Annotated in this window: 53 protein-coding genes (2 of these 53 running past the window's edge); 19 read left to right on the top strand and 34 right to left on the bottom strand. The window is 63.5% G+C overall.

What is annotated here, in order from left to right:
- A protein-coding gene (ggt, locus tag P7F60_RS22020) for a gamma-glutamyltransferase (RefSeq protein WP_277919833.1) crosses the window boundary here: on the top strand, positions 1-816 show its 3' portion. Its footprint begins 927 nt before the window's first position; 816 of the gene's 1,743 nt are visible here — the last part of the coding sequence; the start codon falls outside the window, past its left edge; the stop codon is at positions 814-816.
- A gap of 29 nt (positions 817-845) precedes the next feature.
- Here ggt and P7F60_RS22025 read toward each other — a convergent pair whose 3' ends face one another.
- Complete coding sequence (locus P7F60_RS22025; protein WP_277919834.1) at positions 846-1,466, bottom strand: TetR/AcrR family transcriptional regulator; 621 nt, start codon at positions 1,464-1,466, stop codon at positions 846-848.
- A gap of 127 nt (positions 1,467-1,593) precedes the next feature.
- Here P7F60_RS22025 and P7F60_RS22030 point away from each other — a divergent pair, with 127 nt between their 5' ends.
- Positions 1,594-2,868: an MFS transporter gene (locus P7F60_RS22030; protein ID WP_277919835.1), complete on the top strand. Its 1,275-nt coding sequence runs from the start codon at positions 1,594-1,596 to the stop codon at positions 2,866-2,868.
- A gap of 5 nt (positions 2,869-2,873) precedes the next feature.
- Here the strand turns inward: P7F60_RS22030 and P7F60_RS22035 are convergent, their stop codons facing one another.
- The 8 genes from P7F60_RS22035 to P7F60_RS22070 are packed head-to-tail and all read right to left on the bottom strand — an operon-like array spanning position 2,874 to position 10,395.
- Positions 2,874-3,668: an ATP-binding cassette domain-containing protein gene (locus P7F60_RS22035; protein WP_277919836.1), complete on the bottom strand. Its 795-nt coding sequence runs from the start codon at positions 3,666-3,668 to the stop codon at positions 2,874-2,876.
- Positions 3,665-4,447, bottom strand: coding sequence for an ABC transporter ATP-binding protein (locus tag P7F60_RS22040; RefSeq protein ID WP_277919837.1), 783 nt, complete (start codon positions 4,445-4,447; stop codon positions 3,665-3,667). Before P7F60_RS22040 ends, P7F60_RS22035 begins: the two co-directional genes overlap by 4 nt.
- Complete coding sequence (locus P7F60_RS22045) at positions 4,444-5,277, bottom strand: ABC transporter permease (RefSeq protein WP_277919838.1); 834 nt, start codon at positions 5,275-5,277, stop codon at positions 4,444-4,446. The genes P7F60_RS22040 and P7F60_RS22045 overlap by 4 nt, the downstream gene beginning before the upstream one ends.
- Positions 5,274-6,263 carry an ABC transporter permease gene (locus P7F60_RS22050; RefSeq protein ID WP_277919840.1) on the bottom strand — a complete coding sequence of 330 codons (990 nt, stop codon included), beginning with the start codon at positions 6,261-6,263 and terminating at the stop codon, positions 5,274-5,276. Before P7F60_RS22050 ends, P7F60_RS22045 begins: the two co-directional genes overlap by 4 nt.
- Before the next feature lie 44 nt (positions 6,264-6,307).
- Positions 6,308-7,909, bottom strand: a complete 1,602-nt coding sequence (locus P7F60_RS22055) for an ABC transporter substrate-binding protein (protein ID WP_277919841.1) — start codon at positions 7,907-7,909, stop codon at positions 6,308-6,310.
- A gap of 52 nt (positions 7,910-7,961) precedes the next feature.
- Positions 7,962-8,561: a phosphonate metabolism protein/1,5-bisphosphokinase (PRPP-forming) PhnN gene (gene phnN, locus P7F60_RS22060; protein WP_277919842.1), complete on the bottom strand. Its 600-nt coding sequence runs from the start codon at positions 8,559-8,561 to the stop codon at positions 7,962-7,964.
- Positions 8,561-9,700 (bottom strand): alpha-D-ribose 1-methylphosphonate 5-triphosphate diphosphatase, encoded by a 1,140-nt coding sequence (locus P7F60_RS22065; protein WP_277919843.1) that lies wholly within the window; start codon positions 9,698-9,700, stop codon positions 8,561-8,563. The genes phnN and P7F60_RS22065 overlap by 1 nt, the downstream gene beginning before the upstream one ends.
- Positions 9,697-10,395 carry a DUF1045 domain-containing protein gene (locus tag P7F60_RS22070; RefSeq protein WP_277919844.1) on the bottom strand — a complete coding sequence of 233 codons (699 nt, stop codon included), beginning with the start codon at positions 10,393-10,395 and terminating at the stop codon, positions 9,697-9,699. The genes P7F60_RS22065 and P7F60_RS22070 overlap by 4 nt, the downstream gene beginning before the upstream one ends.
- 207 nt (positions 10,396-10,602) lie before the next feature.
- Here P7F60_RS22070 and P7F60_RS22075 point away from each other — a divergent pair, with 207 nt between their 5' ends.
- Together P7F60_RS22075 and P7F60_RS22080 are read left to right on the top strand one after the other, a co-directional pair.
- Positions 10,603-10,788 (top strand): hypothetical protein, encoded by a 186-nt coding sequence (locus P7F60_RS22075; RefSeq protein ID WP_277919845.1) that lies wholly within the window; start codon positions 10,603-10,605, stop codon positions 10,786-10,788.
- A gap of 146 nt (positions 10,789-10,934) precedes the next feature.
- Positions 10,935-11,153 (top strand): hypothetical protein, encoded by a 219-nt coding sequence (locus P7F60_RS22080; RefSeq protein WP_277919846.1) that lies wholly within the window; start codon positions 10,935-10,937, stop codon positions 11,151-11,153.
- Here P7F60_RS22080 and P7F60_RS22085 read toward each other — a convergent pair whose 3' ends face one another.
- The gene (locus tag P7F60_RS22085; RefSeq protein ID WP_277919847.1) at positions 11,154-11,723 is read right to left on the bottom strand and encodes a HutD family protein; all 570 of its coding nucleotides are present in this window, start codon (positions 11,721-11,723) and stop codon (positions 11,154-11,156) included.
- Positions 11,724-11,892: 169 nt separating this feature from the next.
- Here P7F60_RS22085 and P7F60_RS22090 point away from each other — a divergent pair, with 169 nt between their 5' ends.
- The 4 genes from P7F60_RS22090 to P7F60_RS22105 are packed head-to-tail and all read left to right on the top strand — an operon-like array spanning position 11,893 to position 15,602.
- A complete protein-coding gene (locus P7F60_RS22090; RefSeq protein ID WP_277919848.1) occupies positions 11,893-12,717 on the top strand; it encodes an aldolase in 825 nt (274 codons plus the stop codon).
- 25 nt (positions 12,718-12,742) lie between these two features.
- On the top strand, positions 12,743-13,897 hold the full coding sequence (locus tag P7F60_RS22095; protein ID WP_277919849.1) for a Gfo/Idh/MocA family oxidoreductase: 1,155 nt from the start codon (positions 12,743-12,745) through the stop codon (positions 13,895-13,897).
- Complete coding sequence (locus P7F60_RS22100; RefSeq protein ID WP_277919850.1) at positions 13,897-14,568, top strand: D-lyxose/D-mannose family sugar isomerase; 672 nt, start codon at positions 13,897-13,899, stop codon at positions 14,566-14,568. Before P7F60_RS22095 ends, P7F60_RS22100 begins: the two co-directional genes overlap by 1 nt.
- Positions 14,568-15,602: a carbohydrate kinase family protein gene (locus tag P7F60_RS22105; RefSeq protein WP_277919851.1), complete on the top strand. Its 1,035-nt coding sequence runs from the start codon at positions 14,568-14,570 to the stop codon at positions 15,600-15,602. The genes P7F60_RS22100 and P7F60_RS22105 overlap by 1 nt, the downstream gene beginning before the upstream one ends.
- On the opposite strand, the gene P7F60_RS22110 is transcribed toward P7F60_RS22105, so the two are convergent.
- Positions 15,599-16,621 (bottom strand): LacI family DNA-binding transcriptional regulator, encoded by a 1,023-nt coding sequence (locus P7F60_RS22110; RefSeq protein WP_277919852.1) that lies wholly within the window; start codon positions 16,619-16,621, stop codon positions 15,599-15,601. The two genes, P7F60_RS22105 and P7F60_RS22110, sit on opposite strands and share 4 nt — an antisense overlap.
- A 55-nt stretch (positions 16,622-16,676) precedes the next feature.
- On the bottom strand, positions 16,677-17,594 hold the full coding sequence (locus P7F60_RS22115) for a LysR family transcriptional regulator (RefSeq protein WP_277919853.1): 918 nt from the start codon (positions 17,592-17,594) through the stop codon (positions 16,677-16,679).
- 120 nt (positions 17,595-17,714) lie between these two features.
- Here P7F60_RS22115 and P7F60_RS22120 point away from each other — a divergent pair, with 120 nt between their 5' ends.
- Both P7F60_RS22120 and P7F60_RS22125 read left to right on the top strand, forming a co-directional pair.
- The gene (locus P7F60_RS22120) at positions 17,715-19,109 is read left to right on the top strand and encodes a VOC family protein (RefSeq protein WP_277919854.1); all 1,395 of its coding nucleotides are present in this window, start codon (positions 17,715-17,717) and stop codon (positions 19,107-19,109) included.
- A gap of 380 nt (positions 19,110-19,489) precedes the next feature.
- On the top strand, positions 19,490-19,678 hold the full coding sequence (locus tag P7F60_RS22125) for a hypothetical protein (protein WP_277919855.1): 189 nt from the start codon (positions 19,490-19,492) through the stop codon (positions 19,676-19,678).
- A gap of 100 nt (positions 19,679-19,778) precedes the next feature.
- On the opposite strand, the gene P7F60_RS22130 is transcribed toward P7F60_RS22125, so the two are convergent.
- Positions 19,779-19,976 carry a DUF2735 domain-containing protein gene (locus P7F60_RS22130; protein WP_277919856.1) on the bottom strand — a complete coding sequence of 66 codons (198 nt, stop codon included), beginning with the start codon at positions 19,974-19,976 and terminating at the stop codon, positions 19,779-19,781.
- Between the two features lie 378 nt (positions 19,977-20,354).
- On the opposite strand from P7F60_RS22130, the gene P7F60_RS22135 reads away from it, so the two are divergent.
- On the top strand, positions 20,355-21,395 hold the full coding sequence (locus P7F60_RS22135) for a glutamine synthetase beta-grasp domain-containing protein (RefSeq protein WP_277919857.1): 1,041 nt from the start codon (positions 20,355-20,357) through the stop codon (positions 21,393-21,395).
- Positions 21,396-21,448: 53 nt separating this feature from the next.
- Here P7F60_RS22135 and P7F60_RS22140 read toward each other — a convergent pair whose 3' ends face one another.
- Positions 21,449-23,428: an adenylate/guanylate cyclase domain-containing protein gene (locus P7F60_RS22140; RefSeq protein ID WP_277919858.1), complete on the bottom strand. Its 1,980-nt coding sequence runs from the start codon at positions 23,426-23,428 to the stop codon at positions 21,449-21,451.
- Positions 23,429-23,430: 2 nt separating this feature from the next.
- Positions 23,431-27,096 (bottom strand): tetratricopeptide repeat protein, encoded by a 3,666-nt coding sequence (locus tag P7F60_RS22145; protein ID WP_277919859.1) that lies wholly within the window; start codon positions 27,094-27,096, stop codon positions 23,431-23,433.
- A gap of 182 nt (positions 27,097-27,278) precedes the next feature.
- Here P7F60_RS22145 and P7F60_RS22150 point away from each other — a divergent pair, with 182 nt between their 5' ends.
- Positions 27,279-27,779, top strand: a complete 501-nt coding sequence (locus tag P7F60_RS22150) for a Pycsar system effector family protein (RefSeq protein ID WP_277919940.1) — start codon at positions 27,279-27,281, stop codon at positions 27,777-27,779.
- A 92-nt stretch (positions 27,780-27,871) separates the two neighbouring features.
- The gene (locus tag P7F60_RS22155; RefSeq protein ID WP_277919860.1) at positions 27,872-28,963 is read left to right on the top strand and encodes an LLM class flavin-dependent oxidoreductase; all 1,092 of its coding nucleotides are present in this window, start codon (positions 27,872-27,874) and stop codon (positions 28,961-28,963) included.
- A gap of 39 nt (positions 28,964-29,002) precedes the next feature.
- Here the strand turns inward: P7F60_RS22155 and P7F60_RS22160 are convergent, their stop codons facing one another.
- Genes P7F60_RS22160 through P7F60_RS22175 form a run of 4 tightly spaced genes read right to left on the bottom strand, consistent with a single transcriptional unit; the run spans position 29,003 to position 32,764 of the window.
- Entirely contained in the window at positions 29,003-30,043 is a 1,041-nt protein-coding gene (locus tag P7F60_RS22160) for a sulfate/molybdate ABC transporter ATP-binding protein (RefSeq protein WP_277919861.1), read from the bottom strand.
- An 11-nt stretch (positions 30,044-30,054) separates the two neighbouring features.
- On the bottom strand, positions 30,055-30,939 hold the full coding sequence (gene cysW, locus P7F60_RS22165; protein ID WP_277919862.1) for a sulfate ABC transporter permease subunit CysW: 885 nt from the start codon (positions 30,937-30,939) through the stop codon (positions 30,055-30,057).
- Positions 30,929-31,786, bottom strand: coding sequence for a sulfate ABC transporter permease subunit CysT (cysT, locus tag P7F60_RS22170; protein WP_277919863.1), 858 nt, complete (start codon positions 31,784-31,786; stop codon positions 30,929-30,931). The genes cysW and cysT overlap by 11 nt, the downstream gene beginning before the upstream one ends.
- A gap of 6 nt (positions 31,787-31,792) precedes the next feature.
- Positions 31,793-32,764 (bottom strand): sulfate ABC transporter substrate-binding protein, encoded by a 972-nt coding sequence (locus tag P7F60_RS22175; RefSeq protein WP_277919941.1) that lies wholly within the window; start codon positions 32,762-32,764, stop codon positions 31,793-31,795.
- Positions 32,765-33,166: 402 nt separating this feature from the next.
- On the opposite strand from P7F60_RS22175, the gene P7F60_RS22180 reads away from it, so the two are divergent.
- The gene (locus P7F60_RS22180) at positions 33,167-33,640 is read left to right on the top strand and encodes an Rrf2 family transcriptional regulator (RefSeq protein WP_277919864.1); all 474 of its coding nucleotides are present in this window, start codon (positions 33,167-33,169) and stop codon (positions 33,638-33,640) included.
- Positions 33,641-33,745: 105 nt separating this feature from the next.
- The gene (locus P7F60_RS22185) at positions 33,746-35,251 is read left to right on the top strand and encodes a protein adenylyltransferase SelO (protein ID WP_277919942.1); all 1,506 of its coding nucleotides are present in this window, start codon (positions 33,746-33,748) and stop codon (positions 35,249-35,251) included.
- Between the two features lie 73 nt (positions 35,252-35,324).
- On the opposite strand, the gene P7F60_RS22190 is transcribed toward P7F60_RS22185, so the two are convergent.
- Complete coding sequence (locus P7F60_RS22190; RefSeq protein ID WP_277919865.1) at positions 35,325-35,603, bottom strand: HU family DNA-binding protein; 279 nt, start codon at positions 35,601-35,603, stop codon at positions 35,325-35,327.
- Positions 35,604-35,788: 185 nt separating this feature from the next.
- On the opposite strand from P7F60_RS22190, the gene P7F60_RS22195 reads away from it, so the two are divergent.
- Complete coding sequence (locus P7F60_RS22195; protein ID WP_277919866.1) at positions 35,789-35,998, top strand: SlyX family protein; 210 nt, start codon at positions 35,789-35,791, stop codon at positions 35,996-35,998.
- A 63-nt stretch (positions 35,999-36,061) separates the two neighbouring features.
- On the opposite strand, the gene hutU is transcribed toward P7F60_RS22195, so the two are convergent.
- The 3 genes from hutU to hutI are packed head-to-tail and all read right to left on the bottom strand — an operon-like array spanning position 36,062 to position 39,781.
- Entirely contained in the window at positions 36,062-37,738 is a 1,677-nt protein-coding gene (hutU, locus tag P7F60_RS22200) for a urocanate hydratase (RefSeq protein WP_277919867.1), read from the bottom strand.
- A gap of 14 nt (positions 37,739-37,752) precedes the next feature.
- Positions 37,753-38,553, bottom strand: coding sequence for an N-formylglutamate deformylase (gene hutG / locus P7F60_RS22205; protein ID WP_277919868.1), 801 nt, complete (start codon positions 38,551-38,553; stop codon positions 37,753-37,755).
- 1 nt (position 38,554) lies between these two features.
- Positions 38,555-39,781 carry an imidazolonepropionase gene (hutI, locus tag P7F60_RS22210; protein ID WP_277919869.1) on the bottom strand — a complete coding sequence of 409 codons (1,227 nt, stop codon included), beginning with the start codon at positions 39,779-39,781 and terminating at the stop codon, positions 38,555-38,557.
- Between the two features lie 149 nt (positions 39,782-39,930).
- Between hutI and P7F60_RS22215 the strand changes: the two genes are divergently transcribed.
- Positions 39,931-41,286, top strand: coding sequence for a formimidoylglutamate deiminase (locus P7F60_RS22215; RefSeq protein ID WP_277919870.1), 1,356 nt, complete (start codon positions 39,931-39,933; stop codon positions 41,284-41,286).
- Positions 41,283-42,026, top strand: a complete 744-nt coding sequence (gene hutC / locus P7F60_RS22220) for a histidine utilization repressor (protein WP_277919871.1) — start codon at positions 41,283-41,285, stop codon at positions 42,024-42,026. Before P7F60_RS22215 ends, hutC begins: the two co-directional genes overlap by 4 nt.
- A 7-nt stretch (positions 42,027-42,033) precedes the next feature.
- On the opposite strand, the gene P7F60_RS22225 is transcribed toward hutC, so the two are convergent.
- From P7F60_RS22225 to P7F60_RS22255, 7 genes are all read right to left on the bottom strand, one after another.
- Positions 42,034-43,689 carry a GMC family oxidoreductase N-terminal domain-containing protein gene (locus P7F60_RS22225; protein ID WP_277919873.1) on the bottom strand — a complete coding sequence of 552 codons (1,656 nt, stop codon included), beginning with the start codon at positions 43,687-43,689 and terminating at the stop codon, positions 42,034-42,036.
- Between the two features lie 82 nt (positions 43,690-43,771).
- On the bottom strand, positions 43,772-44,539 hold the full coding sequence (locus tag P7F60_RS22230) for a 3-ketoacyl-ACP reductase (protein WP_277919874.1): 768 nt from the start codon (positions 44,537-44,539) through the stop codon (positions 43,772-43,774).
- On the bottom strand, positions 44,536-46,044 hold the full coding sequence (locus P7F60_RS22235; protein WP_277919875.1) for a GMC family oxidoreductase: 1,509 nt from the start codon (positions 46,042-46,044) through the stop codon (positions 44,536-44,538). Before P7F60_RS22235 ends, P7F60_RS22230 begins: the two co-directional genes overlap by 4 nt.
- Positions 46,045-46,055: 11 nt before the next feature.
- Positions 46,056-47,171, bottom strand: coding sequence for an ABC transporter ATP-binding protein (locus tag P7F60_RS22240; RefSeq protein WP_277919876.1), 1,116 nt, complete (start codon positions 47,169-47,171; stop codon positions 46,056-46,058).
- A gap of 5 nt (positions 47,172-47,176) precedes the next feature.
- Complete coding sequence (locus P7F60_RS22245) at positions 47,177-48,064, bottom strand: carbohydrate ABC transporter permease (protein ID WP_277919877.1); 888 nt, start codon at positions 48,062-48,064, stop codon at positions 47,177-47,179.
- On the bottom strand, positions 48,061-48,942 hold the full coding sequence (locus P7F60_RS22250; RefSeq protein WP_277919878.1) for a sugar ABC transporter permease: 882 nt from the start codon (positions 48,940-48,942) through the stop codon (positions 48,061-48,063). The genes P7F60_RS22245 and P7F60_RS22250 overlap by 4 nt, the downstream gene beginning before the upstream one ends.
- 254 nt (positions 48,943-49,196) lie before the next feature.
- A complete protein-coding gene (locus tag P7F60_RS22255; protein ID WP_277919943.1) occupies positions 49,197-50,399 on the bottom strand; it encodes an ABC transporter substrate-binding protein in 1,203 nt (400 codons plus the stop codon).
- 367 nt (positions 50,400-50,766) lie between these two features.
- Between P7F60_RS22255 and P7F60_RS22260 the strand changes: the two genes are divergently transcribed.
- Positions 50,767-51,819 carry a LacI family transcriptional regulator gene (locus P7F60_RS22260; RefSeq protein ID WP_277919879.1) on the top strand — a complete coding sequence of 351 codons (1,053 nt, stop codon included), beginning with the start codon at positions 50,767-50,769 and terminating at the stop codon, positions 51,817-51,819.
- A gap of 77 nt (positions 51,820-51,896) precedes the next feature.
- Here P7F60_RS22260 and P7F60_RS22265 read toward each other — a convergent pair whose 3' ends face one another.
- The 4 genes in view from P7F60_RS22265 to P7F60_RS22280 are tightly spaced (at most 8 nt apart) and all read right to left on the bottom strand, a layout consistent with a single transcriptional unit that may run on beyond the window.
- Positions 51,897-53,405 (bottom strand): aldehyde dehydrogenase family protein, encoded by a 1,509-nt coding sequence (locus P7F60_RS22265; RefSeq protein ID WP_277919880.1) that lies wholly within the window; start codon positions 53,403-53,405, stop codon positions 51,897-51,899.
- Entirely contained in the window at positions 53,405-54,184 is a 780-nt protein-coding gene (locus tag P7F60_RS22270; protein ID WP_277919881.1) for an enoyl-CoA hydratase/isomerase family protein, read from the bottom strand. The genes P7F60_RS22265 and P7F60_RS22270 overlap by 1 nt, the downstream gene beginning before the upstream one ends.
- Positions 54,177-55,790 (bottom strand): acyl CoA:acetate/3-ketoacid CoA transferase, encoded by a 1,614-nt coding sequence (locus tag P7F60_RS22275; RefSeq protein ID WP_277919882.1) that lies wholly within the window; start codon positions 55,788-55,790, stop codon positions 54,177-54,179. The genes P7F60_RS22270 and P7F60_RS22275 overlap by 8 nt, the downstream gene beginning before the upstream one ends.
- An 8-nt stretch (positions 55,791-55,798) precedes the next feature.
- A protein-coding gene (locus P7F60_RS22280) for a Gfo/Idh/MocA family oxidoreductase (RefSeq protein WP_277919883.1) crosses the window boundary here: on the bottom strand, positions 55,799-56,420 show its 3' portion. The gene runs 380 nt beyond the window's last position; 622 of the gene's 1,002 nt are visible here — the last part of the coding sequence; the start codon falls outside the window, past its right edge; its stop codon occupies positions 55,799-55,801.

The raw sequence follows: 56,420 nt of genomic DNA on the forward strand, positions 1-56,420 counted from the left end.
ACCGTGCGGCTGATGGTCGAGGCCATGCGCCACGCCTTCGTCGACCGCAACACGGCGCTGGGCGATCCGGATTTCGTCAAGAACCCGGTCGAGAAACTGACCAGCAAGGCCTATGCCGCCGAAATCCGCGCTCGTATCGATCCCTACAAGGCCGGGGTCAGCGAAAAGCTGAAGCCGAGCGGTTTCGGCGAATCCACCGAGACGACGCATTATTCGATCATCGACAAGGACGGCAATGCGGTGGCCGTCACCTATACGCTGAACGGCTCCTTCGGCACCGGAAAGGTGGCGGAGGGCACCGGCATCCTGCTCAACAACGAGATGGACGATTTCACCATCAAGCCTGGCGTCGCCAATCTCTACGGGCTGGTGCAGGGCGAGGCCAATGCCATCGAGCCGCGCAAATCGCCGCTTTCCTCGATGAGCCCGACCATCGTTTCCAAGGACGGCAAGCCGTTCATGGTGATCGGCAGCCCCGGCGGCTCGCGCATCATCACCATCACGCTGGAAGCGATCATGAACGTCATCGATCACGGCATGGATCTGCAGGAGGCCATCGACGCCCCGCGCATCCACCATCAATGGCTGCCCGACCGCGTGTTGATGGAGCCGCATGCGCTCTCGCCCGATACGCTGAAACTGCTGGCCGGCATGGGCTACACGGTCGGCATCGATCCCGACTGGACGATCTGGGGCGAAGCCGCCGGCATCCTCGTCGGCGGCAAGAATTTGAGGCAGATCGAAGCCGGTGGCGGCGCCCACTACTACGGCGCCATCGACAGCCGCGCCACGGCGGGGGCGGCCATTGGTTATTGATCGGGGCGGGCCGGCATCGCCCGGCCTCCTCAACCCTTCGGGCGATGCGATTCGACCAGCCGCTGCACGGTATCCGCCAGAGCAGCGGAGGGGCCGTCGCCGGAAAAAAGCTGGCCGGAGAGATGCGCGCCCTCGAACAGCAACAGCAGCCCGTCGCCGAGGCTGTCGGAGTTTTCCGCGCCCATCTCCGCCGCCTTGGCGTGCAACCAGCGGCGGAAGGCGCGTTTGTGTTCCTCGCTCACCAGTCGGGCGGGGTGGTCGCGCTCCGGATATTCGACCGCGGCATTCGAGAGACCGCAGCCGCGATGCATCGAGTTTTGCGAGCGTTCACCGAGGCCGGTGAAATAGGCGATGATCTGCGCTCGCGCATCGCCGGGATGATCGGCCTCGGTCTGCTCGATGCGCGCCCAGAATTCCTTCTCGTAATTGCGCAGATAGGTCGCGGCCAACTCGTCCTTGGAGGAAAAGCTGCGATAAAGGCTTGGCTTGGTCACACCCGCCTGGCGGACGATCTCATCGACGCCGATGGCGCGGATGCCGTGCCTGTAGAACAGGGCGCGCGCCGTGCCGAGAATGCGGTCGACCGCGCGCGGTGGCTTTGCCTCCGGTTCGGGAAGCTCGACCGGGAGATCGGATTTTACGCTTCGCATCGAATTCCTGTTGACATGTTACTGACCGGTACGTACTCATTTATCATGATTTTGTTCGCCGCATTTCCAGGAAAACCGGTATCCACTTTTCCTGGAAATGCTCAAAAGATACGTACCGGTTGGTCACATGACAATAGCAAACACACGGCCATTCGGCCAGCGTTACGCCTTCGTCGTCGTCGGGGTCATTTTTCTGGCGCTTCTCATCTCCTCGGGCCTGCGCTCTGCGCCCTCGGTCATGATGGTGCCCTTGGAAGAGGCGTTCGGCTGGCGGCGGGATACGATTTCCTTCGCAACGGCCATCGGCATCTTCCTGTATGGCCTCGCCGGTCCCTTCGCCGCCGCCTTCATGGAGCGTTTCGGCCTGCGCAAGACCATTCTCGGCGCGCTGGCGCTAATGTCGGCCTCCACCGCGCTCAGCCTGTTGATGAGCCAGCCATGGCACCTCATCGCCACCTGGGGCGTCATGTCCGGCGTCGGCACCGGGGCGGTCGCCACGGTGCTCGGCGCGACGGTCACCAATCGCTGGTTCAAGACCAATCGTGGCCTCGTTATGGGGCTTATGTCGGCAAGCAGCGCCACCGGCCTGCTGGTCTTCCTGCCGTTCCTCGCCATGCTGGCGCAATCCGGCGGCTGGAAGCCGGTCGCGATTGCTGTGTCCATCGCCACGGCGGCGCTGTTGCCGCTGGTGTTCCTGCTGGTGCCGGAGCGCCCAGCCTCCATCGGCCTCAGGCGTTACGGCGCGGAAGCCGACGAGCCGCCCGTGGCCATGGCGACCGGCAATTTCTTGGTCAACACCTTCTCGACGCTCGGTCGCGCCGCCCGCACCCGTGTCTTCTGGTATCTGTTCCTGACCTTCTTCGTCTGCGGCTTCACCACCAACGGGCTGGTCGGCACGCATCTGATCGCCTTTTGCGGCGACATGGGCATTCCGGAAGTGCAGGCGGCCGGTCTGTTGGCACTAATGGGCGTTTTCGACCTGATCGGCACGACGCTCTCCGGCTGGCTGACCGACCGTTTCGATCCGCGCAAGCTGCTGTTCGTCTACTATGGCGTTCGCGGCCTGTCGCTGATGTATCTGCCCTATTCCGGCTTTTCCGTCGCCAGCCTGACGATCTTTGCCGTGCTTTACGGTCTCGACTGGATCGCCACCGTGCCGCCGACCTTGCGTCTCAGCAACGAGGCGTTCGGGGATCGCAGCGGTCCGCTGGTCTTCGGCTGGGTGGTCGCCGGCCACCAGTTGGGTGCGGCCTGCGCCGCCTTCTTTGGCGGTTACATGCGCGAATTCCAGGGCACCTATGAACTGGCCTTCCTGATCGCCGGCACCACAGGCATCCTTGCCGCGCTCGTCTCGCTGCTGATCGATTCCAAGCCGGTGGAACCGTCGCCCGTGCCGGCGTAAGACCGTCAGCCGGGGCGGCTTTCCGCCCCGTTGATCAATTGCGGGACAGCGGCGATCAGCGCTTTCGTCACCGAAGTTTGCGGACGGGCGATGACGACCTCCGTCTCGCCGCTCTCGACAATGCGTCCTGCCTCCATCACCGCCACCCGGTGCGCGATGGCGCGCACCACGGCCAGATCGTGGCCGATGAAGAGGTAGCTCACGCCATCCTCGCGTTGCAGCGCCACCAGTAATTCCAGAATCTGCCGGCGGATGGAAAGGTCGAGCGCTGAAACGGCCTCGTCGAGGATTAGCAGCTTCGGCCGCGTCGCGAGCGCCCGCGCCAAGGCCAGCCGCTGCCGCTGACCGCCGGAAAGCGCCAGCACTGAACGACCGCGCAGCGACATCGCCAGCCCCACCTTGTCCAGCAATTCACCGATCCGCGCCGGGCGCTCCGCCTTGCCGACGATCTCATGGATGCGCAAGGGATCGTTCAGGACGCTTTCCACCGTGGCGCGCGGATTGAAGGCGCTCAACGGATCCTGAAACACCATCTGAATGTCCGCCCGCGCCCGCCGCAGCCGCGCCCCTGACAGCGCCAGCCAATCCTGCCCCTGAAAGCGAATGCTTCCTGAATCGGTCGGGATCAGCCGCATCAGTAGCCGCGCCAGCGTCGACTTGCCGCTGCCGGAAGCGCCGACGATGCCGAGCGTCTGGCCGGCGAGCAGTTCAAAGCCGATATCGTCGACGGCCAGCACATGCCGGCCGCCGTTGCGGAAGGTTTTGGTCAGGCCGGAAACGGCAAGCAGGGGTTCGCTCATCGCCGCTCTCCGATCAAGCGCGGTCCGGTGAGGCTGATATGGTCTGCGATCAGTGTCGCGGTATAGGAATCGCCCGGCCGCGCCAGCACGTCGCGCATCGGCCCGATTTCCACCAGCCGTCCCTCATGAAAGACGGCGACGCGCTGGCAGAGACCGGAGGCGAGCGCGATGTCATGGGTGATGAACACCAGCGTCATCGCCCCGTCGCGGGCGAGATCGGCGAGCAGCGCGACGATTTCCGCCTGCGTTACCATATCGAGGGCGCTGGTGATTTCATCGGCAATGAGGATGCGCGGGCGCGAGGCAAGGGTGGCGGCAATCGCCACCCGCTGCCGCTGGCCGCCGGAAAGTTGGTGCGGATAGGCCTGCATCAGCCGATGCGGCTCGGGCAAACGCACGCGGGTCAGAAGATTTTCGGCGAGCGCCAGGGCTTTGCCGCGCGACAGGCGCAGATGGGCGCGCGCGCCTTCCGCCACCTGCTCACCGATGGTCAGTACCGGATCGAGGCTGGTCGAGGGGTCTTGCAAGACCATGCCGAGATCGCGGCCGGGCAGGGGCGCGTGGCCGAGGCCCGGCCACTGGATTTCGCCGTTAAGGCGTGCCGTTTCCGGCACCAGGCCGGCCAGGGCGCGGGCGAAGCTGCTTTTGCCCGAGCCGCTTTCGCCGATGATCGCCAGCCTTTCGCCGGTGAGAATGTCGAAACTCAGATCGCGCAGCGCCGGCGGGTTGTCGCCGTAGCGCAGCGAGAGGTTACGGATGGCGGCGAGCGGCGCGGTCATGGCCGGTCCTCGCCATTCTGCCGCAGGGCATCAGAAAGGCCTTCGCTGAACAGATAGACGCCGAGGACGGTCATCACCAGCGCCAGCCCCGGCAGGATCGACAGGAAAGGAGCGGAGCGGATGACATTGCGTCCCTCCGCAATCATCGAGCCCCAGGTGACGACATTCGGATCGCCGAGCCCGAGGAAGGACAGCGCCGCCTCCGTCAGGATCGCGCCGGCGACGATGACCGAGGATAGCGCCAGTATGGGGGCGAGCGCATTCGGCAGGATCTCCTTGAAGGCGATTTCCAGCGGATGCATTCCGAGCGCCCGGGCCGCCGCGATGTAATCCTGCTCGCGGATCGCCAGCACTTGCGCCCGCGTCAGCCGTGCCGGCTCTGCCCAGGCGGCAAGCGCGATGGCGAGGATGATGATCGGCAGCGAGGCACCGAGGACGCTGGCGAAGGCAAGCGCCATCAGGAAGCCGGGCACGATCTGGAATGTCTCGACCACCCGCATCAACGCTTCTTCGACCAGCCCGCCGGCGAAGCCCGCCAGCGCCCCGACAACCATGCCGGCGAAGATCGCTGCGGCCGCCGCTGCAAGGCCAACCAGCAGCGAGATCTGCGCGCCATGGACGAGGCAGGCGAGCACATCGCGGCCGAGCCGGTCCGTTCCCAGCGGAAACTCGGAGGAAGAGAAGGGCGGCAGCAAGGCCGGGCCGGCGATGCGCAAAGGATCGCCCGGAAACAGTGCCGGTGCGGCAAAGGCGATAAAAGCCATCAGGCCGAGGATCGTCAGGCCGGCCCGGCCGCCGGGAGCGGCGGCCAGCCGCGCAACCAGGCTCACGATGCCGCCTCCGAGGCCCCGACGCGCGGATCGAGGGCGGCATAGAGGAGATCGACGGCGACATTGACGAGAATGACCATGACGGCGCTGACGAGGATGATGCCCATCAGCAGCGGCGCATCGCGGCCGCTCACCGCCTCCTGCGCCAGCCGCCCGAAACCGGGAATGGCGAAGACGCTTTCGATGACGACACTGCCGCCGATCATCGCCGCCGATTGCAGCCCGAGCACCGTCACCAGCGGCAGCAGCGCATTGCGCGCCACATGGCGAAACAGGATGCGCCGTCGCGACAGCCCGCGCGCCTTGGCGAAGAGGATATAATCCTGCCGCCAGACATCGGCCATGCCGGCGCGCATGACGCGCAGGAACAGCGCCAGATAGATGACGCCGAGTGCGCAGACCGGCAGGACGAGATGGCGGGCAATATCGAGCGCCCGGTCCCATCCATGCTTGCCGGACGCGATGGTCTCCAGCCCGCTGGTCGGCAACCAGCGCAGCCAGACCGAGAAGACGATGACAAGCACCAGCCCGAGCCAGAAGCCCGGCACGGCATACAGCACCAGCGAGCCCGCCGAGAGCAGCCGGTCGCGCGGCGAACCGGGTTTCGCGCCCGCCGCGATGCCAAGCAGGCTGCCGAGACAGAAGGACAGCGCCGTCGACGTACCCATTAGCAGCAGCGTGTTCGGCAGGCGCTCGCAAATCAGCGCCAGCACCGGTCGGTTGAAGGCGACCGACCAGCCGAGGTCGAGATGTGCCAAGGCTTGCAGGTAGAGCAGCAGCCGCGCCCAGACGGACTGGTCGAGACCATAGGATTGCCGCAGCGTTTCGACCAGTGCTGCATCGCCGCCGCCCATGGAAACGAGATAGGCATCGACGGCATCGCCCGACGCAGCTTCCAGCAGCAGGAAGGTCAGGACAACGACGATCAGCAGCACGGGAATGCTGCCGATCAATCGGCGCCGCAACAAGACGATCGCCCGCTTCACGTCCGGCCTACTCCTGAACAAACGGGTCAAGAACCACCCGTAACTCACCCTTTCAAAGCGGTATCCGCCCAGTTGGACACCGCCCAACGCGGATTGTCGCCGACATTCAGCACCGTATCGCGCGCCACGGTGATAAAGCCCCATTCGGCGACGTTGATCAGCGGCAGGTCTTCGGCCACCAGGCGTTGGAAATCATTATAGAGGCCGATGCGGGCTTTTCCATCCACGGTTTCCGAAGCCTTGGCGATAATCGCGTCGAGTTCGGGATTGGCATAGCCGCCCTGGTTGGAGAAGGGCACGCCGGCCGGGATGCCGGATTGCACGAGGATGGTGGTTGAAATCGCCGGGTCGCCGCGGAACACCGGCGGGGCGACGGCGAGATCGAAGGCATGGTCGGTATAGACGGCCTTCTGGTGGGCGGCCGAATCGTTGTTGGCGAGCTCGGCATCGATGCCGATGGCGGCCAGCGCCTGGCGCAGGTAATCGCCGAACTGGCGAGTCTCGTTGAAATAGGGTGCGGCCAGCAGTTTCAGCGAGAAGCGGGTGCCGTTGCTGCCGCGCGTGTAGCCGGCCTCGTCCAGCAACGCGTTGGCCTTGTCGACGTCGAATTCATAGTCTGGCACATCCGAGAAGTAGAATTCCGTCGAGTTGTGCGGAACCGGTCCGGTCGACGGCTCGGCAAAGCCGAGGAAGATGGTGCGAACGACGAAATCCTTGTCGATGGCATGTGCGATGGCCTGGCGCACCCTGAGATCGGCTAGTTCCTTGCGGCGATGATTGATCTCGACCACGAGCTGGTAGGTCAGCGCCTCGTAGCCGGCGGAAATGATCTGGATGCCGGGCTCCTTGCCGATGCGGGCGAGATCGGTGAGTGGCACGGCCGAAAATGCCGCCAGATGGATTTCTTCCGCCTCCAGCGCCGTGCCGGCGCCGGCGCGATCCGGCAGCACGCGGTAGACGATCTCATCGAGCTTCGGCTGGTCCTCGCTCCAGTAATCGGCATTGCGCTCCAGTCGGTAGTATTCGCCGGGCTTGTATTCGGCGAACTTGAATGGGCCGGTGCCGACAAGCGTATTGTTGGCCGGGTTGGCGGCGATATCGGTGCCTTCATAGAGATGTTTCGGCACAACGCTGGTGACCACCGGCAGGGCGTTGCGAATGAGCTGAAACGGCGTCGGTTTCGAGAAGCGGAAGATCGCCGTCTTCTCGTCCGGCGTCTCGACGTTGGAAAGATTGGCGAAGACGATGCGGCCAAGATTTTGCAACGGCTTCCAGATGTTCATCGCCGAGAAGGCGACGTCGGCGGACGTGAAGGGCTTGCCGTCGTGCCACTTGACGCCTTCGCGCAGGGTGAAGGTCGCCGACAGTCCATCCGCCGATCCTTTCCAGCCGGTGGCAAGGCGCGGCTCCAGCCGGTCCTCGCCGGTGAAGGAGGCTTCGGCCAGCGGTTCGATCACCTTGCTGGCGATGAAGAACACGCCGTTGGAGGCAACGATGGCCGGGTTCAGGTTCTTCGGCTCGGAATCGGCGGCGACGATCAGCCGCCCGCCGGTGCCTTGCGCCTGTGCGCGAAAGCCGAGGGTCGCGAGCGTCGCAAATGCGGCGGAGGACTGGAGCAGAAGACGGCGGGAAAGAAGCACGGGCATGGATGAAGCCTGTTCGAATGGTTTTGAAGCCGGCAATCCGGCGGCTACCGGTTTACGCCATCGGCCCCGGTTTCGGCAAGCGCGCCAGAAGGTCGCCGAGCAGCGCCGTCATGTCGGCGACGGAGCGGTCGAGCGGCCCGCTATTGTCGATGGTCACCACCTCGAAATCGCCTTTGACGCCAAGATCGCCCCGCTGCAGCCGTTGCTCGATATCGTCGAGGCTTTCCCGGCCGCGCGCGAACAGTCGCTCAGCCAGTACCGCCTTCGAAGCGACGATATTCAAGACGACCAGATGCGAAAAAGCCTTTTGGAAGTGTTTCAGCGCCGAGCGCGAACCATTGGCGACGACAATCTGGCCGGCTTCGACGCGCTCGCAGGCATTGCGGGGAATAGCGTAATGCAGGCCATGCGCCTGCCAATGTACGGCGAAATCGCCCGATGCCCGCCGTCTTTCGAATTCCGTGACATCGACGCCTTCAAAATCCTCGCCGCCGGCATCCGAGGGGCGAGTGATGACGCGGCGAACGACATGCAAGCGGGGATCGCCGGCGAAACGCTCGGCGGCGGCGGCCATCAGCGTATCCTTGCCGGCGCCGCTCGGGCCGACGACGACGACCATGCAGCCAGCGGAGGCTCGAGGCTGCGGTTCCATCACGCCACGCGCCGCCCCTCGCGCCAGACGGCGCGCACGATCGGGACGCCATCGTCCCGTTTTACCCGTACCATATCGCCGCGCAAGCCTTGCGCCAGCCGGCCGCGATCAGTGAGCCCCACGGCGCGGGCTGGATTGGCGGTGATCATGCGCAGCGCCTCCGGCAGCGCAATCCCGTCGATCTCGTCAGCGAGGATGAAGGGCGCGACGAGCAGGCTGAAGGGGATATAGTCCGAGGAGAGCACATCGAGCAGGCCGAGCGCCGCCAGATCCCTGGCGGCGATATTGCCGGAATGGGATTTGCCGCGCACCACGTTCGGCGCGCCCATCAGCACGCTCATGCCGGCTTCATGCGAGGCGCGAGCCGCCTCGATACTGGTCGGGAATTCCGCGAGCCGCACCTTCTGCGCGATCGCTTCCTCGACATGCGCCTGCGTTGCGTCGTCATGGCTGGCGACGGCGATGCCGCGTTCGGCGCAGAGATCGGCGATCGCCTGCCGGTGCATGGCCGAATAGAGATCGGAATCCTGCTTGCGTGCGGCGACGAAGGCATCGAAAGCCTCGTCGCTGAGGCCGCGCTTGATCTTGTAGTAGAGAATATACTGGTCCATCGTCTGGAATTGCCGCTGGCCCGGCGAATGATCCATGAGCGAAACGAGGCGCACCTGCGGATCCTCGATAAAATCCTCGAACTGGGCGACGACATCGGCAGTCGGCACCTCGCAGCGCAGGTGGATATAGTGCTCGGCGCGCAGGCGATGTTTCGCGCCGGCCTTCTCGATGGCATCGGCCATCTCGCGCATTTCCCCGCGCGGAAAGCCGGCATCCTCGGTGGAGCCGAGCCGCAGACAGTCAAAGACGGTGGTGATACCCGAGGTGACGATCTGGGCGTCGTAGGACTGGATCGCCGCCGTCAGGTTCCAGCGCACGCCGGGGCGCGGCGAATAATGCGCCTCGAGATGATCGGTGTGCAGCTCCACCAGGCCGGGAATCAGGAAATCGCCCTCGAGATCCTCGCCATGGCGACTGTTGCCGCTGTCGATGGCCGCGATCAAGCCATCGCGCACCACGAGCGAGCCGGAAACGATCTCGTTCTCCAGCACGAGCTGGGCATTGGTGAAGACCTGTTCGGCGCTCATCTCGGATCGTTCTCCTTAAGGGGGAAGAGCGCGCGCACCGTGAACGGCGCGCCGCGTTCTTCCTCGACGAAAACCGCCAGATGCGAAATCGCCAGCGGCCGGTTCAGGAAATCCATGAATCGGGCTTCAAGAAGGCGGTGCATCACGGCGCGACGGCTTTCCTCGATCGGTCCGGTGAGAGTCATGTGAAAGCGGAATTCCTCGAAGACATAAGGATAGCCCCAGCGCAGCAGATGCTCGCGCTGGGCAGGCGGCAGTTGCTCCGGCTTGCGCCTGCTGATGTCGCTTTCGCTCAAGGGTGCGCGGAACGGCTCGAAGCGGGTGACGACCTCGGCCGCGAAATTCTGCAACGGCGGATGCGGCGCATCCGGAACCAGCGCGAAGAAGGGCCCAAGCTGGCCGAGAACAAGCCGGGGGATTTCGAAACGCGGATAGCCGGCGGCGAAACGCTCGGCCTCTGCAATCAGTGCATCGGGACTAGCGCTCGCGGCCAGCTCGAACGGCGCCTTCAGCGTGGCGTGGAACCCGTAGCGCTGCGGATCGGCGATGGCGGCGGCATGTTCGGCGGCGGAGAGACCATCGATTTCCGCCGGCGGCAGGGTTTTGTCGGCGAACGGGTCGCGAAGAAGCCATCGTCCGGCGGCGCAGGTGAGGCCGTTATCGGCCGGCGGTGTAAAATAGAGTGCTAAACGCAAGGCGAGTATCCTCGGTTCGGTTCTCCCCGGGAGGGAAGGTGCGGGCACAATGGGATGATTTGTCGGTTTTCGGCAAGAGGTCTGGACGTGGTCTCATTGCTGAAAGCGGGGTTAAGATTTATGTTTAACAAAATCTTCATTTCCGCAGCATACTGAGGAACGATAATCGTAATCTCGCCGTTTTGGGACCAACTGGAGGAAGGCATCATGTTCGGATTTTTTTCCGCCTCGCGTCGCGATACCCCACCGCCGCCGATTGTCGATCATCCCGATTTTGCGGAAATCTCCCGCATGCCGGCGACACGCGCCCGCCCGGCAGATATCGAAACGGCCTTCCAGCGTGACTACGGTATGCAGCGTACCGTGACGGAAACCGCGGCTCGGTTTACTTAAACATCATAATTAACAATAAGTTAAGAGAGTTTTCCGCACTTGATCCAAAAGTTGAGGACCAAGGCTCAATCTTTTATTTAACAATTGCCTTTAGCTTTTTGGATTATATGGAATTTTCCCATGGCCTTCATGCGGAACCTTAAGTCGTGACCGAAGACGAATTCATTCGGCGTTTCGTCGCCTATATGATCGAGCATGCGGGCTTCGCGCATTTCGATGACGGTACGCCCGTTCGTTATTATGCGGAAGAAATGGCCGTAACTTATTGGCTGGACATGGGTCTTGAGGCTTCTCCGGAAGATTGCGCCGCAGCCGACATCGCCGATTGGACCGACGATGAGGGCGAGGACGAGACGGCCCTCTGATCAGGCGGCGAAGAGGCGGATGACGAATATCCGCGCGTGCCCCTGCGGCTCGACGGTCACGGGCATGGAAGTCGGAGCGATGTGCGCGACATCATAGACATCCAGCACCACACCCCCGACCCGGCAGGCATCGACGGCAAGCACCAGGCATTCGCCGCCCTCGGTCTCGATGCGGGTCGGCGCGGTGATATCGAGGCGCTCCATCCGGTGCCGCAGCGTCGTCCGCCGGCTCATGATGTTGAGGTCGCGCACCGGGCCGCCGATCAGCCAGGCTTCCGTCTTGCTGTCTCCCTGGAAGGGGAAGGGCACCGTCTCCGGCGTCAGCCGCTGCGGTTTGCCGTCAATGCGCATATCCATGCCGTCGCCGGTCAGTACGGCGATGGTGCGGTCGATGCCGGCGAAGGTGGAGAAGGGGCCGTCGACGGCGACGGTGGCGATGCTGAGCCGCCAGTCGAAGGTTTCGAGCGAGGCGTCGGCCGGATGGACGGCGATCTCGATGGTTTCCCCGCCGCCGTTCTTCCACGGCATCGGCTTGCGATCGCTTGCTTTCAAAATTTCGATGCCGGTCATTGTCTCCCCATGCCTGCCATTCTGATATCCCAAAGCCTTAGGCGCTGATATCGGGGCCGTCCAGCCGGAAACGACGCGCGGCTGCGGATGGAAACGTTGCCGCATCGCTTGACAGCGGAATGTTTGCCGGTATCAGATATGGAAACGTTACCACATCGGAGGAGCTTCCATGAAATCCGCACGCATCAATCGCCTGTTCGGCACCTCGGGCAATTGCTTCGACGTCGCCATCGACCACGGCATGTTCAACGAAAAGACCTTCATTCCCGGCATCGAGAACATGACGAAAGCGATCCAGGTGATTGCCGATGCCGCGCCGGATGCCATCCAGCTTCCGCCGGGCACCGCGCCGATCCTGCAATCGATCAAGGGCAAGAACCGTCCGGCGCTGGTGCTGCGCACCGATATCGCCAATGTCTATGGCAACCCGCTGCCGTCTTCGCTGTTTTCGGAGGTTATCGACCGCGCCGTCGAGCAGGGCGTGGTGCTGGATGCGGCCTGTGTCGTCGTCAACCTGCTGCTGTTGCCGAACCAGCCGGAAGTCTATCGCGCCTGCGTGCGCAATGTGAACAGCCTGAAGCGCGAATGCGAGATCTACGGCATGCCGCTGATGGTCGAGCCGCTGGTGATGCAGGACAATTCGCACGGCGCCTATATGGTCGACGGCAATATCGACAAGATCCTGCCGCTGGTCCGCCAGGCGGTCGAGCTCGGCGCCGATATCATCAAGGCCGATCCTTGCGATGATGTTTCCGAATATCATCGCGTCATCGAAATCGCCCAGACGATCCCGGTTCTGGTGCGCGGCGGCGGCCGTGTTTCGGATGCGGAAATCCTGTCGCGTACCAAGACCTTGATGGAGCAGGGCGCGCGCGGCATCGTCTATGGCCGCAATGTCGTCCAGCACGCCAATCCGGGCGGCATGACCCGGGCGCTGATGGCGATCGTCCATGAGGGCGCATCGGCCGAAGCCGCCGCCAAGCATCTGGCCTGATCCACTGCGCTGGGAGGAGCGAGCAATGACCAAAGTTTTCCGTTTCGGCGTCATCGGTTGCGGCTTGATGGGGCGGGAGTTCGCCAGTGCGGCGGCGCGCTGGCTGCATCTGTCGGACACGAAGGCAAGGCCTGAGATCGTCGCCGTCTGCGACACCAATCCGGCGCTGATGGACTGGTTCCGCACCCATGTGCCGAGCGTTGCCCAGGCGACGACGGACTACAGGGAATTGCTCGCCAACCCGGATGTGGATGCGATCTATTGCGCCGTTCCGCATGTGCTGCATGCGGAATTCTACACGGCGATCCTCAAGGCCGGCAAACACCTGTTCGGCGAAAAACCCTTCGGCATGGATCTGGTGCAGAATCGTGAGATTTCCGCTGTTCTCGCCGATCATCCGCACCTCGTGGTGCGCTGCTCCTCGGAAATCCCTTACTTTCCCGGCGCGCAAAAAGTCTTCGATCTCGCCCGCAGCGGTGAGATGGGCGAGATCATCGAAGTCGAGGCCGGCTTCCTGCATTCCTCCGATCTCGACCGCAACAAGCCGATCAACTGGAAACGCATGGAGCCGGTCAACGGCGCTTACGGTTGCATGGGCGATCTCGGTATGCATGTGCTGCATATGCCGCTACGCCTCGGCTGGCGGCCCTCGACGCTGCATGCGCAGCTCGTCAAGCGCGTTCCCGAGCGTCCCGACGGCAAGGGCGGCATGGCGCCCTGCACCACCTGGGACAATGCCACGATCAGCAGCCGCGTCAGCGCGGGGGGACAGGATTTCCCGATGGTGCTAAAAACCTGGCGCATTGCGCCCGGCGAATCCAACACCTGGTATCTGCGCATCCTCGGCATGAAGAAGAGCGCCTTCTTCACCACCAAATCGCCGCGCCAGTGGCAATGGATGGATTATACCGGCGGCATTCAGGCTTGGCAGACGGAGGATCTGGGTTACGGCTCGCTGTTCCCGGCGATCACCGGAAAAATCTTTGAATTCGGTTTTGCCGATGCCATCCAGCAGATGTGGGCCGCCTATCTCGACGAACTCGCCGGCGGCAATGCCAATGGGTTCCAGTGCGCCACGCCCGAAGAGGCGGCGGCGCATCACGCGGTGCTGACGGCGGCGCTGCAATCCGGCCGTGAAAACCGTGTGGTCAGCGTCGATTATGCCGGCGGGGCCGTTTGATGAAACGCTCCGAGATCAACCGCGCCATCGGCCATGCGCTGGAGATGTTCCAGCGCCATGGCTGGTCGCTGCCGGCCTGGGAAGGCTGGACGGCGGCGGAGCTGGCCGAACATCCCGAGACCGCCGCCTGGCTGGCCGCGCGCCAACTCGGCTGGGATGTCACCGATTTCGGCTCCGACCAGTTCGCGGAATGCGGGCTGGTGCTGTTCTGTCTGCGCAACGGCCTTGTCGGTGTTGCGGGCGAGCGGACCTATGCCGAAAAGCTGCTGGTGGTCGGCGAGGGGCAGTTGACGCCCACCCATCGCCATGCGGCGAAGATGGAGGACATCATCAACCGCGCCGGCGGCGATCTCGTCATCGAATTCTGCGCCAGCGATGAAAACGGCGCTCCGACTAGCGCGGATATCGAGGTGCCGGTCGATGGCCTGCCGCGCCGGCTGCACCCCTGGGAGCCGCTGGTGCTACGGCCCGGCGAAAGCGTGACCATCCGCACCGGGCTCTACCATCGCTTTTATGGCCGCAAGGGCGGCGGCGCGGTGCTGGTCGGCGAGGTCAGCCAGGTCAATGACGACCGCAACGACAATTTCTTCCTCGATCCGGTCGGACGTTTCGCACAGATCGAAGAGGACGCGCCGCCGCTGCGGCGTCTCTGGAACGAAGGAGCACCCTGATGGCCGAGCGGGAGGAGGCAGGGGCGGACGAGCGCAAGGGAGGCGTCGTCTGTGCCGGGAATTTCATCGTCGACCGCATCCACAGCCTGTCCTACTGGCCGGAGCAGGGCAACCTGACCTTTATCCGCCATCAGGATATCGGCGTCGGCGGCGGGGCGATCAACGTCGCCACCGACCTCGCCTCGATGGGTTTTCCCGGGCGGCTCGCCGCCGCCGGCTGCGTCGGGGCGGATGCGGATGGCGATTTCGTGCGCCAGCGCCTGCTGCAGGCCGGCATTGGCGCGGAAGGGCTGGTGGCGCTGGGGGGCCAAGCAACTGCCCATACCCATGTCATGACCGTGCCCGGCCAGAGCCGCACCTTCTTCTATCACGGCGGCGCCAATGACAAGTTGGAGGCGGGGATCATTTCGCCGCAGGCCTATGCCGAGCAAGGCTATCGGCTGTTCTATCTCGGCTATTTGATGCTGCTGCCGGGCCTCGACCGGCTGGATAGCGAAGGACGTTCCGGCGCCTCGCGCCTGCTGGAGGCGGCGCAGAAGGCGGGGCTCGTCACCTGCGTCGATTTCGTTTCCAGCGAGGATGCCGGCTTTTCGGCGCAGGTTGGCGCGTCGCTGCCGTTCTGCGATTACATCGTCATCAACGAGATGGAGGCCGGCAGCGCTACGGGCATCAGGCCGCGCGATGCGGAGGGCAAATTGCTGGATGCTGCTGTCCGGCAGGCCGGCGCGCGCCTGCTCGAAGCGGGTGTTTCGAAGGGTGTGGTCATCCATGCGCCTGAAGCCTGTTTCTGGTTTTCGCCGGGGCGGGAAACGGTGGTCATGCCGTCGCGGCCGATCGATCCGGCATCCATCGTCAGCCCGGTCGGGGCGGGCGATGCGTTTTGCGCGGCTGTCGTCTATGGCCTGCATGAGGGCTGGGCAATCGAGCGCATCATTCCGGTCGCCCATGCCGCCGCCGCCCGCTGCCTCGGTGGCGCGACCGCGACGGACGGTATTCCGATGATGGATATCCTGCTGGCCGACGCCTTCGGTTAAGCGCTACGTGCCGGCCCGACCGACTGGCGCGTGACCAGCGCCACCGGCATGCGAGTCGTGTCTGCGGCCACTGGCGGCGCTCCGCTTTCGCGCGCCGCGATCATCTTGGCCAATGCATCCGCCGCAGCGATGCCGACGCCGCGGATCGGCTGGGCGACGGTGGTCAGGCGCGGCAGCACGAACATCGCTTCCGGCAGGTCGTCGAAACCGATGATCGAATAATCCTCCGGCACCGTAAAGCCGAGATCATGCGCCGCATGGATGCAGGCGATGGCGGCGATATCGGTGGTGCCGATCAGCGCCGTGACCTCGGGCCGGGCCTGCAGCAGGCCGCGCGCCAGCCGGTAGGTTTCGGCAAAACTGTGCTCGCCGCTTAGCGATACCGCCAGTGGCTCCAGTCCCGTTTTCGCCAGTTCCTCGCGGATGCCGGCAAGGCGCAATTGAACCGGCTGGCTATGCCCCGGCGCGCCGACGACGCCGACCTTTTGATGCCCAAAGCCAAGCAGATGGCGCACCATCAGCCGGCCGCCTTCCTCGTGATCGGCCATGACGGCGGCGTCGGCGATGCCGGAGAGATCGCGGTCGATGGCGATGATCGGAATGCCGGCATCGGCCAGCGCCCGGAAATGGCCGGTATCGGAAAAGGCGCTGGCGACGATCACCCCGTCGACCCGCTGCGACAGCAGCATGGTGATGTAGCGCGCCTCATGATCGGCATTTTCCGCCGTGCTGCAGATCAGCGTCTGGAAGCCGCATTCGAACAGGTGCTGCTCGATGGTATGGGCGAGGATGCCGAAAAAGGGCACGTCGATGGAGGGCAGGATGAGACCGATCATCCGGCTTGGCTCGCCGCGCAGCATGCGCGCGCCCTTGCTGGGCGTGAAATTCAGGCTGCGGATCGCCGCCTCGACGCGTTCGCGCAAATCCGGCGAGGCATAGCCGCTCTTGTTGATGACGCGCGAGACGGACGAAACCGAAGTTCCGGCTAGTTTGGCAATCGTGCGGATGCTGGGGGCCACGTTCGTCATTCCAAAGGCTTGCGGTGTTCCGGGATACGAAGAATCCGGGGCAATCTCAAGTATCGATGCGGGCCGTCGCCGTCTGGCGCGTGAGATCGGCGATCAGCCAGTCGCGAAAGCCGGTCGCCGCCGCATTGCTGCGCCGCCCCTCCGGTGTCACCAGGTAATAGGCGTTTTCGGTGCTGAGCGGCAGGTCGAAGACCGGCGCCAGGCTGGCGGTTTCGATTTCCTCCTCGATCAGATAGGTCGGCAGCAGCGCGATACCCAGGCCGGCGATGGCGGCGGCGATGATCATCGAGAACTGGTCGAAACGGCTGCCGCGATAATTGCCGTCGCTCGCAGCGCAATAGCGATCCAGCCATTGTGTCCATAGATGCGGCCGGGTCGTCAGGTGGATGAGCGGCGCTTCGGTAAGGGCTGCGGCCGAGGGCAGGGCAAGGCTGCGGATCAGGGCGGGGCTTGCGACGGGCAGCACTGCCTCGCCGAACAGATAGGTGCATTCCGCCTTCGCCCAGCTCGGCTGGCCGTAATGGAAGGCGAGATCGAAAATCTCCGCCTCGAAATCGAAGGGTTCGGAGCGGGATTCCATGGCGAGCGCGATGGAGGGGCGGCTGGCGAAGAAGCGCGGCAGGCGCGGCATCAGCCAGCGCGCCCCGAAGGTCGGCAGCGTGGCGATGGTCAGCGAGGCCACTGCATTGGCCGAGGCGACGGCGCGGATCATAAGTTCCTCCGATTGCGCCAGAAGCCGCCGCACATCCGGCAGCAGCTTCTTGCCGGCCTCGGTCAGCACCACGCGCTGGCGGATGCGCTCGAACAGCAACAGGCCGGTCTGTCCCTCGAGATCGCGGATCTGGCGGCTGATCGCGCTCTGCGTCAGGCTGAGTTCGGCGGCCGCGCGGGTGAAATTGCCATGACGGGCCGCACTTTCGAAGGCCTGCAGGATGGCGATGTCAGGGATCAGGCTGCGCTTCATATCATTCCGGTTCCGCATCAAGTGAGTGAAAAGTCTCATGAGATTTTGCGGACTGCAACGAATATATTGCGTGCAGCGAATGAACCTCCCCGGAATACGCGCAGAAAAGGTTTAACCCCGATGTCCGTCCATCTCTCTCCTGATGAAATCCGCTCCGCCCTTTCGGCGGCCATGTCGCGTATGTATCGCGAGGAAGTGCCGGCCTATGGCACGCTGATGGAACTGGTCGCGACGGTGAATGCCGAGACGCTGGCCGCCGATGCGCATCTGAAGGAACGGCTGGAGGAAACCGAATCCCTGGCGCGCATTTCCGAGGAGCGCCACGGCGCCATCCGCCTCGGCCTGCCGCAGGAACTGGCGACGATGCGCCGCGTCTTCGCCGTCATGGGCATGTTCCCGGTCGGTTATTACGATCTCTCCACCGCCGGCGTGCCGGTGCATTCGACCGCTTTCCGTCCGGTCGGCGCAGAGGCGCTCAGCCGCAATCCTTTCCGCGTCTTCACCTCGCTGCTGCGTCTCGACCTGATCGCCGACGAGGCCTTGCGCGAGGAAGCCCGCGCCATCCTCGAACAGCGCCAGATTTTTACCGCTGGCGCCATTGAGCTGACGGAAAAGGCCGAGCGCGAGGGCGGGCTCTCCGCCGCCGATGCCGAGCGTTTCGTTACCGAGGTGCTCGAAACCTTCCGCTGGCATGACCGCGCCAGCGTCAGCGCCGATCTCTATCACCGCCTGCACGATGCGCACCGGCTGATCGCCGATGTCGTCTCCTTCAAGGGGCCGCATATCAACCATCTCACGCCGCGCACCCTCGATATCGATGCCGTGCAGGCACGCATGCCGGACTACGGCATCGCGCCCAAGGCCGTGGTCGAGGGACCGCCGACCCGCAAATGCCCGATCCTGCTGCGCCAGACCTCGTTCAAGGCGCTGGAGGAAGCCGTTTCCTTCCAATCCGCCGATGGCGATTGGCAGACGGGTTCGCACACCGCCCGTTTCGGCGAAATCGAGCAGCGCGGTATCGCGCTGACGCCGAAGGGCCGGGCGCTTTACGATGCACTGCTGACGGAATCCCGCAAACTGGTCCGCCCCTCCGCCGATGGTTCGAATGCCCGCGCCTATGAGGCGGCCTTGGCGGAAGCTTTCGCCTCCTTTCCGGATGATTGGGCCAGCATCCGCGCCGCAGGCCTCGGCTATTTCACCTATGCGCTGACCATCAAGGGCCGCGCGCACCAGGGCATCACTGGCGGCGATCTCGAAAGCTGGATCGCCGAGGGCCTCGTCTGCTTCGATCCCATCGTCTACGAAGACTTCTTGCCAGTCAGCGCCGCCGGCATCTTCCAGTCCAATCTCGGCGACGGCGCGCAGCAGGATTTCGTCGCCAGCCCCAACCAGCAGCGTTTCGAGGCCGATCTCGGCGCCCGTGTCCTCAATGAATTCGACCACTATGCCGCGATCGAAGCCGGTTCGATTGCCGCCTGCCGGCAAGCGCTGGCGATGCGCATCGCCGCCGAATGAAGGATTGGCCGGTCGCGGCTTTTGCGGCCGGCTTCTGAAAGAGATGTTTGCGCGGCGGCGGCAAGTTCGAAATCCCGTCCGTCGCGTTTGGGTTTCGAAGAAGAAATTTGCGCCAGATGCCCCGGAAATGGGTGAATCCGGTTTCGTTTTCTATCCGATCCGCCGTTTATCTTGTCGCCAAGGACAAAATAGTCTATTTATTTAATGGACAATAACGGACGAGGACGACGAAATGACCGCCAGCAAACTTGCCCAATCCATCTTTGCGAATGGCCAGGCGTTCAACCTCGCCGTTTGTTGTGATGCTGTCACATGTCGAATGTATGGGAACGCCATACGCAAGCCTGACACTGACCTTCCAACGAACTGGGCCGACGATCATGCAAAGGCACGTTATTGAATATGGTGGCATCCCGGTGGGGATTGCCGTTCCCCAGGAGGGGCGGCTGCGTTTTATCGCCGTGAAATTCCACGTCATCGATCTCGACAATAGCCTTCATGCCGGCGTCAACGAGATCAAGGCCGCCATCCGCGCGCATCTGTCGAGCGGCCACGCTCTGGCAGCCTGAGTCGCGTATCGATGAAAAAATTGCGGGCGTTCCGAACGTTATCGGAGCGCCCTTCGTGTTTCGGGGGATGGGTCGTGTCGCCGGAAGGTGTCGCAGCAGTTCAGTTGCGCGACTTGTCCTCTTCGGCCATGGCATCGGCATGGTACCAGCAGGTATCGACGACATCATAGATCACGCGTTCCGGAAACTGAACCACGCTTGCCTGCATGTCTTCCGTGCGCTGCCCGAAGTTGCGGCAACCGCCTTTGACAGGAAAGGGGACTATTTCTGCGGAACCGGGATGTACGCCTGCTGCCATTGTCTTTTCCTTTCCGGATTACTCTTTAGGCACGACTTCCACTCGATTAAATTTTGCACATTTTTTAGGCTCTATGCCTCAATTATTATCATGATTTGCGTGGCCTGTAAGCAGGAAAACGCGTGGTTTCGCTGACTATGTTGGGGCATTGGCTAATTTTTTTGCATTTGCGCAAATAACAAACGCCGGTTTTGACATTTTGTTCCACCCGGACCGTCAAGGCACCGGAAAATGACAACAAATTACGGTTTCGGCGCCCGCTCGCGAACTTGGCACGGGATATGCATTCCCCTTGGCAGCCTCCCCTGGACGGCCGCCACCCGGCGACCGCTTCAGGATCGTTCAGACCTTGCAACAGACGTGAGTGAGAGATTCGCAATGACCAAGTTCAAACTTGAGTACATCTGGCTCGATGGTTACACCCCGGTGCCGAACCTTCGTGGCAAGACGCAGATCAAGGAATTCGACGCCTTTCCGACGCTCGAACAGTTGCCGCTCTGGGGATTTGACGGATCTTCCACCAATCAGGCCGAAGGCCGCAGCTCCGATTGCGTGCTGAAGCCGGTTGCGCTTTATCCCGATCCGGCCCGTACGAACGGCGTTCTGGTCATGTGCGAAGTGATGATGCCGGACGGCAAGACGCCGCATCCGTCCAACAGCCGCGCCACCGTGCTCGACGATGCCGATACCTGGTTCGGCTTCGAGCAGGAATATTTCTTCTACCAGAACGGCCGTCCGCTCGGCTTCCCGGAGCAGGGCTATCCGGCGCCGCAGGGCCCGTATTACACTGGCGTCGGCTACAAGAACGTCGGCAACATCGCCCGCCAGATCGTCGAGGAGCATCTCGATCTCTGCCTCGCCGCCGGCATCAACCACGAAGGCATCAATGCCGAAGTGGCCAAGGGCCAGTGGGAATTCCAGATTTTCGGCAAGGGCTCCAAAAAGGCCGCGGATGAAATCTGGATCGCGCGCTACCTGCTGACGCGTCTGTGCGAAAAATACTGCATCGACATCGAATGGCACTGCAAGCCGCTCGGCGATACCGACTGGAACGGCTCGGGCATGCATTGCAACTTCTCGACCAAGTATATGCGTGAGACCGGCGGCAAGGCCTATTTCGAAGCCCTGATGGCGCAGTTCGAGAAGAACCTCGACGCCCATATCGCCGTCTATGGCCCGGACAACCATCTGCGCCTGACCGGCAAGCACGAGACAGCCCCCTGGAACAAGTTCTCCTATGGCGTGGCCGATCGTGGCGCCTCGATCCGCGTGCCGCATTCCTTCGTCAACAACGGCTATCGCGGCTATCTCGAAGACCGCCGCCCGAACTCGCAGGGCGACCCCTACCAGATCGCGTCTCAGGTTCTGAAGACGATCTCGGAGGTGCCGCTGGCCGGTTCCGCTTCCGCCGCCGCCTGATCGGCGACAAAACGACAAAGGCCTCTCCGCTGCGGCGGGGAGGCTTTTTTTATTCAGGCGGAAACGGCGAGGCGGGTGCGCATCAGGGCATAATAGGCGGCAAATTGCGGCAGCGCCGCCGTCAGCTGATCGAAGATCGCATCGTCAGCCGTCAGGGCACCGGCATATTTCGCGTCGAGGAAGCGGCGGTGTTCGGCCAGAATTTCGGGCGGCGGCGCCTCCTTCAGCGCCGTGAACACGGGCGAGGCGACCGAGCGGCCCTTCACCTGGATGCGATCCAGCTCGACCATGCAGAAGCGGTCGGCGGCCTGCCGCGCCGTTTCTCCGCCGAGCAGCAGCGGCACGGCGACAGATTTCGATTCGCCTTCTAACCGCGATGCGAGATTGACGGAATCGCCGAGCGCGGAATAATCGAAGCGGCTGAGCGAACCCATATTGCCGACGACGCAATCGCCGGTATTGATGCCGACGCCGATCCTGAGACCATAGGGTTCTTCGCCGCGCGCCGCCAGCTCCGTCTGAAGTTCGGCGTTGAAGCGGTCCATCGCCTCCAGCATCCTGAGCGCCGCTTCGACGGCATGGGCGGCATGCTGGGGATCGTCGAGCGGCGCGTTCCAGAAAGCCATCACGCAATCGCCGATATATTTGTCGATCGTTCCGCCGCAGGCGAGGATCTCGTCGGAAAGCGGTGTCAGCAGCCGGTTGATCAGCGTGGTGAGCTGCTGCGGATCGTTCTTCATCCGCTCGGCGATGGTGGTGAAACCGCGCACGTCGCAGAACAGGATGGAGAGATTGCGGGTCTCGCCGCCGAGTTTCAGCTGCGACGGGTCGTTGGCGAGGCGCTCGACCATGGCAGGTGACAGATATTGCCCGAAGGCGCGCGTCACCTGCCGGCGCGTACGCCGCTCGGCGGCATAGTCCAGTCCGGACTGGCCGATGACGACGGTCAGATAGGAGAGGACCGGCCCGACAGGCGAGGTGAAGACGCGCCCGTAACGCACGGACATATAAGCAAGGCCAAGGGCGGCCGCGACCGAGGCCACGCCCCACAACGCCGTTATCCAGTTGGTGTCGCGATAGACGGTGAGGGCGCCGACCAGCGCGCCGAGCACGATCAGCAGCAGGCGCAACGCCGTGCCGGTATCGGCGATCGCCAGCCCATGGGTCAGGTTGTCGAGCAACGTCGCCTGCACCTCGACGCCGGCGACGAGCCGGCTGGTATGAACGGTATAGGGGGTGGCAAACGTATCCGGCGTGCTGGCGCGCACATCCGGCGCAGTCTGCAGGCTGAGCCCGACCAGCACCGTGCGGTCCTTGAAATAGCCTTCCGGCAGGAAATTCTGCGGATCGAGGGCCTGGTAGTAGGAAACGGTCGGATAGGTGCGGGCGGGCCCGAACGCCTGAAGCATGGCGCCCGCTTCGTGCCTCACCACCGGTTGGCCGGCAGCGCGGGCGATCTCGGCGGCAAAGCTGTCTTCATAGCCCGGCATGCCGCGCAAGACGCCGTCTCCATCAAGCCCGACCGAGGCGATGCCGACATGCGCGCCCGCTTCGACGAAACGCGGCAGCGGCTCGGTGCGAATCAACTGGTCGGCCTGTGGCGTGTTGATGAGCGTCTCGTCGCCGGCCAGAACCACATCCGGTCCAAGCGCTGCCTGGAGCGCATCGTCGTTTTGCGGATCGACGGCGGGTTCGGCGAAGATGATGTCGAGGCCGATGGCTTTGGCGCCGGCTTCGCGCAGTTTCTCGATCAGGCGGGCATGAAGCGCGCGCGGCCAGGGCCATTGGTGCGGAATTTCCGAGAGCGACGGCTCATCGATGGCGACGATGACCGGGCCGTCCTTCGGCAAGGGCGGCCTGCCGATCGTCGTCAGGTAATCGAAGCTGCGCAGTTCGACCAGCCGCCAGGGCGAGGTGAAGGACAGCGCTGTGACCGCCACGATGGAGACGATGAACAGCAGGGCGAGCCCGCCCAGCCGATGCCGTATCCGCCCCGGCGCACCGTTTCTCGCCTGGCTGCCGAAAGGCCACATGGTCAGAAGCGCACTTTGATGGAGCCCATATAGGTGCGGCCCCAGCCGGGAACGCGCGGCGTGACCTCGAATTGCTGGTCGAGGATGTTGTAGGCGGCGAGATTGACCGCGATCCGCTTGTCGAACGGTTCCCATTGCAGCGTCGCATCCAGAGTCCAGTAGGAATCCAGCGCGTTGCCATTGTCGTCACCCTGGCGCTTGCCGGTATAGTTGGCGGCGAGCGTCGTCTTGACATTGTGGTCGTTGACCCAGGTAACGGCGACCTGCGCCGCCTTTTCCGGCACATAGGGCAGGCCTTGACCATATCCGGCGCTCGTTGGGTCGAGATTTTCCGAATCCGCATAGACGCCCGTCGCCGAAAGACCGAAGCCGTGACCGAGGGCGATGTTGGCGGTGGCGCTGACGCGGTCGACACGGCCCTTGGTGAGATCGATGGTATCGACCGTCAGGGGGACACCGATGGACAGGCTATGCAGGTTCTGATGCTGGAAATCGATGGCAGTGAACAGCCGGTTATTCCATTCCGCCTCCCACCGGGCGGCGAAGGTGTCGCTGTAGCCGTCGGTATCGAGCGGTCGCTGGTTGGATTGCAGGCCGAGCAGGCCGATGGGCGACAACGTCGGCAGGCCGAGGTCGGAGCTTTCCCGCAGATAGCCGAGCCGCAGCCATTGCCCTTCGGCCGGTGACCAGGCGACGCCGACGCGCGGCTCCAGCCGCGCCACGTCGACGGTATCGCCGTTGAGATAGGTACCGAACAGGGCGCCCTCGAATTTCAAGTCGGGCGATGCCTCGTAAATTGCATCGACATAGGCGCGGCCGACGGTGACGTCGTCAATGACCTCGTTGAAGGTGGAGCTCATCGGCACGGTGAACGGCGGATACTGGAAGCCGAGCGCCTGACTATGCAGGCGCAGGGTTCCGCCTTCGATGCCGTAACGCCAGGTGAGCTCGTCATTCCCGACGGTGTGATTGAGCGCGCCGATGATGCCACGCTGTTCGTCCAATCCGTAATCCTCGGTCGCCAGGAAATCGTTGATGACTCCGAGTTGGCGGCTGTCACGCTTCTGCTGGGTGTAAAAGACCGCAGCATTTAGATTGTTGCGATAGGCGAAGGAATGGCTCCAGGCAAAGCCCGCCTGGGTCGCCTCGGTCTTGTAGTTGTTCTGCGTACCGATCAGGACGGGAATGCCGCCGAAATCGAGTATCAGCGGCACGGTTATCTCTTGGTCGGACTTGCCGCGCGAGAGGAAGCCGACGACATGGTCGTTGGCGCCGGGCGAGGCGGTGACATAGGCCGTGCCGCTGCGCAACTCGGTATCGCTGATGAAGCCGCCGACGAACTCGTTGAAAACGCGTGTATCGGGCTTGGTTTCGAACTGGCCCTGGGCATAGAAGCTGAATGGCATCGGCTCGTTGCTATAGCCCTGCAGCTCCACTTCCTTCAGGCGGCCGGTCTTGGCGTCCGGATCGTCCGGCCGGGTGAAGGTGATGCCGGCCGAGCCTTCGACAAAGGGCCGGCGCAGGAGGTTCGCCGTGCGCGAACGGCCGGAAAGCATGTGCGGATCGAGCAACAGCCCCTGCATGAAGGAAGAGAAGGTGGAGCTGTTGTTCGAATAGGCGGCGGTGTTGTCGCCGTAACTATAGGCGTTGACGAAGGGATCAGGGCTGCCGCGCAGGGTCTGGTCGACATAACTCGCGCCCGTGAACGGGCTGAAGACGACATCGCCGTAATATTGCCCCCAGGCATCAAGGCCCTGCAAGCGGAAGGCGTTGTTCAACGTCGAGCCGGCGTCCTGGTTTGCGCTGAGAGCGCCGTAATAGCCGCCGCGCGCTCGCGCCCGTTTCAGGTAGTCCTGCGCATTGCGGATCGCACCGTCGGCGTCGTAGTCGTCGATGGCGATCGCGGTGCGGATCGAGGAAATAGCCGGATCGTTCGGGTCGAGCCGATCGGCGTTGTCGATGGCCTGGGCGGCGGCATCGCGATTGCCGGTCTCGTAATGCACGGCGGCGAGCATCAGTTCGGCCTGCGAATAGCCGGGATTGGCGGTCGAGCCGGCCAGCAGATCCTCCATCGCCTTGTCCATCTCGCCGGTCTGCATGTAGTAGCGGCCACGGATGACGCGGGCGATCTCGAAATTCGGATCGGCGGCCAGCGCGATATCGATCTCGCGCTTGGCTTCCTTCACGCGGCCTTGGTCGAGATAGAGGATCGCCAGATTGACATGCGACAGCGGATCTTGCGGATCGAGGTCGATGGCCTGTTGCAGGGCCTCCTCGGCGCCGCGCGTATCCCCGATCTCGATCAGTGCGAGGCCGAGATTGTTGAGCGCGGTGGACCAGCCCGGCGCGACTGCAAGGGCGTCGCGTAGGTCGGCGATCGCGCCCTTGATATCGCCCTTGTAGTCGGACCGGTAGGAGGCGCGTGCCTCCAGCGCCAGTGGATGGGTGGGGTCGAGGGCCAGCGAACGGTCGATGGCGTCGCGCATCTGGTCGCGATCGTCGATCAGCATGGCGAAATGCGCCCGCGCCGCCGGCAGGGTCGGGTCGTTGGGATAACGGGCTTCGGCCTTCTTCAGCACGTCCACCGCCGCCTTGACGTCCTTCAGGAAGCCGGCGGTCCAGGCTTCGGCAAGCGCGGCATAGGGGCCGCCTGCGGTTTTCGGCGGTTGCTCAACACGGTCCGGGTCTGCCAGCGATCGCGCATAATAGCCGCCATAGGCGGCAATCGCCTGGCGCTGCGGGTCAAGCCGGCCGGAAGCGCGGCCGAACAGTTTCGCGGCTTGCGGATAATTGCGCTCGGCGCCGGCAAACAGCGCGCGGATGAGATCGGCGCGCGCCTGCTGGCGGGCGGAGAGGCCGCGCGCCTCGGCGGCCTGCAAGGCGGCCTCGGCCGGGCGGCGACCGCCCAGCGTCATCTGCACCTCGGCCAGCGTCAGCCAGTCCTCGGCGCTGCGGCTGGCTTCCGGCGTCGCATCGATGCGGCTCTTTTCGGCCGACATGTTGCGCACCGGCAAGGGGGAAGCGGGCATGAATGTGAAGGAATCGCGTAGCTGTAGATAATACAGCATCTGCTCGCGATCCTTGGGGGTGACGATGACCACCTTTTGCGGCGCTTGGCCGATGGAAGCGACGGCGCCTTCGCCCTGGCGTACCTGGACGCTGCCCTGCGCGTTCTTCAGTTCGACCACGCCTTCGAGCACGATCAGCGAGGTCTTGCCGCCGGCATCGACGGTCAGCGACCAGTCTGTACCGCGAATGGCGGCGGTCGCGGCCGGCGTATCGACGGCGACGCCCGAGCCGCCGCGCTCGGCGCGGGCCCAGATGGTGCCGGATTGCAGTTCGAGATCGGTGTCGCCGCCATCGCGGGCCATGTTCTTGACCAGCAGCGAGGTATTGCGGGCAAGGCGCACCTGGGTGCGGTCGGAAAACAAAACGGCGAGCTGGCCGGTGGCATTGGTGCGCAGCACGTCGCCCGCCAGCAGATTCTGCTGCAGTTCGACGGCGCGCCAGTTGGTGATATCGACGAAGCGGACTTCCTCGCCGAATTTGCGCGCGATGACGGCGCCGGCGGCCGGGGCGCTTCTCGCCAGCGGCTCGGCCTGCACCGACAGAACCGAAGACAGTATCGTGCCTGCCAGAACGGCGCTCCAGGCAGCAAATCGCATCATTATTCCCCACCAAACTTTGTGTCAGGAGTGAATACGAGGCAGGCAAATGTCAATAAGCTTAAATTTAGCATATTCGCTTTTGCGCCAAGTGTAATAAGAGGGCGACAGGTCAGGATTGGGGAGATTGATTCATGGCGGATTTGGAAGTGGGTTATGCCGATGACGGTTTGAACTCGGCCGACATGGAATTCGAACGCGACAGCGAGTATTTCGATCATATCCGCAAGGTGAACGACGTCTTCTACGACCAGATCAAGATCTCGGACCAGAAGGCGGCCTATATCTTCACCTTCATCTTGGCTTTCCTCGTCTCGTCGAGCGAGGTTCGCGGCGTCTTCAGTCTCGACCGTTACCTGAACGGCACCTTCATCGGCATTATTGCCTCTCTGCTTCTCGGCGCCGCCGCGCTGTTTTCGGCGATCTGCGCCATCAGCGTGGTGATGCCGCGCAAAAGCGCCAAGACCAGCTCGCTGTTCTGGGGTGCCTGGGCCCGTCACCGTGAGGAATTTCTCGACGCGGCGCGGCGCAAGGATCCCAATTATCTTTTTCGGGAATACGTCTCCAATGTCGATACGCTGGCCGAGATCGCCCGGGCGAAGTATCGCTTTGCGGGGCTTGCCTTCCGGGGGCTCGTCGTCGCGGTTATCGCCTATGTGCTGCTGCTGCTGGCGGTGACGCGCTAGGCTTTCATTTTAAGCCTCAAATATACCTTGCCAGCGCAGCGCATCGCGTTAGACTGCCCTTTCGTCACGGACCGCAATCCTGAGGAGGGAGCATGATCGCGTCGCATCCGCTGAAAGGTCGAAACGCACTCAAGCTCGGCGTCTTCTCGGCCAATGCCGATGGTGGGCTGGCGATCACGGACGTTCCCGAGCGCTGGAAGGCCGGCTGGGACGACAATCTCTCGGCCGCGCAGATCGCCGACCGGGCAGGCCTGGAATTCTTTCTGCCGATTGCCCGCTGGAAAGGCTTCGGCGGCAAGAATGCCGTGCGCGAATGGAGCTTCGAGACTTTTACCTGGGCGGCGGGGTTGGCGGCGGCAACGCAGCGCATCGGCCTGTTCATGACCGTGCATGTGCCGCTGGTGCATCCGCTCTATGCCGCCAAGGCGCTCGCGACCGTCGATCACATCAGCCATGGCCGCGCCGGGCTGAACATCGTCTGCGGCTGGAACCCCAAGGAATTCGCCATGTTCGGCGTGCCGCTGGTCGAAAAGGGATACGACCAGGCGGCGGAATGGCTCGACATCGTCGAGAAGGCTTATGAGGGCGCGCCGTTCGATTTCGATGGCAGTTATTATACGCTGAAGGATGCGGTCAGCAGCCCGGCGAGCCTGCAAAGCCCGCGTCCGGTGACGATGAATGCCGCTTTCGGCGGCCCGGGCCGCGACTTCGCCGCCGCGCATTGCGATTTCCTGTTCACCACCTTCACCGAGATCGAGCAGGCCGGCGCCCATGTCGCCGATATCCGCGAGCGCGCGGCGCGCACCGGCCGCGATGTCGGCGTCTATACCGTCTGCCATGTCGTCTGCCGCGAAACGCAGGCCGAGGCGGAGGAGTATTATCGCCGCTATGCGGTGACTTTGGCCGACCATGCGGCGGTCGATGCCCATATGGCGGGCAAGAAGGAATTTTCGCAATCGCATGACAGCGATGCCTATGATCGCTATCGCCAGCGTTTCGCCGGCGGCGCCGGCAGCTATCCGCTGGTCGGGTCGCCGGAAAGGATCGTCGAGGATATGCTGGCGATCTCGCGAAAGGGTTATGAGGGCATCGCCCTGTCCTTCGTCAACTATACGCAGGAACTGCCGTTCTTCTGCGACCGCGTCCTGCCGCTGTTGCGGCAGGCGGGCTTGCGCGTCGAATAGGGCGGTTTCCCCCGGCACGTAGCAGGCCGGGGGAAACGCTCACTCGCGAAAAAGCTTCCACTTGGTCGGGCGGAAGGCGAGGCGGCTGCGGTCGACGGCGGCGGCGCGTTCCGGCGGCAGCTCGATTTCCATCAGCGCATGGCCGTTGCCGATCTCCAGCTCCAGATGCCGGGTGCCGGCCACGCGCCGCGAGGCGGCGACGACGCCGGCGATGCAGCCGCCGCAGCCATCGCGAATCTCGATGTCGTGCGGGCGGAAATAGAGCAGCGCTTCGCCCTCGGCCTCGTCCTTGGCGGGCAGGCCGATCGGCCGGTCGTCCAGCCAGATTTCGCCATTGGCAACCCGCACCTTCAAACAGTTGGACTGGCCGATGAAGCGGAAGACGAAGGGCGAGACCGGCGTGTCGTAGATCTCGTCCGGGGTGCCGACCTGCTCGATGCGGCCCTGGCTCATGACGACGATGCGGTCGGCCAGTTCCAGCGCTTCCTCCTGGTCGTGGGTGACGAAGACGGTGGTATGGCCGGTCTGGTCGTGAATCTCGCGCAGCCATTTGCGCAGATCCTTGCGCACCTGCGCATCCAGCGCCCCGAAGGGCTCGTCGAGCAGCAACACGTTCGGCTCGACCGCCATGGCGCGCGCCAGCGCCACGCGCTGCCGCTGGCCGCCGGACAATTGCGTCGGGTAGCGCTTTTCGAGGCCGGAAAGCTGCACGAGGTCGAGCAGTTTCGCAGCGCGCTCGCGGATTTCGGCCTTCGTCGGCCGACGGCTGGAGGGCCGCACCTTGAGGCCGAAGGCGACATTGTCCAGCACCGTCATATGCCGGAACAGGGCATAATGCTGGAAAACGAAACCGATATTGCGCTCCTGCACCGATTTGTAGGAGGCGTCGTCGTCGCCGAAGAAGATCTTTCCCTGTGTTGGCGCTTCCAGCCCGGCGATGAGCCGGAGCAATGTCGTCTTGCCGGAGCCGGAAGGCCCCAGCAGCGCGATCAGCTCGCCGGAGCGGATCGAGAGCGACACGTCGTGCAAAGCCGGAAACCGCTCGAACTCCTTGCGTATGTTTTCTACGCGAACTTCCATTCATGAACCTTTCAGTGGCGCCGGCTGGCGGAAATTTCGGCGCTGTAACGCAATTCGAGCAGCGTTTTCAGAACCAGTGTGACAAGGGCCAGCAGCGCCAGCAAGGTCGCCACGGCGAAAGCCGCAACGAAATTATATTCGTTGTAGAGGATTTCGACCTGCAACGGCATGGTGTTGGTGACGCCGCGAATATGGCCCGAGACCACCGAAACGGCGCCGAACTCGCCCATGGCGCGGGCGTTGCAGAGCAGCACGCCGTACAGCAGGCCCCATTTGATGTTCGGCAGCGTCACATACCAGAAGGTCTGCCAGCCGCTGGCGCCGAGCGACAGCGCCGCCTCCTCGTCGGACGTGCCCTGTTCCTGCATCAGCGGGATCAGTTCGCGGGCGATGAAGGGGAAGGTGACGAAGACGGTCGCCAGCACCAGCGCCGGCACGGCGAACAGGATCTTGATGCCATAGCTTTGCAGATAGGGCGCGAGAATGCTGTGCGAACCGAACAGCAGCACGAAGACCAAACCGGAAATGACCGGCGAGACCGAAAAGGGCAGGTCGATCAGTGTCGTCAGGAAGGCCTTGCCCTTGAACTCGAATTTGGCGATGGCCCAGGCGGCGGCAATGCCGAAGACGAGATTGAGCGGCACCGAAATCCCGGCGACGATCAAAGTCAGGCGGATGGCTGAAAAGGTTTCCGGGTCGGCCAGCGCTTCCAGGAATGCCTCTGGGCCTTTACGCAACGCCTCGAAGAAGACGGCTGCGAGCGGCAAGAGCAGGATAAGGAGCAGAAAGACCAGCGAAATCCCGATCAGTGTCCAGCGCGCCAGCGGTCGTTCGGTCGTCGCCTTGCCGACGCGGGCGTAATTTCCGGGGGCAAGCGCCTGGGTGTCATGCGCCATAACCATACCTCCTGCGGCTCCAGCTCTGGATGAGATTGATGACGAACAGCAGGCTGAAGGAGAGGATCAGCATGACGGCGGCAATCGCTGTCGCGGCCGGATAGTTGAATTCCTCCAGGCGAATGACGATCAAAAGCGGCGCGATTTCCGAGACATAAGGAATGTTGCCGGCGATGAAGATCACTGAGCCGTATTCGCCGACGCCGCGCGCGAAGGCGAGCGCGAAGCCGGTGAGCACCGCCGGCGCCAGGCCGGGAAGCAGCACGCGCGAAATCGTCTGGAAGCGGGTAGCGCCGAGCGTGGCTGCGGCTTCCTCCACTTCGCGGTCGATTTCTTCCATGACCGGCTGCACCGTGCGCACCACGAAGGGTAGGCCGACGAAGACGAGGGCAATGACGATGCCGAGCGGCGTGAACGCCACCTTGATGCCAAGCGGCGTCAGGAATTGCCCGATCCAGCCGTTCGGCGCGTAGAGCGTCGTCAGCGCGATGCCGGCAACGGCGGTCGGCAGCGCGAAAGGCAGGTCGACCATGGCGTCGATGATGCGTTTGCCGGGAAAGCGATAACGCACCAGCACCCAGGCGAGGATGATGCCGAAGGCGACATTGAGAATGGCCGCCAGGAATGCCGTGCCAAAGCTGATGCGCAGCGCATTCAGCGTGCGCGGATCGGCTGCAAGCGCCCAGAATTTGGCGGCGCCGAGCCCGCTGGAACGAATGGCGAGCCCGGCGAGCGGGATGAGAACGATGAGGGTGAGCCAGAACAGCGTAACGCCGAGCGCCAGCCCGAAACCGGGAAGGACGCTCGGCCGTCTGAACTGCCAGCTCTTGCGAGTCTGTGCAGCCATATAATCTTATTGCCCCGGCTGATAAATCTTGTCGAAGACGCCGCCATCGCCAAAATATTTCGGCTGTGCTTCCGCCCAGCCACCGAAATCCTCGATGGTCGAAAGCTTCACCTCGCCAAAGCGGGCAATATCCTCCTTATTGGCCAGTTCCGGCTTGTAGGGGCGGTAATAGTGCTTGGCGGCAATCTTCTGCCCGACATCCGAATAGAGATATTGGAGATAGGCTTCGGCCACCTTGCGGGTGCCCTTGGCGTCGACATTGCCATCGACCAGCGCCACTGGCGGCTCGGCCTTGATTGAGACCGACGGCGTCACGATCTCGAACTGGTCGGGGCCGAGTTCGGCCAGCGACAGATAGGCCTCGTTTTCCCAGGCAATCAGGACGTCGCCAAGACCGCGCTGGACGAAGGTGGTCGTCGAGCCGCGTGCGCCGGTGTCAAGCACGGGAACATGCTTGAAGAGCTGCGACACATAGTCCTGCGCCTTGGCGTCGTCACCACCATTGGCCTGGCGCGCCCAGGCCCAAGCGGCCAGGAAATTCCAGCGGGCGCCGCCCGAGGTCTTCGGGTTCGGCGTGATCACCTGGATGCCGTCCTTGACCAGATCGCCCCAGTCCTTGATGTCCTTCGGATTGCCCTTGCGGACCAGGAAGACGATGGTCGAGGTGTAGGGTGCGCTGTTGTTTTCGAACTTCTTCTTCCAGTCGGCTGGAATCTTGCCCGATTCCTTGGCGATGGCGTCGATATCAGCTTCAAGCGCCAGGGTGACGACGTCGGCCTCCAATCCATCGATCACCGAGCGCGCCTGCTTGCCGGACCCGCCATGCGAGGTCTGGATCGTCACCGTTTCCCCGGTATCGGCCTTCCATTTTTCAGCAAAGGCCGCGTTGAAATCCTTGTAAAGCTCACGGGTGGGGTCGTAGGACACATTCAGGAGCGTCTGATCCGCAAAGGACGGACCGATCGAGCTTGCCTGCATGATGCCCACGACGAATGCGGCTGTCAGAAACCGCGTAACCGTTGATCGCTTCATCCTTACCTCCATCGTTATACCCAAACTCTATCAAATTTATCGAATGCGGTAACGCAGAACGTTTCGGCTAGGCTCTCGGGCGTAGAATAGGATGCTCTTTATCGGGCCACCTGAGAATACATTTGTCCGGCAGGCGCCGTGATGCGGCTGCCACAGCAGGCGACCGACTTCACGGGATATTTCAAAATAACCTTAAAAACGATCACACCTGTCAATTATTCCGGTGTATAGTAAGAGCAACTAGGTATTTCGCCATAGTCCGGCGATAATTTCACAAACAGGGCGCGTAGGTTTCGGGCTCGATGCGCAGGCGATGTCGCCTTCGCCTTTCGAAGAAGCGAATTTGTCATGCTGACGAAAAAAGGGAAATATGGACTGAAAGCGCTGGTGGATCTGGCTCAGCTCAACCCCGGCGAAACGGCATTCATCACCGACATCGCCACGCGCAACAACATTCCGAAGAAATTCCTGGACGCCATTCTTCTGGAATTGCGCAATGCCGGCATGCTCCGCTCCAAGAAGGGGCCGGGCGGCGGGTATTCGTTGGCGCGTCCGGCAAGCGAAATCCGTATCGGCCATGTCATCCGAACCTTGGACGGCCCGCTCGCGCCGATCCGTTGCGCCAGCCGCACCGCCTTCGAGGCCTGCGAGGATTGCGCCGACCCTGAAACCTGCACCGTGCGCCGCTCGATGGCGGATGTGCGCGACGCGATTTCGTCCATCCTCGACAATATGACGCTGACTCAGTTCGTCGAAAACGAGCAGGGTCAGGCAGTTGCCGCACCGGCCGTTGCGTCCCGCCAGGCGGTTCACTCCGCCTGATCCTTTGGTCCGGCTTGCGGGAACCCTATCGTTCCCCGCATGGTTTCTCCTGTATCCGCCCGTCCTTCATCTGCTATAGACGGGCAGAACAGGGAGCGGTTCGTGATGACGAGCGATGTGCGTCCGGCGGCCGATGAGGCGCGCCGCATCTTTTCCTTTGACAATTCCTATGCCCGGCTGCCGGCGCCATTCCAGTTGCCGCAGCGGCCGGCTGCGGTTTCCGCGCCAAAACTGATCGCCTTCAACCGGCCGCTGGCGGCCGAGCTAGGCATCGATCTTGAAGGCGCGTCCGACCAACGGCTGGCGGCGATCTTTTCCGGCCAGGAAATCGCCGAGGGGGCGCAGCCGTTGGCCATGGCCTATGCCGGCCACCAGTTCGGGCAGTTCGTGCCGCAGCTCGGCGACGGACGCGCGATCCTGCTTGGCGAAGTCATCGACCGAAATGGCGAGCGCCGCGACATCCAGCTGAAAGGCGGTGGCCAGACGCCGTTCTCGCGGCGTGGCGATGGCCGGGCAGCGCTGGGCCCTGTCCTGCGCGAATATATCGTCAGCGAGGCTATGGTGGCGCTTGGCATTCCCTCAACGCGGGCGCTGGCTGCGGTCTTGACCGGCGATCCGGTCTATCGTGAAACCGCGCTGCCTGGCGCGGTCTTCACCCGCGTCGCCGCCAGCCATATCCGTGTCGGCACCTTCCAGTTCTTCGCGGCGCGTGGTGATCACGAAGCCCTCCGGCGTCTGGCCGATTATGTCATCGCCCGGCATTATCCCGGCCTCGAACATCAGGAAAATTCTCATCTGGCACTGCTGAAGGCCATCGTGACGCGGCAGGCGGAACTGATCGCGCATTGGATGGCTGTCGGCTTCATCCATGGGGTGATGAATACCGACAATATGACGGTATCGGGCGAAACCATCGATTTCGGCCCCTGCGCCTTCATGGATACCTATGATCCGGCAAAGGTGTTCAGTTCCATCGACCAGTTCGGTCGATATGCCTATCGCAACCAGCCGGCCGTGGCGCAATGGAATCTTGCGCGTCTTGCCGAGGCGATGCTGCCGATCCTCGACAGCGATATCGACGCCGCCGTCGAGATGGCTAATGGCGCAGTGATCGATTTCGCCCAACTCTACCAAGCGGCCTGGCTCAAGCGGATGGGCGCGAAGATTGGGGTTTTGAACCCCGAAGAGGGCGACCGCCCGCTGATCGAAGGGCTACTGGACGTCATGGCGCAAGGGGGGGCCGATTTCACCCTGACCTTCCGGGCGCTCTGCGCCGCCGCCGAAGGCGATGATGCGCCTGTGCATGCCTGCCTTGCCGATCCCTCGGCATTCGACGCCTGGGCCGGGGCGTGGCGCGAACGGCTGGGGCGCGATGCGCAGACACCGACGGCGCGGGCAGAGGCCATGCGTCACGCCAATCCCTATATCATTCCCCGCAATCATCGCATCGAGCAGGCAATCGTTTCGGCCGTCTCCACTGCCGATTTTGCGCCGTTCGAGCGGATGGTCGAGGCGGTGGCGAAGCCTTACGAAACGCGCGATGCTTTTGCCGAATTCACCACGCCGCCGCAAGAAGACGAAGTGGTTTTGCGTACCTTCTGCGGCACATAGCCACCAAAAACAAAAGCGGAGCGAGATGGCTCGCTCCGCTTTTCGCGTCCAAGACAAAGCTGCGCGGGGCGGCTTACTTGTTCAGCGTGTCCTTGACGGCCTTGGCCGGCGTGAAGCTCAGCTTGTTGGCGGCGGCGATCTTCACCTTCTCGCCGGTCGACGGATTGCGGCCTTCGCGCTCGGGCGTTGCCTTGACCTTGAACTTGCCAAAACCTGCAATGGAGGTTTCCGCGCCAGCGACGGCTGCGTCGACGACAGCCTTGAAGACGGCTTCGACGATACCCTTGGCCTGAACCTTGGTCAGACCGTTGTCCGCGGCGATCTTGTCGGCAATTTCGTTCGTGGTGGTCATATCAGCGTTTCCTCGTTTGGTTGCTGAGCCCCTCTTGCCAGCCGACCGCGAAAAAGTCATCGGGCGAAATTCACCAATTTCATTTATTTTCGTCCTATCCACAGCCGAAATCGTTCCGAAAGCCCGGTTGACAGCGGTTTCGCGCCCGGCGAGGGATGGGAGACGCAGAATCTGGAGAAGCCGAAATGTCGGATAATGACGACCGTATCACCCGTCTTGAAGAGCTCGTCGCCCATCAGGGCCGGGTCATCGAGGAGCTTTCCGAGCAGCTTGTCGCGCAATGGAAGGCGGCCGAGCAATCCCGTCTGAAGCTCGACCGGCTGACCGAGCGCTTCCTGGCGCTGGAGGAGCAGTCACTGGGTCCGACACCGATCACACGGCCACCGCATTACTGAAATGCGGCATGAAAAAGCCGCGCCGGTCAGAAACGGGCGCGGCTATATTCGAGATATCGGAGCTTAGTTACCGAGAATACCCGGCAGGCGCAGCCCCTTTTCCTTGGCGCATTCGATGGCGATGTCATAGCCGGCATCGGCGTGGCGCATGACGCCGGTGGCCGGGTCGTTCCACAGGACGCGGCCGATGCGGGCAGCGGCATCGTCGGAGCCGTCGCAGCAGATGACAACGCCCGAATGCTGCGAGAAGCCCATGCCGACGCCGCCGCCATGATGCAGCGATACCCAGGTGGCGCCCGAGGCGGTGTTGAGCAGGGCGTTCAAGAGCGGCCAGTCGGATACGGCGTCCGAACCGTCCTTCATCGCTTCGGTTTCGCGGTTCGGCGAGGCGACCGAGCCGGAGTCGAGATGGTCGCGGCCGATAACGACAGGGGCGCTGAGTTCGCCGTTCTTGACCATTTCGTTGAAGGCGAGGCCGAGGCGGTGACGATCGCCGAGGCCGACCCAGCAAATGCGCGCCGGCAGCCCTTGGAAGGCGATGCGCTCCTGCGCCATGTCCAGCCAGTTGTGCAGGTGCTTGTTGTCGGGCAGCAGTTCCTTGACCTTCGCATCGGTCTTGCGGATATCCTCCGGATCGCCCGAGAGAGCGGCCCAGCGGAACGGACCGATGCCGCGGCAGAACAGCGGGCGGATATAGGCCGGCACGAAGCCCGGGAAGGCGAAGGCATTTTCAAGGCCTTCGTCCTTGGCCATCTGGCGGATGTTGTTGCCGTAGTCGAATGTGGGCACGCCCATATCCTGGAAGGCGATCATCGCTTCGACATGCTCGCGCATCGAGGCGCGGGCGGCCTTTTCGACGGCCTTTGGATCGCTTTCGCGCTTTGCCTTCCATTCGGCCATGGTCCAGCCCTTCGGCAGATAGCCGTTGATCGGGTCATGGGCCGAGGTCTGGTCGGTCACCATGTCGGGACGGATGCCGCGGCGGACCATTTCCGGCAGGATCTCGGCGCAGTTGCCGAGCAGGCCGACGGACTTGGCTTCGCCGGCCTTGGTCCAGCGGTCGATCATCTCCATGGCTTCGTCCAGCGTTTCGGCCTTGGCGTCGACATAGCGGGTGCGCAGGCGGAAATCGATGGAATCCGGGTTGCACTCGACGGCGAGGCAGCAGGCGCCGGCCATGACAGCCGCCAGCGGCTGGGCGCCGCCCATGCCGCCGAGACCGCCGGTCAGCACCCATTTGCCTTTGAGGTCTCCGTTATAATGCTGGCGGCCCGCCTCGACGAAGGTTTCGTAGGTGCCTTGGACGATGCCCTGGCTGCCGATATAGATCCACGAACCGGCGGTCATCTGGCCGTACATGGCCAGCCCCTTCTTATCCAGCTCGTTGAAATGATCCCAGGTCGCCCAATGCGGCACGAGGTTGGAATTGGCGATCAGAACGCGCGGCGCATCCTTGTGGGTGCGGAACACGCCGACCGGCTTGCCCGATTGAACCAGCAGGGTTTCGTCCTCGTTGAGCGTCTTCAGCGTCTCGACGATCTTGTCGAAGCTCGCCCAGTCGCGCGCGGCACGGCCGATGCCGCCATAGACGACCAGCTCATGCGGGTTTTCGGCGACGTCGGGGTCGAGGTTGTTCATCAGCATGCGCAACGGCGCTTCGGTCATCCAGCTCTTGGCATTGAGCTGGTCGCCGCGCGGAGAGCGGATCTCGCGGATATTGTGGCGGGGATTGGCGGTCATGGGGCTTCCTCCTGTTATCGTGTCATGCTGCGTGCGGCGGTGTCGATGCGCCGCAGAATGGCTTGAAGATGCGGGCGCAGCCGTTCCGCCTTGGCCTCGTCATAGGCAAAGGGCAGGGTTTCGGTCTGCAGATGGCTCGATTGCGCCAGTTCCATCTGGATGGCATGGACGCCATCGGCGGGTTTTCCGTAATGGCGCGTCGTCCAGCCGCCCTTGAAGCGGCCGTTGAGAATGCTGGTATAGCCGGCGGCCGAGGTCGCGACCTCGACTGCGGCGGCCTCGATGGAGGCGTCGCAGGTCTTGCCCATATCCGTGCCGATGTTGAAATCCGGCAGCTTGCCTTCGAACAGGAAGGGGATATGCGAGCGGATCGAATGGCAATCATAGAGCACGGCGACCCCGTGGATCGCCTTGACGCGCGCGACCTCGGCGGCGAGCGCCGCATGATAGGGCGCGTGAAAATCCTTCAGCCGCGCGGCGATATCCGCTTCGGTCGGCTGCTCGCCGTCCTTCCAGATCGCCACGCCGTCGAAATCCGTCTCGGGAATGAGTCCTGTGGTGTTCTGGCCGGGATAGAGGCTGACGCCTTGCGGGTCGCGATTGGCGTCGATGACATAACGGTGGAAGGTGGCGCGCACGGTGGTCACATCGTCCAGCAGACCGTCATAAAGGTCGTGGATATGCCAGTCGGTATCCGCGAGCTTCAGGCCGTTGTCGTTGAGCCGGGCCTTGATCGCCTCGGGTACATCCGTCCCGGTATGCGGAAAACCGAGGATGACGGGCGAATTGCCGCGCCGGACTTCGAAAACGCTCATCTCATTTCCCCCGATAGACGCGCTTGTGCAGCGGGTTGAAGCCCATGCGATAGACCAGCTCGGCCGGGCGATCGATATCCCAGATGGCGAGATCAGCCCATTTGCCGACTTCCAGCGTACCGACCTCGTTCGACAGGCCGAGCGCGCGGGCGGCCTCGCGGGTGACGCCGGCCAGGCACTCCTCGACGGTCATCGAAAACAGCGTCGCGCCCATGTTCATGGTCAAGAGCAGCGAGGTCAGCGGCGACGTGCCGGGGTTGACGTCGGTCGCCAGCGCCATCGCCACGCCATGGCGGCGGAAGAGATCGATCGGCGGCTTCTTGGTTTCGCGGATGAAGTAGAAGGCGCCCGGCAGGATCACGGCCACGGTGCCGGCCGCCGCCATTGCGATGGCGCCCGCTTCGTCGGTATATTCGAGATGATCGGCAGAGAGCGCATGATGCCTGGCGGCCAGCGCCGCGCCGCCGAGATTGGAAAGCTGGTCGACATGCAGTTTTACCGGCAGGCCGTGCTTTTCGGCGGCAACGAACACCCGCTCGATTTCCTCGGGCGAGAAGGCGATGCCTTCGCAGAAGCCATCGACCGCATCGGCCAGGCCTTCGGCGGCGACGGCGGGCAGCATCTTGTCGATGACGAGGTCGAGGTAACCCGCACGGTTTTCCTTGAATTCCGGCGGCAGCGCATGGGCGCCGAGGAAGGTGGTGCGCACCGAAACGGCGCGTTCCGATTCCAGCCGGCGCGCGGCGCGCAGCGATTTCAGCTCGCTGTCGACATCGAGCCCGTAGCCCGACTTGACTTCGACGGTCGTCAGCCCCTCGGCGATCAACGCATCGAGGCGCGGCAGGGATTGCGCGATCAACTGGTCTTCGCTGGCGCCACGCACGGCGGCGACCGAGGACACGATGCCGCCGCCGGCACGCGCAATCTCTTCATAGGTGGCGCCGGACAGGCGCATTTCGAATTCACGCGCCCGGTTGCCGGCATGGACGATGTGGGTGTGGCAATCGATCAGCCCGGGCGTGATCCAGCGGCCCTCGCAATCAAAGATCTCGGCGCCGGCGCTAAGTCCGGCCGGCAGCGCGGCTTCGGCGCCGGCATAAATGATGCGCCCGTCCTTTGCGGCGATCGCGCCGTTTTCAACGATACCCATGCCCGGAAGGCCGGGGGCGAAGGTGGCAAGGTGCGCATTGCGCCAGATGCGGACGGTTTTGGTGTTTTCGTCGGTCATCGTGATTTCGCCTTTGTGTTTCGTTGTGAATATGTATATACATAATATTACACTTGGCAAGCCCGATCTTGCGCCGGAAGACGGTTTCATGAATCGGTGCGATAAAACCGGTGCGGCGGCTAGAATGCCGGCCGCGGGAGAGGAGCACTATGCAGACGAATACGATCTTTGCGAACGCCGTCCTGACGGCAAACGGCTGGGTGAAAGACGCCCGGCTGCGCCTGGAGAATGGCCGCATCGCCGCCATCGACGCTGGTGTGGCAGCCGAGGCCGGCGACGAGCGCCACGACATCCTCGTGCCCGGCATGCCCAATCTGCATAGCCATGCCTTCCAGCGCGCCATGGCCGGCCTTGCCGAAATGCGCGGCCCCGGAGACGACAGCTTCTGGAGCTGGCGCAGCGTCATGTATAATTTCGCCCTGTCGATGACGCCGGAGCAGGTCGAGGCTGTCGCTGCCCAGCTTTATCTCGAGATGCTGGAGGCGGGCTTCACCCGCGTCGGCGAGTTCCACTACCTGCATCACGACAAGAATGGCCAGCCTTACACCAACCCGGCCGAAATGGGCGAGCGCATCGCCGCCGCCGCCGGCGAAACCGGCCTGAAGATGACGCTGCTGCCGGTCTTCTACGCCCATTCCGGCTTCGGCGGCAGCGCCCCGAACGAAGGCCAGCGCCGATTCGTCTCCTCGGTCGACCTCTATCGCCGCGTCTTCGAAGGCGTCGAGAAGGCCGTGGCGAACCTGCCCGATTCGGTCGTCGGCATCGCGCCGCATTCCCTGCGCGCCGCCACGCCGGACGAACTGACGCAGATCCTGCCGCTCGCTGCTGAGCGGCCGATCCATATCCACATCGCCGAGCAGGTCAAGGAAGTCGAGGATTGCATCGCCTGGTCGGGCAAGCGTCCGGTCGAATGGCTCCTGGAAAACCAGCCGGTCGATTCGCGCTGGTGCCTCATCCATGCGACGCACATGCTGCCGCAGGAAACTCTCGGCATGGCCAAGGCCGGCGCGATCGCCGGTCTCTGCCCGATCACCGAGGCCAATCTCGGCGACGGCATCTTCCCGGGCGTCGAGTTCCTTTCGGCCGGCGGACGCTACGGCGTCGGCTCCGACCAGAATGTGCTGATCGGCGTCAGCGACGAATTGCGCCAGCTCGAATATTCGCTGCGCCTCGCTACTCGTTCGCGCAACGTCGCCGCACAGCCGAATCAATCGACGGGCCGCGCCCTGTTCGACGGCGCGCTGGCAGGCGGCGCGGTCGCCTTGGGTGCGAAGTCCGGAATTGCCGTTGGTGTCGCGGCCGATTTCGTGTCGTTGAACCGCGCGCGTGCGCCCTATCTGAAGGACGACGCGGTTCTCGACGGTTGGATTTTCGCCGGCAACGTCATCCCGGATTGCGTCTGGGTCCATGGCGTGAAACAGGTGGAAGGCGGCCGGCATGTTCGGCGCGAGCGAATCGAACAGCGCTTCCTGGCCGCGATGAAACAACTGACGGACACTCTATGACCGCAGAGGGCGACAAGACGCTGCATCAGCGCATCGTCTCGGATATCGAAGGGCAGATCGTTTCCGGGGCGTGGCCGCCCGGCCATCGCATCCCCTTCGAGCTGGATCTGGCCGAGCAATATGGCTGTTCGCGCATGACCGTGAACAAGGCGCTGACGCAGCTCGCGAATGCCGGATTGATCGAGCGCCGCCGCAAGGCCGGCAGCTATGTCGCCCAGCCGCGGGCGCAATCGGCCGTGCTCGATATCCACGATATCCGCGACGAGGTGCAGTCCCTCGGCCTGCCCTATGGTTACGGCCTCATCGGCCAATCCCGTCACAAGTTGAAGAAAGGCGAGGGCGAGCGACTGGCGCTGGAGCCCGGCACGCCGGTGCTCTCCGTTTCCGCCTGCCATTCGGCCGGCGCGCGGCCGTTTTGCTTCGAGGACCGCCTGATCAACCTTGCCGTCGTTCCCGAGGCGGCCGATGCCGATTTTTCCGCCATCGCGCCCGGTCCCTGGCTGATCGACCGCGTGCCTTGGTCGGCGGCCGAGCACGCCATCCATGCCATCGGCGCCGACGAGAAGGTGGCTTCGGCACTAAAGATTTTGCCGGGCGCTCCCTGCCTCGTCGTCGAGCGCCGCACCTGGAGCGGCGCCGTGCCGATCACCCATGTGCGACTGATCTATCCCGGCGACCGCCATAGCCTCGTGGCCCGTTTCGCGCCGACCGATCCCGGCGAACGCGTCGCCACCGTCTGATCCCCGGTCAGCGGATGTTGGCGCGGGCGCGCGGGCGTTGATCGTTGCGCTCATAGGCAAAGATCGCCGGCGGCAGCGGCTCGCGGTTGCGGATGATATCCGCGCCCTTCTCGCCGACCATGATCGTCGGGGCATTGGTGTTGCAGGAGGGCACGCGCGGCATGACCGAGCTATCGCAGACGCGCAGGCCTTCCAGACCATGCACCCGAAGATCCAGCCCGACCACGGCATCCGCGCCGGTGCCCATCTTGCAGGTGCCGACCGGATGGTGATCGGTCTTGGCGTTGGCGCAGCCGTAGTTGAACAGATCTTCGTCGCTGACGGCCTTCGGGCCGGGCAGGCGTTCGGCCAGCACGTAAGGTTTCAGCGCCGCTTGGCTCATGATCTCGCGGGCGATTTTCAGGCCTTCGATCGACATTTTCCGGTCATGCGGGTCTTCCCAGTAATTCGGGTCGATCAGCGGTGCTGCGGCCGGATCGGCGGAAGAGAGCCGCACCGTGCCCTTGGAGCGTGGATGCAGATAGGCCGAATTCAGCGTCACGCCGGCATTCTTCAACCGCTCGACGCCGGCCTCGATGCCGGAGCCGAGGCCGAGATGGAATTGGATATCCGGCGAGCGCGCCTCCGGATCCGCATACCAGAAGCCGCCGGTCTCGAACAGCGACGAGGCGACCGGCCCGGAGCGGAACATTACATATTGCAGCCCGGCCCAGAGGGTGCGGTGCAGCTTGGCGACGCCGTCATAGGTGTGGTCGCCGGTGCATTCGCAGATGACGAACAGATCGAGGTGATCCTGCATGTTGGAACCGACGCCGGCCAAGTCGTGGTTCACCTTGACGCCTACCGATTTCAGATGATCGGCCGGGCCGATGCCGGATTGCAGCAGCAGTTTCGGCGAGCCGATGGCGCCGGAGGAGACCAACACCTCGCGCTCGGCGCGAATGATTTCGCTGCCATCAGAGGTCACCACCTCCACACCGACCGCGCGCGTTCCCTCCAGCACGATGCGGGAAACGCGGGCGCCGAGCTTGATCGTCAGGTTCTTTCGGTTGCGGATCGGCGAGAGATAGGCAAGCGAGGCGGAGGAGCGGCGGCGATTGCGCTGGGTCAGCTGGTAGAAACCGACGCCGGCCTGCTGCCTGCCGTTGAAATCGTGATTGTAGGGAATGCCGAGTTCCTGTCCGGCGCGGATATAGGCATCGCAGATCGGCAGGGCCGAGACCGGCATGGAGACGCCGAGCGGCCCGCCATAGGAATGGTAGTCGTCGGCAAAGCGCTGGTTGTCCTCTGCCCGCTTGAAATAGGGCAGAATGGAGCGGTAATCCCAGCCTTCGCAGCCGTCTTCACTGGCCCAGAGATCGTAATCGGCGGCATTGCCGCGCGTATAGAGCTGGGCGTTGATCGACGAGCCGCCGCCGATCACCTTGGCCTGGGTATAGCGCAGCACGCGGCCCTTCATGTGCTTCTGCGGCACGGTTTCCCAGCCCCAGCTCGCCACGCCCTTGGTCATCTTGGCAAAGCCGGCGGGCATATGAAACAGCGGGTTCCAGTCGCTGCCGCCGGCCTCGATCAGCAGCACGTTCACGTCCGCGTCTTCGCTGAGGCGATTGGCGAGCACGCATCCCGCCGGCCCGGCGCCTGTGATGATGTAGTCGTAGCGCATATGACACTCCTCGAATTCCAAAGCTCCGCCGTTCCCGCGCCGGAAGGGCGGGCGGCAGGCAAGATGATGGCTGTTTCAGCCGTTACAGTCTGGCGATCGACAGCCCGCCATCGGCATCGATCACCGAGCCGGTCGCGAAAGCGAAGCCGCCGCCGGCAAGGCCGGCACAGATGGCGCCGATATCGGCGGGATAACCCCAGCGCTTCATCGGCACGAGCCCATCGGCGATCAGCCGGTCGTAACGGTCGGCGACACCGGCGGTCATGTCGGTGCGGATGATGCCCGGCCGTACCTCGAAAACGCCGATACCGTCTTCCGCCAGCCGCAGCGCCAGCCCCTGGCTGAAGGCGGCAAGCCCGGTCTTGCTGATGCAGTAATCCAGCCGCTCCGGCGAACTGAGCGAGGCAGAGACGGAGGTTATGTTGATGATTGATCGATAGGTATCGCCCTCTGGCCGGCCGAGCATCGCCTTGACCACGGCTTGCGTGAAAAACACCGTGCCGCGCAGGTTGGTGGCGAGGATACGGTCGTAATTCTCCGGTGTCAGGTCTAGAAAATCGCCGCGCACCACCGAGGCCATGCCGGCATTGTTGACGAGGCAATCGATACGGCCGAAACGGCCAAGGATCGCATCGACCGCCGGGCCATGGGTCGAAAGGTCGGCAAGATCGGACTGGGCATAAAAAGCCTCGACGCCGAGGGCGCGGATTTCATCGAGCGCCGGATCGGCCATGCCGTTGGCATCGAGCCCCGTCAGGGCGATGTCGAACCCGGCGACAGCGAGCGCCTTGGCGATGCCGAGGCCGATGCCGCGCCGTCCGCCGGTGACGATGGCAAGAGGTCTGTTCATCGGGCAAGCTCCGTCGATGCGATGTGATCGGCGACCCTTAGCGCCTGCGCGGCAATGGTCAGCGACGGATTGACCGCCGCCGATGTCGGCAGGAAGCTGGCATCGACCACGAAAAGATTGGGATGCTGGTGGGCGCGGCAATGGATATCGAGCGGCGCCTTCGCCGCCTCGCGCCCCATGACCACCGTGCCGCATTGATGCGACGGCGTGCGCTTGTCGAAGGCGCGCGACAGCACGAGCGGAAAGCCTGCGGCGCGCAGCACGCTTTTCAGCTTCGCCACGAGATCGAGATGCGCCTGCCAGTTGGTGCGGTGCCATTGCAGCACGATGCGTTCGCCATCTACCCGGATGCGGCTTTCGGGATGCGGGATATCCTCGCTCATCGCGTAGAAATCGATGGCATGGGCGGAGATGCGGTCGAGCAGCCATTCCGGCATCGAGGGCATGTTGCCCTTGAGGATTTTGCCCGAGACGCGGCCGAGAAGCTGGACATTGCCGAGCGGCGGCCCGCCATTGCCGTCCGACAGATAAAAGTCGTTGAAGCCAAACGTCTTCTGGTAGACGGAATCGTTGCGATAGGTCGGCGAGAGAGCCAGCACAGCGCTGGAATTGTGGTTCATGAAATTGCGCCCGACCTGATCGGAGGCATTGGCAAGCCCGGTCGGGTGGTTGTCGTTGGCCGAGCGCAGCAGCAGCACGGCGGATTGCACGGCGCCGGCCGAGAGGATGACCAACTTCGGCGTCAGTTTCTGCGTCTGCCCGTCCCTGATATATTCGACGGCCTCGATGGCCTGCCCGTCCGGGGCGGTGATCAGCCGCGTGACCCGCGAGCCGGTCTGCAGCGTGACGTTGTCATGTTGCCGCGCCAAGGCCAGCGCCACCGTTTCGGCATCCAGCTTGCCGTCGAAGCTGTGCGGATGCGCATCCCACGGCGTCTGGCCTTTGGCGAGCCAGCGGTCGATATCGATACCGAGCGGCAGCGAGAAGGGATGCATGCCCGCCTTGCGCAGCTTTTCCCGCACTTTTGCAATGGCAGGCTCTTCCCGTACCGGCGGGAAGGGGTAGGGCTTGCTATGGGCCGGTTCGGTCGGGTCTTCGCCGAGCGTGCCGCGCACCTGATACATCTGCTCGGCCGCCGAATACCAGGGCTCCAGTTCCTCGTAGGGGAAGGGCCAGGCAGGCGAAACGCCCTCGCGGTGGCGCATCTCCTCGAAATCCTCGCGGCGGTAGCGGGCCAGCACCGCGCCGTAGAATTTCGAATTACCGCCGACATTATAGTAATTGCCGGGGTTGAACGCCGTGCCGTCGGCCTCGTACCAGAACTCTTTCGGTCGGAAATGGCCGCGCTGGAAGATGGCGCGCTGGTCGCGGTTTTCTGGGCGGTCCTCGATGTGACCGCCCGCTTCGAGGATCAGGATATCGGCGCCGCTGGCGGCGAGGCCGGCGGCGACGGTGGCCCCGCCGATCCCCGATCCAATGATGACGATATCCGGTTGCGATGGCATGGACGTGGGCCTCAGGCGATTCTGGCTTGCGATTGCGGATCGAAGAACACGGCCTTGTCGAGATTGAAGGCAAGGCGGGCGCGTTCGCCGGGCGCGATGCGGGCATCGGCGCGCAGGCGGGCGACCACTTCCTTGCCACCGAGCTTCGTCACTGCAAAGGTATCGGAGCCGGCGGGCTCGACCACCTCGATCAGGCAATCGCCCTCGGCGAGCGTGCGGGCGTTGCGGTCGGCGCCGTCAGGGTCGGTCAGGGCTTCCGGGCGAATGCCGAACATTACCGTACGCCCGGCATGGGCGGCTAAGGCCTCGCGGCCCGGCGCGATCGGCAGTTTCAGCACGCCGCCGCCCGGCTGCTCCAGCGAGACCTGAACGGTGTCGCCAGCCTTTTCAACATTGGCCGGCACCAGGTTCATGGCTGGCGAGCCCATGAAGTCGGCGACGAACATGTTGGCGGGATTGTTGTAGATCTCGGCCGGCGAGCCGAATTGCTGCAGCACGCCGCCCTTGAGGACGGCGATCTTGGTCGCTAGCGTCATCGCCTCGATCTGGTCGTGGGTGACGTAGACGATGGTGGTCTTCATGCGGTGGTGCAGCCGCTTGATTTCGGTGCGCATATCGACGCGCAGCTTGGCATCGAGGTTCGACAGCGGCTCGTCGAACAGGAAGAGTTTCGGATCGCGCACCAGCGCCCGGCCCATGGCGACGCGCTGGCGCTGGCCGCCGGAAAGCTGGCCCGGCTTGCGGTCGAGCAGATGGCCGATCTGCAGCATGTCGGCGACCTGCTTGATTGCCTTGTCGCGCTCGTCCTTCGGCACGCCGCGGATTTCCATGCCGAAGGCGATGTTGCCGCCGACCGTCATGTTCGGATAGAGCGCATAGGACTGGAAGACCATGGCGATGTCGCGCTGCGACGGCGGCAGGCCGGCGACGTTGCGGCCGTCGATGCCGATTTCGCCTGACGTGATCGGCTCCAGCCCGGCGATGCAGTTCAGCAATGTCGACTTGCCGCAACCGGAGGGGCCGACGAGCACGAGAAAGCCGCCTTCCTCAATCTCGATATTGATGTCCTTGAGGATTTCGAGCGCGCCGTAGGATTTGCGCAGATTTGCGATCTTGAGGAAAGACATGGGAATTATCCTTTCACGGCGCCGGACATCAGGCCGCGCACGAAATAGCGGCCGGAGACGATGTAGACGACCAGCGTTGGCAGGGCGGCGAGGATCGCGCCTGCGAAATGGACGTTGTATTCCTTCACACCGGTGGAGGAGGAGACCAGGTTGTTGAGCGCGACCGTCATCGGCGTCGAATAGGGGCCGGAGAAGGAGGCGCCGAACAGGAAGTCGTTCCAGATATTGGTGAACTGCCAGATGACCGAGACGACGATGATCGGGCCGGAGGAGGGCAGCAGGATACGGCGGAAGATCTGGAAGAAGCTCGCCCCGTCGATCTGCGCCGCGCGCACCAGCTCCGTCGGGAAGTTTTCGTAATAGTTGCGGAAATAGAGCGTGGTGAAGCCGAGGCCGTAGATCACATGCACCAGGATCAGGCCCCAGATGCTGCCGGCAAGCCCGAGAATGCCGAGGATGCGCGCCATCGGGATCAGCACGATCTGGAACGGGATGAAGCAGGACAGCAGCAGCATGCCGAAGAAGACGTTCGAACCCTTGAACTGCCACTTGGTCAGCACATAGCCGTTCAGCGCCCCGACAATGGTGGAGATGGCGACCGCCGGCACGACCATCAGGATCGAATTCAGGAAGAAGGGTTTCAGGCCGGTCGGCTGCACGCCGATCTGCGCCGTCGACCAGGCCGAGATCCACGGCTCGATCGTCCAGGTCTGCGGCAGGTTCAGCATGCCGCCCTGGCGGATTTCGTCCAGCGGCTTGAAGGAGTTGACCACCATCACGTAGAGCGGCAGCAGATAATAGACCGCAAACAGGATGAGGGCGGTATAGATCAGCGCGCGGGTCAGCCGGCCGTGGGAAATGACGTTGTCGGGATTTGCAGGAGCGCCGCTCATCGGCCTTTGCCTCCACGGATTTCGGAATAGAGATAGGGGATGATGATCGAGAAGATCATGGCCAGCATGACGATCGCCGAGGACGCCCCGATGCCCATCTGGTTGCGGGTGAAGGTGTAGGAATACATGAAGGTCGCAGGCACTTCGGTCGCCTGTCCCGGTCCGCCGCCGGTCAGCGCCACGACTAGGTCGTAGGCCTTGATGGCGAGGTGAGCGAGCACGACGAAGGCGGAGAGGAAGACCGGGCGCATCAGCGGAATGATGATGCGGCGATAGACGGTCATGGTCGAGGCGCCGTCGATCTGGGCGGCCTTGATGATCTCATTGTCGACGCCGCGAAGGCCGGCGAGGAACATGGCCATGACGAAGCCGGAGGACTGCCAGACGGCGGCGATGACCACGCAATAGATGGCGTAGTTGCCGTCCTTGATCCAGTTGAAGGAGAAGCTCGTCCAGCCCCAGATGCGCATGGTGTTCTCAAGGCCGATGCCGGGATCGAGGAACCATTTCCAGGCCGTGCCGGTGACGATGAAGGACAGCGCCATCGGATAGAGATAGATCGGCCGCAGCAGCCCTTCGGCGCGAATCTTCTGGTCGAGCAGGATCGCCAGGAACAGGCCGAGCACCGAGCAGATGACGATGTAGAGCGAGGCGAAGATCGCCAGGTTGGTGATCGCCCGCCACCAGTGCGGCAGCGCCCAGAGCTTGGAATAGTTGGTGAGGCCGGCGAAATTGTAGGAGGGCAGCATCTTGCTGTCGGTCATCGACAGGTAGCCGGTATAGGCGATGAAGCCGTAGACGAAAATCAATATGACGACGAAGCTCGGCGCCAGGACAAGCTTGGGCAGGATTTCCTGCAATCGGCTGCGACTGTTCATGGTCGATCACCATTCCTTGCGCATGGCAGACGGATCGGAAAAGCCTTTCCGGTTCTGCGGCGCGCATCTTTTCGAAATAGACTGTCGGGTTGAGACCCGATGAATGCCGGCCGGCGGAGCCGCTCCCTGCGCGTGCCCGTCCTCGTCGACGGGAAGCGGCAGACCCCGGAGCGGGTCGTTTACAGCCTTCTCCCCGGGGGCGGGGAGAAGGTGCCGGCTGGCGGATGAGGGGCGGACGCGCCCCTCGGCCAAGCTTACTTCGCGGCCTCGACGGCGGTTACCAGTTCCTTCACGGCGGCTTCCGAGGTCAGCTCGCCGTTGAATTCGCGGGTCACGACGTCATAGATCGCGTTCTTGACGGCGGCCGGGTTGGCATGGCCATGGGCCATGGAGCCCATCAGCGTGCCGTTCTTGTTGGCTTCGGCCAGATCCTTGATCGCCTTCTTGCCGCAGGCGTCGAAGGCGGTGTCCGGAACGTCGGTGCGGGCCGGGACCGAACCCTTGACGACGTTGAAGGCCGACTGGAAGGTCGGGCTCTCGATGGCCGAGGCCATGGCGAGCTGGGCCGGAACCTTGTCGGCGGCGACCTTGAACATCGCGAACTGGTCGGAGTTGAAGGTCACCGAGCCCTGCGTGCCGGGGAAGCGCATGCAGACGAAGTCCTTGCCGGGCTCCTTCTTGGCCTTCAGGAATTCGCCCTTGGCCCAGTCGCCCATGAATTGCAGGCCCGCCTTGCCTTCGATGACCATGCCGGACGCCAGGTTCCAGTCGCGGCCGGAGAAGTTGTCGTCGACATAGGAGCGCAGCTTGGTCATGCGGTCGAAGGCTTCCTTCATCTTGTCCGAACCCAGCGTTGCCGAATCGAGGTCGATGAAGGCCTTCTTGTAGAAATCATTGCCGAGCGAGAGCACGACGGCGTCGAAGATCGTCGCATCCTGCCAGGGCTGGCCGCCATGGGCGATGGGCGTGATGCCCTGAGCCTTGAAATTGTCGAGCAGGGCGATCAGTTCGTCCCAGTTCGCCGGCTCCTTGCCGCCGGCCTTGTCGAGCGCGGCCTTGTTGATCCACATCCAGTTGGTGGAGTGAACGTTTACGGGCGCTGCAATCCAGTGGCCGTCATACTTGGAAAACTTCTGCAGAGCGCCGGGGATGACCTTGTCCCAGCCTTCCTTGCCGGCGACTTCATCGAGATTGCCGAGCGCGCCTTCCTTGGCCCAGTCGAGAATGTCGAAGCCGAGCATCTGAACGGCGGTCGGCGCATTGCCGGCGGTGACGCGGGCGCGCAGGACGGTCATGGCTTCCGTGCCGCCGCCGCCGGCGACCGGCATGTCGGTCCAGGTGATGCCCTTGCTTTCGAGATCCTTCTTCAGGACGTCGAGCGCGGCCGCTTCGCCACCGGACGTCCACCAGTGCAGAACTTCCACATTTTCCGCCGCCTGGGCGGCACCCGCCAGCATGGCCAGGCTCAAGGCAGTCGTCGTCAGAAACTTGCGCATTTTATCCTCCCGGTTGCAAGTTTGTCGGCGCGGGCATTCTCCTCCCGCCCACATTCCCGGGGCTCCTCACAAGGCGCGCCGGGTCACGGTATTCAAAACCGATCGCAATTTAAAACGTTATAAATCGCGTCGAGTCAAGATGGGTCTCTATTTCGGAACCAATTTCGAACTTATTCCGCAAGTCATTCTTTTCAAAAGGCTTTCGCTTTCGAAATTGGTCATGGATTTGTTGCGTTGCACAATTTATATCGTTTGCATTGCAAGATTGAACTGTGGTGGTGTGCGGGGTAAGGTGTCGCGCAAACCCGACCGAAAGACCAGAGCAACCGTGCCCAATCCCTCGAAACCTTCTTCCCCCAGTGGAGGCGGCACGCGAAGCGCCAAGCCGACCCTGCGCACCATCGCCGAACTGACCGGCCTGGCCGTCACCACGGTGTCGCGGGCGCTGTCCAATGCACCGCAGATTTCCATCGAGACGCGGAAACGCGTGCATCAGGTCGCCGCCGAAATCGGCTATTCGCCGGATCGTGCCGCCCAGCGCCTGAAGACCGGCCGGACGAACGTCATCGCCGTGCTGCTGGAACCGCACGAGGAAATCCTCGGTTACGGCACCTCGCTGCTGTCGGGGCTGGGCAAGGCGATGCAGGGCACCGCCTACCACCTGATCGTCATGCCGAACTTTTTGAATTCCAGCAATATCGCCGCCGTCAACTATATCATGCGCAACGGCATGGCCGACGGCCTGATCATGTCGCGTACCGAACCGCTGGATCCGCGGGTCAAACTGCTGCTGGAAAACGATTTCCCCTTCGTCACCCATGGGCGCACGGAGCTTTCCACCGCCCATCCCTTCGTCGATTACGACAATTTCACCTTCACCTATGCGGCCACCAAGCGATTGCTCGCCAAGGGGCGGCGCAAGCCGGCGCTGATCAGCGGCCCGTCGCGCTTCACCTTCGGTAGCCATATCCTGCATGGCTTCATGACGGCGGTGCGTGAGGCGGGCTGCGAATTCGAGATCATTTCCGATATCGACCTCGACCATCCCGCCGGCACGATTCGCGACCGCATCGCGCGGCGTAACCGCGAGCCCGGTCCGCCGGACGCTTATGTTTGCGGCGGCGAAGTCTGCGCGCTCGCCACCATCACCGGCATGAGCGATTGCGGCCTGACGCTGGGCAAGGAATATGACATCGTCGCCAAACAGACCTCGCAACTCCTCTCCGCCATCCAGCCGAGCGTCGAAAGCATCTATGAGGATCTGACCGCCACCGGCGAGGCCATGGGCCGCATCCTGCTGAAGCGTATCGGCGGCGAGACCCGCATGGCCGATCTGCAAGTCCTGCTGCGTCCCGAGGAGCCGTTCGCCGCCGGGAGATAGGATGGCGGCTTTTCCGCTTCGATGTTCGAATGTCATAGCCGCCTCCTTTCTTCCGAGCGGTTACAGGCGTTTGTCGATCAGCGCGGCATCCACCAGCCGGTGCGCGCTCCGATATGCATGTTGAGCGTCTTGGTCTCCGTGTAGTCTTCCACCGCATGGCGGCCGAGTTCGCGACCGAGGCCGCTCTGCTTGTAGCCGCCGAAGGGCAGTTCCGAGGCGCCGTCCATAAACGTGTTCATCCAGACCGTGCCGGCGCGGACCTTGCGGCCGATGGTCAGGCAGGTATCGAAATCCTTGCTCCAGACGCCGGCCGACAGGCCGTATTCGACGGAATTGGCAATCGAGATCGCCTCGTCCCGCGTGTCGAATTCCAGCACCGAGAGAACCGGGCCGAAGACTTCTTCGCGGGCGACCGCCATCTCCGGCTTGACGCCGGACAGGATGGTAGGGGCCATGAACTGGCCGAGCCCGAGATCGAGCTTGCCGCCGCCATGGGCGACATGGGCGCCGCTCTCCACCGCGCCGTCGACATAACCTGCGATCTTGTCGAGATGCTGCGGCGTGATGATCGCGCCGACCTGCGTCGTCGGGTCGAGCGGATCGCCGACCTTGACCTTACCAGACAATTCGCCAATCCGGGCAATCACATCGGCGGCAATGCTCTTGTGCAGGATGAGGCGCGAACCGGCATTGCAGCATTCGCCGGCATTGAAATAGGCGCCGAACACGGCGGCATCGATGAAGGCATCGAGATCGCAATCGGGGAAGACGATCTGCGGGTTCTTGCCGCCGAGTTCCAGCGATACCTTCTTCAGCGTGCCGGCCGCATTGGCCATGGTCAGCTTGCCGACGCCGGTCGAGCCGGTGAAGGAGATCATGTCGACATCCGGGTGGCTGGTGAGCGTCGGGCCAACTTCGCCGCCGGTGCCGACGATGATGTTGACCACGCCTTCCGGCACGCCGGCTTCCAGCAGGATTTCACCGAGCACCAGCGTCGAGCCGGAGGTCAGTTCCGAAGGCTTGACGACGGCGGTGCAGCCGGCGGCAAGCGCGAAGGGCAGCTTCTGGCCGACGATCAGGAAGGGGAAATTCCAGGGCGTGATGATCGAGACGACGCCAATCGCCTCGCGCAGCACGACGCCGAGCGTGCCGTCGCCGAGCGTGTTGTAGCTTTCGCCATGCAGGTCGCGGGCAAGGGCCGCCGCATAGCGCCAGATATCGACCGCGCCGGCGATTTCGCCGCGCACCTGGCTGATCGGCTTGCCGCCCTCGATGGCATCGAGAAAGGCGAGTTCTTCGGCGCGGTCGGCGATCAGGTCGGCGGCCTTCAAGAGGATGCGCGAGCGTTCCGATGCGGTCATGCGCGGCCAGGGGCCGGTATCGAAGGCGGCGCGGGCGGCTGCGATGGCGCGTTCGGCATCGGCTTTTGTGGCGGCCTGGTAGCGGCTGACGGTGACGCCGTGGCTCGGCGCGACGCGCTCGATGACCTGGCCCTCGACGCCCTTGCCCCAGCCCGAGCCGATCAGCATCGAGAATTCGCGGAGCTTCAGGTCTGCGCCGGGCTGCGGGCGGATTTCAATCGTCATTACCATTCTCCCTTGAACTGCGCGGCGCGTTTTTCCGTGAAAGCAGCGACCCCTTCCTTCAGGTCGCCGGTCTTGGCGACGAGGATGGAGCCCAGCGCTTCGACGGCGGCGCCATTGTCTTCGCCGTTGGCGACGGCGAGCATGAGTTTCGAAATTTCCAGCGCCGCCGGCCCACGGGTGGCGATGCGTGCGGCATACTCTTTCGCAGCGGCGACAGCCGTGCCCGTCTCGACCACCTGGTCGACCAGCCCATGGCCGAGCGCTGCCTCGGCGGAAAACATCTCGCCGCCCAGCACCATGCGGCGCACGATCTGCGCCCCGAAACGCTTGACCAGCCGCTGCGTGCCGGACCAGCCCGGCACCATGCCGAGCGAGGTTTCCGGCAGGCCGATCCTGATCTGGCTTTCGGCGATACGGATATCGGCGGCACCCGCCAATTCCAGCCCGCCGCCCAGCGCATGGCCGTTCAGCGCCGCGATCAGCGGCATGCGCAAGGTCGCCAGCCGGTCGAAGACGCGGTGGCCGAAGCGCACCCATTGATGGCCGAATTCATTGGCGCTCATCGCGCCCCAGGCCTTGATATCGCCGCCGGCCGAAAAACCTTTGCCTTCGCCGGTCAGGATCACCACGCGCACATTCGCCTCGGCTTCCACCGTGTCGCAGGCGGAGGCGAGGGATTTCAGCATGTCGAGGTCGAAAGCATTCAGCTTTTCCGGCCGCGACACGGTCATCACCGCGATGGGGCCGTCGATGTCGACGCGCACGCCTTTCTCAGCCATGGCTCGCCTCCGTCAAGGTACGCACCGGCTTGTGCGGCAGTGCCAGCTTCAGCGGCGCTTCGCCGAACAATGCGGCGTCCATCACCTTCAGATCCGGCGAGACGATCAGCGGGAATTCGGACTGGTCGAGGATATGCGCCTGCAGATCGACGCCCGGCGCGATCTCGGTCAGCACGATACCCTCAGGCGTCAGCTTCATTACGGCGCGTTCGGTGACATAGGTGATATCCTGTCCCTGCTCGACGGCGCGGCGGCCGGAGAAGGTGACGTGCTCGACCTCGTTGACCAGTTTCTTCAGCTTGCCTTCTTTTTCGATCACCAGTCTGCCGCCCTCAATGCCGAGTTTCGCGCCGGCATTGAACATGCCGGAGAAGACGATCTTCTTCGCCCGTGCGGTGATATCGACGAAACCGCCGGCCCCGGCCGTTACATGCGGACGGAAGGAGAGTTTCGAGACGTTGACCGAGCCGTCGCGGCCGATTTCGAGGAAGGAGAGCAGCGAGGCATCGAAGCCCGCGCCTTGAAAGTACGTGAACTGATAGGGCGAGGGCATGTAGGCATCGGCGTTCGAGGCGCAGCCGAAGGCGAAATCGAGCAGCGGCACGCCGCCGACGGCACCCTGTTCGATGACCCAGGTGACGGCCCCATGCAGGCCCTCTTCCAGCAGGATGCGCGGCACGTTCGCGGAAATGCCGAAGCCGAGATTGACGCAGCTTCCGGTTTCCAGCTCCTGCGCGACGCGCCGGGCAATGACCTTCTGGATGTTGAATTCCGGCACGCGGAACGTATCGAGCGGCCGGAAGATTTCGCCTGATATCGCCGGATCGTAAAGCGTCTGCGTCGTCTGTTTCTGCTCGGGATCGACGACGATGTAATCGACCAGCATGCCTGGAACACGGACATCATGTGGCTTCAGCGAGCCTTCCTTGGTGATGCGCTTGACCTGGGCGATGACGATGCCGCCATTGTTGCGGGCCGCAAGCGCCTGGTCGAGGCCGCCGAGAGTGGCGCCTTCATGCTCATAGGTCAGGTTGCCGCGCTCATCCGCCGTCGTGGCGCGGATGATGGCGACCTGCGGAATGATCGAGCGGAAATAGAGATAATCCTCGCCATCGAAGTTGATCTTTTCGACTATCGGCTCGGCGGCGGCCTTGTCGTTCATGGCGCAGCCCTGCCGTGTCGGATCGACGAAGGTATCCAGTCCGACCTTGGTGATGACGCCCGGGCGCTTGGCGGCGGCCTCGCGATGCATGTCGAACATCACGCCGGAGGGGATGTTGTAGGCGGGGATTTCATCGCCGGTGATCATCTGCCAGATCAGCGGCGGTTCCGCTGTCGAGGGACCGGAGGGGTAGGAGCCGCCGAGGATTTTGGCGAGCAAGCCCTTCTTGGCGATGTAATCGACACCCTTGATGCCGCTCATGTCGCCGGCGGCGATCGGGTGCAGCGTCGTGATGTTCCTGGGATGGCCGGTGGCGTCGAAACGCTCGCCGATTGCCTTCAGCATCAGATCCGGGCAGCCGAGGCCGGAGGAGGAGGAGACCGAGACCACGGCGCCATCGGGAATGAGGGCGGCGGCTTCGGAGAGAGAAATATGCTTGCTCATCGTCTTGCTCAAAGTCCGGATTCGATGGAAACGGCCTGGCCGGTGGCGGCGGCCTTGACGACGGCAAGCCCGGTCGCCAGCGACCAGATGCCGTCTTCGCCGCTGCACAGCGGCTTGCCCTTGCCGGCGATGGCGGCATGGAAATTGATGAGCGCCGTCTCGTAGAGGTTCTGATGGTCGACCGGCAGTTCCTGCTCACCCTCGGCATTGCGCAGCGTCACCGTGCCGACCGGGCGCTGCGACATGCAGTTGCGGCCGATCAGCGAGCCCTCGGTGCCGTGGATTTCAAAGCCGGTCTCGGCGAATTTCGTGGTGAACCCGTCATGGAACTGGGCGATGACGCCGGATTTGAAGCGCAGCACGCCCATGACCGCATCTTCCAGCCCCGCCTTGGCCATGCCGCCCTGCTGGGTGAAGGCGACGGCTTCGACCGGATCGTCGCCGAGCACGAAGCGCAGCGTATCGGTGTCATGCACGGTGATGTCGAGAATGACGCCACCGCCGGCCTCGGGCTTGTCGAGCCGCCAGCCCTGCAGATGCGACGGCAGGTAGACGGCGTGGAAAACGCGGGCCGAAAGCGGCCGGCCGATGCGGCCCGCAGCGATGGCATCGCGCATCGCCCGATGCGTG

The organism is Rhizobium sp. YJ-22, from assembly GCF_029601685.1.
Lineage (GTDB): Bacteria > Pseudomonadota > Alphaproteobacteria > Rhizobiales > Rhizobiaceae > Metarhizobium.

Coding starts and splice junctions, on each gene's coding strand:
- P7F60_RS22025 (WP_277919834.1), bottom strand. CDS start 1,466: ATGCGAAGCGTAAAATCCGATCTCCCGGTCGAGCTTCCCGAACCGGAG.
- P7F60_RS22030 (WP_277919835.1), top strand. CDS start 1,594: ATGACAATAGCAAACACACGGCCATTCGGCCAGCGTTACGCCTTCGTC.
- P7F60_RS22035 (WP_277919836.1), bottom strand. CDS start 3,668: ATGAGCGAACCCCTGCTTGCCGTTTCCGGCCTGACCAAAACCTTCCGC.
- P7F60_RS22040 (WP_277919837.1), bottom strand. CDS start 4,447: ATGACCGCGCCGCTCGCCGCCATCCGTAACCTCTCGCTGCGCTACGGC.
- P7F60_RS22055 (WP_277919841.1), bottom strand. CDS start 7,909: ATGCCCGTGCTTCTTTCCCGCCGTCTTCTGCTCCAGTCCTCCGCCGCA.
- phnN (WP_277919842.1), bottom strand. CDS start 8,561: ATGGAACCGCAGCCTCGAGCCTCCGCTGGCTGCATGGTCGTCGTCGTC.
- P7F60_RS22065 (WP_277919843.1), bottom strand. CDS start 9,700: ATGAGCGCCGAACAGGTCTTCACCAATGCCCAGCTCGTGCTGGAGAAC.
- P7F60_RS22075 (WP_277919845.1), top strand. CDS start 10,603: ATGTTCGGATTTTTTTCCGCCTCGCGTCGCGATACCCCACCGCCGCCG.
- P7F60_RS22085 (WP_277919847.1), bottom strand. CDS start 11,723: ATGACCGGCATCGAAATTTTGAAAGCAAGCGATCGCAAGCCGATGCCG.
- P7F60_RS22090 (WP_277919848.1), top strand. CDS start 11,893: ATGAAATCCGCACGCATCAATCGCCTGTTCGGCACCTCGGGCAATTGC.
- P7F60_RS22095 (WP_277919849.1), top strand. CDS start 12,743: ATGACCAAAGTTTTCCGTTTCGGCGTCATCGGTTGCGGCTTGATGGGG.
- P7F60_RS22100 (WP_277919850.1), top strand. CDS start 13,897: ATGAAACGCTCCGAGATCAACCGCGCCATCGGCCATGCGCTGGAGATG.
- P7F60_RS22105 (WP_277919851.1), top strand. CDS start 14,568: ATGGCCGAGCGGGAGGAGGCAGGGGCGGACGAGCGCAAGGGAGGCGTC.
- P7F60_RS22115 (WP_277919853.1), bottom strand. CDS start 17,594: ATGAAGCGCAGCCTGATCCCTGACATCGCCATCCTGCAGGCCTTCGAA.
- P7F60_RS22120 (WP_277919854.1), top strand. CDS start 17,715: ATGTCCGTCCATCTCTCTCCTGATGAAATCCGCTCCGCCCTTTCGGCG.
- P7F60_RS22125 (WP_277919855.1), top strand. CDS start 19,490: ATGCAAAGGCACGTTATTGAATATGGTGGCATCCCGGTGGGGATTGCC.
- P7F60_RS22130 (WP_277919856.1), bottom strand. CDS start 19,976: ATGGCAGCAGGCGTACATCCCGGTTCCGCAGAAATAGTCCCCTTTCCT.
- P7F60_RS22135 (WP_277919857.1), top strand. CDS start 20,355: ATGACCAAGTTCAAACTTGAGTACATCTGGCTCGATGGTTACACCCCG.
- P7F60_RS22140 (WP_277919858.1), bottom strand. CDS start 23,428: ATGTGGCCTTTCGGCAGCCAGGCGAGAAACGGTGCGCCGGGGCGGATA.
- P7F60_RS22145 (WP_277919859.1), bottom strand. CDS start 27,096: ATGATGCGATTTGCTGCCTGGAGCGCCGTTCTGGCAGGCACGATACTG.
- P7F60_RS22150 (WP_277919940.1), top strand. CDS start 27,279: ATGGAATTCGAACGCGACAGCGAGTATTTCGATCATATCCGCAAGGTG.
- P7F60_RS22155 (WP_277919860.1), top strand. CDS start 27,872: ATGATCGCGTCGCATCCGCTGAAAGGTCGAAACGCACTCAAGCTCGGC.
- P7F60_RS22160 (WP_277919861.1), bottom strand. CDS start 30,043: ATGGAAGTTCGCGTAGAAAACATACGCAAGGAGTTCGAGCGGTTTCCG.
- cysW (WP_277919862.1), bottom strand. CDS start 30,939: ATGGCGCATGACACCCAGGCGCTTGCCCCCGGAAATTACGCCCGCGTC.
- cysT (WP_277919863.1), bottom strand. CDS start 31,786: ATGGCTGCACAGACTCGCAAGAGCTGGCAGTTCAGACGGCCGAGCGTC.
- P7F60_RS22175 (WP_277919941.1), bottom strand. CDS start 32,764: ATGCAGGCAAGCTCGATCGGTCCGTCCTTTGCGGATCAGACGCTCCTG.
- P7F60_RS22180 (WP_277919864.1), top strand. CDS start 33,167: ATGCTGACGAAAAAAGGGAAATATGGACTGAAAGCGCTGGTGGATCTG.
- P7F60_RS22185 (WP_277919942.1), top strand. CDS start 33,746: ATGACGAGCGATGTGCGTCCGGCGGCCGATGAGGCGCGCCGCATCTTT.
- P7F60_RS22190 (WP_277919865.1), bottom strand. CDS start 35,603: ATGACCACCACGAACGAAATTGCCGACAAGATCGCCGCGGACAACGGT.
- P7F60_RS22195 (WP_277919866.1), top strand. CDS start 35,789: ATGTCGGATAATGACGACCGTATCACCCGTCTTGAAGAGCTCGTCGCC.
- hutU (WP_277919867.1), bottom strand. CDS start 37,738: ATGACCGCCAATCCCCGCCACAATATCCGCGAGATCCGCTCTCCGCGC.
- hutG (WP_277919868.1), bottom strand. CDS start 38,553: ATGAGCGTTTTCGAAGTCCGGCGCGGCAATTCGCCCGTCATCCTCGGT.
- hutI (WP_277919869.1), bottom strand. CDS start 39,781: ATGACCGACGAAAACACCAAAACCGTCCGCATCTGGCGCAATGCGCAC.
- P7F60_RS22215 (WP_277919870.1), top strand. CDS start 39,931: ATGCAGACGAATACGATCTTTGCGAACGCCGTCCTGACGGCAAACGGC.
- hutC (WP_277919871.1), top strand. CDS start 41,283: ATGACCGCAGAGGGCGACAAGACGCTGCATCAGCGCATCGTCTCGGAT.
- P7F60_RS22225 (WP_277919873.1), bottom strand. CDS start 43,689: ATGCGCTACGACTACATCATCACAGGCGCCGGGCCGGCGGGATGCGTG.
- P7F60_RS22230 (WP_277919874.1), bottom strand. CDS start 44,539: ATGAACAGACCTCTTGCCATCGTCACCGGCGGACGGCGCGGCATCGGC.
- P7F60_RS22235 (WP_277919875.1), bottom strand. CDS start 46,044: ATGCCATCGCAACCGGATATCGTCATCATTGGATCGGGGATCGGCGGG.
- P7F60_RS22240 (WP_277919876.1), bottom strand. CDS start 47,171: ATGTCTTTCCTCAAGATCGCAAATCTGCGCAAATCCTACGGCGCGCTC.
- P7F60_RS22245 (WP_277919877.1), bottom strand. CDS start 48,064: ATGAGCGGCGCTCCTGCAAATCCCGACAACGTCATTTCCCACGGCCGG.
- P7F60_RS22250 (WP_277919878.1), bottom strand. CDS start 48,942: ATGAACAGTCGCAGCCGATTGCAGGAAATCCTGCCCAAGCTTGTCCTG.
- P7F60_RS22255 (WP_277919943.1), bottom strand. CDS start 50,399: ATGCTGGCGGGTGCCGCCCAGGCGGCGGAAAATGTGGAAGTTCTGCAC.
- P7F60_RS22265 (WP_277919880.1), bottom strand. CDS start 53,405: ATGACGATTGAAATCCGCCCGCAGCCCGGCGCAGACCTGAAGCTCCGC.
- P7F60_RS22270 (WP_277919881.1), bottom strand. CDS start 54,184: ATGGCTGAGAAAGGCGTGCGCGTCGACATCGACGGCCCCATCGCGGTG.
- P7F60_RS22275 (WP_277919882.1), bottom strand. CDS start 55,790: ATGAGCAAGCATATTTCTCTCTCCGAAGCCGCCGCCCTCATTCCCGAT.